Below are 57,190 nucleotides of genomic sequence, written 5' to 3' on the forward strand. Positions count from 1 at the left end.
ATGGCAGGGGGCTTTCACCCCTGATTTGAGATTCAAGTTCTCTGTGAACTTTTCTTATTACTAAGTGCATTCACATGGTGCTGTTCGCTATCGCTGTCAACGATAACTTATGCACAACGTTTCGCACAGCTCTTGAATCTGTGCGTTTCTCTCATCCTCTCTTTGACGTGCCATCTTCTGAGACATCTCGTACCATTCCTCTGTGTGCATATCGTGATGGACAAGCTGTGTGAAGTAATTATCCATCGTTGTAGGCGCATTAAAGAGTGATGCAATCATATACTTTCGCATATTGTGTATCTTACCGAGGTTCTCGGCTATCATCCCCATAACATACTCAACATGGCTTGCTGTCAGTGATAAGATTCTTTTGCGAACAAGCCATTGGGGATACTCTGTCCCTCCGATATTCAGCGATTCCCTTTTCCCGGCTACAAGATCAACCATAACCTCAAACAATTCGTCAAATCGGCTGTTATATTCTGCTCTGTATCTTGCAGACATCTCGTCGTAATAAATATTTGCTTTGATTTGCTCTATGTCTTCATGTATCACATCCTCATCCCATCCTGAGTTATCCACAGGCGAAGCCGCTTCTGTAGTATTACCAGTAACCTGGATAAGATTATGATTAGGCTCAATAATATTTTTTAAATAATTATTAGGATCTATTGGTGCGGAATTTCCCACTTCAAGAACAAGGAAATCCCCATCTCTAGAGATTGGTTTTTCATCATTCAAGACTTCGGTTTTTCCTGTTTCAGAAAAAAGTTTTCCACAATCATCCGTTTCTTCAGAGTACGATTTTTCCGACTTCTTGCTGACAAAATTCTTCACATAAATGATATCCGGTTTGCCCTGCCCTCTGCGTTTTTTCTCGATAAGTCCAAATTCTATGAGATTTTTCAGAGTTGACCTTGCTTTATCAGCACTGCAATCATGAAGCAGTTTCTGTATGGATTCCAGTGATCTTATGACATAGGTTTTTCCTGCCTCATCAACCCATCCGTTCTGCTTTGAAAATGCAACCTGCTCATGTAGAAAACCATACAGGATGCATTCTGCTAGACCTAAATCCAAGTAATCAGGATCCTCGAAAAACACTTTCGGTATCTTCAAGAATCGGAATTGTTCACTTTCTGCACCAGAATAGTAATCGTAATCGAACTTTGGCATTTTACACACCTCCATGCGTCTTACGGTAATCTGCAAGGAGTCTTACGATCAGACTCTCAATTTCTGCATCGCTTGCCTCTGCGGGGAAATACTGCATAATCACTTCATGCTTAATGACAACATTTCTTTCCTTAATACTGGCTACCGCCAACAGAGCGTGGAGTGCTTCTTTTGTGCAGCGTTTTTCCTGTGAGAGCTTTTTTATCTGCTGCGCCTGAGAAAGAGAAGGAACAACATCATCCTCTTTCATCACTTCCAATAGAAGAAACTGCTCATTTGGAGTGATATAGGATAACTCGACTGCTGGGTTAAATTTTATCTTTTTGCTGTCTACCAGCTCCAACAAATCAGGGAGCAATTCTGTCAGGCGAATGTACCTCTGAATTGTCCTTGCACTGTCATTGGAGTTTTCTGCCGCTAAATCATACGACCGATAATTTTCGCCAACTTGGCGCAAATTTTCTTTAGATGGTCTTCCTGCTTTATGTTTTAAGGCATCAAGCTTCATCTTGTAAGCAAACGCCTTCTCACTCGGCAGAATCTCTTCCCTCTGGATATTAGCGTCCACCATCGCAATCACAGCTTCATCATCTGTCAGATCCCTTATGATAACAGGAACCGTCTCCAGTCCGACTATCTCAGCCGCATGTTTACGCCTGTGACCGGATATCACTTCATAGCCGCCTTCAGGTCTGTTACGAACCATGATCGGTACGAGGATACCGTTCTCACGGACGCTTTCAACTGTCTGAGCCATCTTTTCATCATCCAAGACCTTAAACGGATGATTCTGAAATGGGAAAAGCTCTCTGATCGGAACATCAAGCACCTGTCCGGTCTGCTCCTGATCAATACCAAAAAGAGAATCCAGTCCTTTTAGCTGTACCCTGTCCGGAAGTGGTTTCTTAGCAGCCATACGCCAGCACCTCCTTTGTCAGTTCTTCAAACGCCCTTGCGACCTTGCACTTAGGATCATGCTTATATATGCTGTGTCCGTATGCAGTACATTCCTTTGCCCTTACAGACTCCGGTATCATCACATCAAATACCTTTATCTGGCTGCCATAGGCTTCACGGAGCTTTTCTATTATATCTTTCTCATGGTTGGTACGGGTATTTACCTTATTGATAACGATGCCCTCAACCTCCAACTTACGATTGAGTTTTCTCTTAGTAGAGCCTATCGACGCAAGCAGCTGTTGAAGACCTGCCATTGAGAGATACGATGCCTCCACCGGAATGATCACAGAATCCGCTGTTGTCAGCACATTGATTGTCACAAGATTAAGGCTGGGAGAACAGTCGATTAGGATATAATCGTATTCGTCCCTGACGCTTGATACAAAAGCATCCAGCAGATGCTCTCTGCTGAGAGCGTTCATTATCATATAGTCCATACCGGCAAGCTTTATATTGCAGGGCATGAGATCCACGCCTTCATCGTTATGGAGAATATACTCCGCAGGATCTATCGGATCCTCATTTATCTCACGCTCTATGAAAGAAGCAAGAGTGTTCTCCAGTTCATCCGCATTATCTATACCGAGACTGGATGTTAAATTTCCCTGGGGATCAGCATCAATGACCAGTACCTTTTTGTCATTCATGGCAAGACCAACGCTCAAATTGCTTGCCAACGCTGTCTTCCCGACTCCCCCTTTTTGATTAGCTACTGCGATTACTTTAGCCATAACCGTTCCTCCTGTTCCGTATTATCTGTTGCCCTGCCTTTTGCGGGCTTCTATTTTTGTTCTTTTGTCCACATCCGAGAATACTCGGAAGATCTTGTTGGTACCCTTATTCTTTAAGGGCTTGGATTGGCTTGTGATCTGGTACACCTTGTCTTTTTCCATGTGTTCCAGATAATCTTTCAGCTCGTAGGTCGGTCCCGAAACTCTTACTTTTAACATACTCGTTCATTCCTCCTCTGATTGGGTATAATCTCTGTCTCATTTCGGGAACGGTTATTCTCATAATCGCTCTGCCTGCACCTATCGCTGTACTTGTTTTCATGGCATCTCCTCCTTGTAAATGTATTTTTGACCATAACAAAAAGGACACTCTCAAAAGATTTCTCTTTTAGAAAGTGTCCTTAATTTTGCAAAATATTTGATTGACTACCCAAGGAGTAAATGCATTATCATGTACTGTTCTGCATCTACCATTGGAACTATTGTGGCACTTTTGTGGTACCTAAGTTCCTTTTACCACTTGAAACCCTTGATTTTACTGGGGTTTACTTGCTTGTTGACTTCAAGGTCGGGAACAGAATCACGTCCCGGATCGCCATGCTGTTCGTCAGCAGCATCGCCAGTCTGTCGATCCCGTACCCGATGCCGCCGGTCGGAGGCATGCCGATCTCCATCGCATGAAGAAAGTCCTCATCGGTATGGTTCGCCTCGGCGTCCCCGGCATCCGCCAGCGCGTCCTGCGCAGCGAAGCGCTCCCGCTGGTCAATCGGATCGTTCAGCTCGGAGTAGGCATTGCACATCTCCCAGCCATTGATATAGAGCTCGAAGCGCTCGACCTTCGCCGCATCGTCCGGCTTCTTTTTCGTGAGCGGAGATATCTCAATCGGATGATCCATGATGAACGTCGGCTGAATCATCTTATCCTCGCAGAACTCGTCGAAAAACAGATTGACGATATCGCCTTTCTTATGCCGTTCCTCAAACTCGATTCCACGGTCTCTCGCGAGCACTTTTGCCTCTTCATCCGTCAGAACCGCATCGAAATCAATCCCGGTCTGCTCCCTGATGGCCTCAACCATTGTCAGGCGCCGGAACGGCCTGCCAAGATTAATTTCCTGTCCTGTTCCCGCTTCTCTGTCTCCGTAATAGATCGTCGTGGTACCGCAGACCTTCTCCGCAAGATACCGGAACATGCTCTCGGTCAGTTCCATCATCCCGTTGTAATCCGTATACGCCTGATACAGCTCCATCAGCGTAAATTCGGGGTTATGGCGGGTATCCACTCCCTCGTTCCGGAAAACGCGTCCGATCTCGAACACTCTCTCAAAGCCGCCGATGATAAGGCGCTTCAGATAGAGCTCCAGCGAAATGCGGAGCTTCACATCCTCATTCAGCGCATTGTAATGCGTCTCAAACGGACGCGCCGCCGCCCCGCCGGCGTTGGGGACCAGCATGGGCGTTTCGACCTCCATAAAATCTCTTGCCGCAAGGAAATTCCGGATCTCCCTGAGAATCTGCGAGCGCTTGCGGAACGTCTCTGCGCTCTCGCGGTTCATAATGAGATCAAGATACCGCTGGCGATAGCGGGTATCCGTATCCTGAAGACCGTGGAATTTCTCCGGAAGCGGGTACAGAGACTTGGCCAGAAGCGTCAGCTCCCCGGCATGTACGCTGATTTCTCCGGTTTTTGTCGTAAACGCATAGCCTTTCACACCGACGATATCGCCGATGTCCATGCGCTTGAATTCCTTATAGCTTTCCTCACCAATGGCATCGCGGGCCACATAGACCTGAATGCTGCCATCCCGGTCCTGCACATTGCAGAAAGATGCCTTGCCCATAATGCGCTTGAACATCAGACGTCCGGCAATGGAAAGCACCGCCGGCTTCTCGGTCACATTGCCCTCGCCATCCGTCTTTCCGGCGAGTTCTTCGTAATGTGCTTTGATCTCTGCGCTGTGATGGGTCTGGTCATAGCGGACGATCTGAAACGGATCCTTGCCCGCCTCCCTGAGTTCCCTCAGCTTATCATAGCGCACGGCCAGAAGCTGATTCATATCGACCGGCACCGCACTCTGATTTCCGTTCTGCGCGTTGTTCTGCTCTGCCACGTCTTATCCTCTTTTATATATCTTCTTTAATTAATACACTTAAATATTTGCCTGCTTTATATCTGTCCGCTCTGTATCTGTCTGTTTTATATTCGCTTGTCTTGGAACAGATTCGCTTCAGAACCGCTTCTGTATCAGTTGCCGCTTCTGTCGATTCCGAGAACCTTGTACTGGAAGCTCCCCGCTGGGCTGCTGACCGTCACGGTCTGTCCGACCTTTGCCCCCAGAAGAGCGCGGCCGACCGGAGATTCATTGGAAATTTTGCCGCGAATGCTGTCCGCCTCGGTAGAACCGACAATTTTATACTCGATCTCTTCTTTTTCTTCCATATCAAGCAGGCGGACCTTGCAGCCGACACCGATCTTATCGACCTCAACCTCGTCCTCGACGACAACCTCGACGTTCTTAAGGAGCTTTTCGAGCTCCTCGATGCGGGACTCAATGTCTCTCTGCTCGTCCTTGGCCGCGTCGTACTCGCCGTTCTCGGAAAGGTCGCCCTGTGCGCGCGCCTCTTTCAGCTTCTGTGCGACCTCCTGCCGCCGGTTGACCTTGAGGTTATGAAGCTCATCCTCATATTTCCGCAGGCCCTCATAGGTCAGAACTGTTTTCTTTTCTATCATTTCATCCATGATTTGTATACACTCCCATACTCACCCGAATCCGCACACATGACATCGCCATATCCGCAGAAGCCGTTTATACAAAGCGCCGCTTTCATGCGCTTTTCCCACATTTCCAGCTCGGCTCTCCGCACAGATTGCACAGTATTATACAAATTCCGGAGTGGAGTGTCAACGTTCCTCCGCAGGGTTTTGACCTCTGCTATTGACATTTAACTTACCCATTTTTCAGAAAGGAGTTTTATGTCAATGAACAAAGTGGCCCACCTCTCCGAGGATGACCGCATCCGCATCGAAGCCCTCCTGCAGGAGGGCTTCTTCTTTCGCTATATCGCAGACCGGCTCGGCAAGGCCCCCTCCACGATTTCTCGGGAGCTAAAAAAATATACGGTCATTCTTTCCTCGCGACATTGTGACTGTCTCCATTCCGGCACCTGTACGATGCATCACGTCTGCGGAGCCGGGGGCTGCAGGAAAAAGTACAAGACCTGTCCCAAAGCGAAAGCGTACTTGTCCGGACTATGAAAAGGCCCTCTGTGACCCCCTCTTAAACCGGTCAACGCCTCTCTGCAACGCCTGTCCCCAAAAAGGACTTTGTCACTATCAGCGGCACCTCTATGACGCCGGGAAAGCACACGCACAATACCGGGACTCTCTCACAAACTCCTGAAACGACTTTGACCTTACCGCCGGGCAGTTCCGCCAGATCGACCAGCTTGTCAGCCCGCTTGTGAAAAAAGGACAGTCCATTTGCCACATTGTGCAAAACAACAGGGATATCCTCCCCATCAGCGAGTCCACCCTCCGGCGTCTCATCGGCCGCGGGGAACTCGGGGTACGCAGCATCGACCTGCCCGAGGCCGTTAAGCGCAGCCCCCGCAGGAAACCAATACCACACCCTCTGCCTCCTTTATCCAAGGCCGGTCACCTGTACTCTGACTGCCTTGCCTGCATACAGAAGCATGATACTCCTGTTATCCAGATAAACTGCGTAGAGGAACGGCAGACGGACAAAGCCGCTATCCTTACTCTGCATTTCGTATCGTTCCATATGCAGCTCACTTTCATCCTTGAAAAGCATACCGCCGCCGATGTTGTGAACACACCGGACAAGATCGAAGCCTCTCTGGGAAAGAATCTCTTCTCCGCCTGCTTCCCGATGATCCTTGCGGACAACGGGCACGAGTTTACGGACATAAGCGGCATGGAACGCTCCCTCTTTGGAGGGCAGCGCACAAACGTATTTTTCTGCGAGCCCAATCGTTCCGACGAGAAAGGCGAATGCGAGAACAATCATAAGCTGCTTCGCAGCGTGATCCCGAAAGTCTCTTCTCTTGCGTGTGTCGCACAGTCCGACATGACACGGCTGACCAATCACGTGAACAGCTACGCAAGAAAGTCCCTCTTTGGAAAGTGCCCTTATGAGCTTGCGATGACGGTTCTGCCGGAAGATTTCTTCCTCCTGCTCGGACTAAAACGCATCGCTGGAAACGAGGTCATGCTGACACCGGAGCTGGTGAAACACCGCTGACCTGTCAGAGTTACCGCAACACCGCCATATGTTGCATTTAACCTGAAACATCCCGTTTCAGGTCTTTTTAGCATACGCATTTTTCGATAAAAACAACGAAAATGAGGTATTTTGGTATGAAAGAAGCCGCGATGCGCGTCCTCAAGACTGGGCTTCGTCTTGGGATACCTGTCAAGCCCCAATACTTTCCGGCGCTGCTGCTCGGCTCTGAGATCGGTGCCGTTTTCATAACCGGTGCTGCCTCTCATCAGATCCGGCAAAGAATCCATCAGAAGCTGTTCAGCGGACTTCCACACACACGCGTTTCAGATTCCTACACTGGGTGAAAATATCCGAAATATCGCCCTTGCGGTTGCTCTGCACCTTAAGGCAGGGATAATACAGACCCGGCTCGGAGAATATGTGACTCGTCTCCACGATCACCCGATCCGCTGTTCCCTCGTTCGCGGGTATCCTGTGCAGTTCCTCCGAGTGTGACCAATCGTTCGTGCACTCGTAATCCCAAGCCGCCTTTGTCACCCGGCCCGCGTTGGCAGGCACCTCGATCACGGCCTCAAAGCGCACGATCTCTCCAACGGCAGCAATCACCTTTTCCCCGGCAGGCTGATCCGCGGTGCTGACCAGTGCGTCCGCGACCGGCTGCATTCCACCGCGCTCAGAAGCTGTCGCCGGTACGCTCACTTGGCCGTCCTTCACGGTATAGTTCACCGTCGGCAGCGGTTCAATCCCTTTTTCCACCCATGCCGCCACGTCCAGCAGCGCCTGATGCAATGTTCCGAGGTAATCGACCTGGTGCTGCGGATCATCCAGATAACCCGCGCGGTCGTCGTGAATACTGTTATCATGGTAATACAGACGAAAGCTCTCGGACTTTCCATGGCGTGCGACTGCTTTGCGGTACCAGTCGCCATGCCAGGGATAAGCGCTTTCGTCCAGCAGCGAGCACAGGCCGATGACCTTGCCGTGGATATCGCCGTCAATCAGCAGCCCGGCGCCGCTCGTCGCGATGGACTTGGCGATCAGCATGGGAAGCTGCGCGGGGATAGGCCTGCCCTCTTCGTCCCGGAACTGGTCGTAAACCTCATAGCTTTTATCCGGGATCTGGTGACGATGAAAGAACTGCATCGCAATCGCGTCGGAGTTGTCGACCATGATCTCGTCACCAATGGCAAGCCCCCTAAAGGGATTGACGTTCCACGCGCCGTTGTTTTCGGGATGGAGCGTGATGAGATCGCCGTTGATCTCGGCAATGTTAATTTCGGCCCCCTTACAGGCTCCGGAAAGAACACGCAGACGACAGTGGTACTGATACGATCCCTCTGGAGGGAGATCATTCATGCGTATTTGGGGGAGAGGTTCTCCTCCGAGAAGGGTATTAAACCAGCTGTTGTCTACGCTGGTGAATTCCTCTTCCTTTTGAACCCTTTCCTCCTCGTAGATCACTTCTTTAACAGTCGTGACATGCTGCATCCGGTCGCGCATAGCGTCGCTCACGGGATCCGCGCCTTCATAACCTTCTTTCTCCCAGAAGTCCTGAAAATATGCCGGGAACAGCCGGTAGACCGAAGGAACCAGCACCATCAGTGCGCCATCTCCCATGAAGGGGTGGCAAAACCATGCCCTTTCCGGAAAACCCATCGCGGTCGCTTCGCGAAGTGCGGCCCTCTGGAGCTCATCGAGCCCTTCGTAGATGTCGCCGGAGCCGCCGGGCTCCATCGCGGCCATGACCTTCTGCAGCCCTTTCTCACCCAACACGCGGGCGGCCCGCTGACGCGAGGCAAAGACGTTCGGCGCGGCCACGGGATTAGCCATGACATAAGGCACCGCGCCGTCCCAGATCCCTTCGGTTGCTTCCATCGCACCCATGGTCTTGAACGAGCCGCCGCTGCCGCCGAAGATGTAGCCGAAAGGCCGCTCGTCCGTCTGATACAGACGCTTGGCGACCTCACGGCTGAACTCGGCGGAAGCGGAGCTGGATTTGTACAGGCGGGACGGATCGTGACCGACCACGAAGCCTCCCTGATTGGAGACAACATAGTAGGCGCCGTGGGTCAGGCAGAAAGAGATTTTGTCGTCCTCGCCGCATAAACGCTCAGATTCATGCTCGTCCTCCGGCGCGGGAGAAACGTACTGGAAGAAGCGGTCCTCATAGGCTTCCTTATCGGGAAAGTAGAAACAGAAACGTACCTCATTCGTACCGTCGAGCTCGGTCCCCCGGAAACCGCCGTGCACATAGATGTGGGGGACCGGCGACAGGCGCTCTTCCTCCACATCAATATAGGGTTCGCTGAAATAGGGATCGTTTGCGGGATGATACAGTGCCATCTGTTTTCTCCTTTCTGAACTCAAGAATTGGCTGAAGTTCGCGCGGTCGCAAGTTCTTTCGCCGCGTGCCTGGCAGCAAGGTCTTCTGAAATCTGGTTCTTTTTTATATCAAGCTTGTAAAAACTCAGCGTAAAGAGAATGAACAAATAAAAGACGGTGATTGCAGGCCCATACAGAAATCGGATCATACGGAGGGCCGAACTGATCTGCACGGTAGCCATTCCGTCAAAGTGTGCGGCATTGAGCATGATGCCGAGAATAAAGGTTCCGAATGCACTGCCGATCTTGCCGGCCAGACTGGTAACACTGCTGACCGTGTCTTCCATGCGCGGTCGATTTTGCCATTCATTATAATCGGCACATTCAATGATGAACAGGCCGAGCAGATAGCTGATGGGCAGATACCTCATGCCGGTGATAACGGCACCTGCCGCCAGCAGTATAAGATTGTCTTTGGCGATCCAATTGAGCAGGCCTCCGACCGCCGCAAGTGTGCAGCCGATCATGACCAGTATTGGAAAGAATCAGCATAATGGCCAAGCAGAATTGCAAAGAAAAGCACCAAGCGGCTCCACCCGGAGAGAGAAGAAATAATAGGCGCTTCCAGCAATCTGTCTCGGCCATTTTGTATCCCGTTTGTATGTCCTGGCACCTCCCGCACAGGCTTGAGCTCTGTCAGGGTTTAATTATACGGGGAACAGTCCGGTGGATCAGGATTCTATTTGGCTTTGAGGAGCAATTTTTAGCTTTCTTTTACAGCAACCGTTGTTTTACAGTAACCTATAACCTATGTTTGAAATAAACCATACCCTCTTGTAAGGAAAGAAACTGAACACAGTATGGTATTGGCACTTCCATTTCGTGTGTGATAAACTTTTACTGTCCATTTGGACCGCCTCCTATTTCTTTGAGTTAGGCTCGCAACACCCAGCTCATCGTATCATAGGAGGCTTTTGTATCATATCCTCTACGCTTCCGCACAGGCCTTTGCGTTCGCCGAATTTATGGCTTCCGTCTCATGGTTTCTGAACGTGTTCTGGCTCTGCCCCGAAGCGCCGCGTTCTCTTCCTGCGGCGATCTGCGCGGCGGTCTGCTACGCAGCCATCCTCCTTGCGTTCTTCCTCGTCTCCGGGAGCGGATCCTTAAACGGAGACTACGGCAAAATTCCTGCTCCGAGCCTCATCGCCGCAGCCGCCATCGTCTTCTCCAGCTACGTGGCAAGCGGGCTCGGCATCACCTCCGGTCAGAATATGGCCAGACCTGTCGCGGAAGCCATGTTCGGAATACGTGCGCTGACCGATTTTGCCGGCGTCTGTATGCTGTATGCTGTACGCCCACAGCCTCCAGCTGTACAACGCTAAAATTTCGAAAGACAATAGCGTTCTCCGCTTGGTGTTCGAGAACTACTACGAGGGCTCTGCCCTCCCGGAGGAGAGCCTCCCGAAGACCTCCAAGAAGGACACCGCGCTCCACGGCTACGGGCTCAGGAGCATACAGCACGTGATCCAAAGCTACGACGGCCAGCTGCAGCTCCTGCCGTCCGGCGGCTGGTTCAAGCTCCGTATCCTGATCCCCATATCGCAGAAAGCGACGGAGCAGACCGGGTGAAATATCGCCCGCGAAAGGGCAAAACGGCAGCCCCGCCCTTCGTCATATAAACAGATTCATATTGGAGTGGTCGTTATCATTCAGCATGGACGCGACCCCGCCGATTTCCACGCCCTCAATCAGCTCCTCCCGGGTGATGCCCATCACATCCATCGACATCTGACAGGCGGTCAGCTTCACCCCTGCATCCCGCGCCTCCGCGATCAGCTCCTCCAGCGATGCGATGCCTTTCTTTTTCATCACCGCGCGCATCATCCCGGAGCCCAGACCCGCAAAGTTCATTTTGGAAAGCGCGAGTTTCCCGGAGCCTCTCGGCATCATCATGCCGAAGAGCTTTCCGACAAGATCCTTCTGCACCGCTGTCTTTTCCGGTCTTCTCAGGATATTCAGTCCCCAGAACGTAAAGAACATGTTGACCTTATTGCCCATGGCGGCGCTTCCTGTCGCGATGATAAAGGCCGCGATGGCCTTGTCAAGATCTCCGTCAAAGACAATCATGGTCTTTTCTTTGCGCGTGTCCATCCCGGCTTCCCCGGCGCAAACCGCAGCTCCGCAGCCTTTTCGTATTTTGGCGGTAAATTTTCCCTTGTCCTCCTGCGTATCCAGAAGCGTATTTCCGGTATTGTCGCACCAGCTTTCGATATCCCTGACAAACCCGGGGTCCGTCGCTTCGACGCTCAGAATTTCTCCCTCCTGCATCGCAGCGACTCTTTTGGACACCCTCACAATCGGTCCCGGGCAGCTCAGTCCGCAGGCATCCAGATGAAAGGATTGCTGCTCTCCGCTCTTCAGCTTATCCTGATCTGTGGAAGCCGGGCGCCGTGCGTCTGCGCTCCCTCTTCCTAATCCGCCCGTTCCTCCGGCGTTTTTTCCATCTCCTGCTTTGTCGCTTCTTGTTCTGTCGCCAAAGGTCCGATATCCTCCCTGAAGATTTCTCACGGTAAATCCGGCCTGCTTTAAGATTCTCTCGGTCAGATACCCCCGCAGACCGACCGCGCAGTATACGACATAGCTTGTCGATGTATCCAGCTCGCCAAGTCTGCTGCGCAGCGAGGTCAGGGGCATCCGCAGTGCGCCCTCTATGGTTCCCATGGCAAACTCCGCTTCTTCCCGCACATCGATCAGCGTAAAGGAATCCTTTCCGGCCTCATATTCTTCCCATGTGATCGGTTCCGTCAATCCCTCCAGTATATTCGACGCGACATATCCCGCCATATTCACCGGATCCTTGGCAGAGGAATACGGCGGCGCATACGCAAGCTCCAGCTTGGTCAGATCATACACCGTTCCCCGATAATGAATGCTGGAGGCGATGGTGTCGATCCTCTTGTCCACACCGTCATAGCCCGCGATCTGCGCGCCCAGAATCCTCCCGTCTGCCATATCAAAGAGCAGCTTTAAGGTCATGGGCGCCGCGCCCGGATAGTATCCGGCATGAGACATCGGATGAATGAGTGCGATTCCGTAATCGTTCCAAAGAACTTTCCCCGCCGCTTTCAGCGCTTTCTCATTGAGGCCGACCGAGGCCGCCGTCATGTCAAAGACCTTGGCCACGCTGGTTCCAAGCGTCCCGTCGTAGGTCTCGGCTTTCATTCCCAGAATATTCGCTGCCACAGCCCGGCCCTGCTTATTGGCAGGCCCCGCCAGAGGAACCATTCCCTTGCCGCCGGTGAGCGGGTTCACGATCTCAATCATATCCCCGATCGCGTAAATCGAGGGGTCGCTGGTCTTCATTCTCTCATCGACAATCACGCCGCCCCGCTGTCCGACGGCGAGGCCCGCTTCTTTCGCGAGCGCAGAATTCGGCCGCACGCCGACTGAGAGCAGAATCATATCGGTCTCCACCCTGCTGCCGTCGCTCATGACGGCGGTTTTTCCGCTTCCCTCCACGGCGGACAGCCCGGTATTCAGCAGAAGACGGATTCCCTTTGCTCTCATATGGTCTTCCAGCAGCTTTGCCATGTCCGGATCAAACGGCGGCATCACCTGCCCGGCGAACTCCGCCAGCGTCACCTCCATCCCTCTGTCATGCAGGTTCTCCGCCATTTCGATTCCAATAAAGCCTCCGCCGGTGACCAGCGCTTTCCCCGGCCGCTTCTCCTCTATAAAGCGATAGATCCTGTCCGTGTCCGGAATATTCCAGAGCGTAAACACATTTTCCGCCTCTTTGCCCGGAATTTCCGGCACAAAAGGAGTCGAGCCGGTAGAAAGCAACAGCACATCATACGGCTCCGTGTACTCTCTGCCGTTCTTTCTGTCCGCGATCTCGATGGTCTTTTCCTCCGGCCGAATCTTCGTCACCTCCGAGAAGTTTCTGATCTCAATGCCGTATTTGCCGGTGATCGACGGAATATCGGATACAAAAAGAGCATCCCTTGATTTGATCGTTCCTCCCAAATAATACGGAAGACCGCAGTTCGCAAAGGAAACAAATTCCCCTCTTTCCAGCAGGAGGATCTCCGCCGTTTCATCCAGCCGCCGGAGTCTGGCCGCCGCCGTGGCGCCTCCCGCAACACCGCCTACAATAATGATCTTCATCTTTCCTCTCCCTCCTCATCAAACATAACCGACAGAATTCTCTTTATCTGTTCATTTTTAATAAAGTAATAAACGTTCTGGCCCTCTTTCTCACAATCCAGAACGCCCAGACTGCGCATTTTTGCCAGATGCTGACTGATATTCGACTGGCTCGTGTCCATGCAGTCCATAAAATACGTCACATTGCATCTGCCGTGCTCATACAGCTTTCGGACAAGGCACAGGCGAACCGGGTGCGCGATAGCCCGCAGCAGCTCTGCTTTCTGCTTTATTTCCTCACGGTATGTCCGACTCATCTCCATTTTCTTCTCCTTTTTATTATTATATAATAATATGCTAATATAATAAACGCATCCATCCGATTTGTCCAGCAGAATTTCCCGACGCCTCCTGCTGTGTTTGTGTTAACCCATACCGGCTGTTATCCCGCTTATTTCACACTCTACAAAACCGGCAGCTCCACGCAGAACGTATTCTTTCCCTCCTTGCATTCGACAGATACCTTTCCTCTGTGCTGCCGAATGATCGCATCCAAAAGCGCCAGTCCGAGGCCATAGCTCCCGTTGCTCGAATGCGCGGTATCCCGGCGGTAGAATCTTGACAATTCCAAGCATGGTCAGGAACGAACGCATCTTATTGCTTTTGATATTAGAGAGCACCATCTCTATGCTCTGCTTAACAATGGACAGGCTACGCATCGGCAAGTTCTCCTTCGCTGATTACGCCGTCTAAGATCTTGACCATGCGCCCGGCATGTGCCGCGATCTTGGTCTCATGCGTAATCATAATGATTCTGCTCAGCTCGTTGAACAGATTCATAACTTGGGCGCCGGTCTTCTGATCCAGCGAACCGGTGGGCTCGTTCTTCAGCCATAGCCTGCCTCACTGGAGACCTCCGCCTGAGGGCGCGCCGCCCTGCATACCGCCGCCGAACATGCCGCCCATACCGGATGCCGGATTGGAAGCCAAGACTTCCGTTGCAATGGTATAATAAATGATATCTCTGTCCATTGGATGAAAGATCGAGCATTACGTCTTCCCCGTCTCCCTCTCCGGAGCTTTCCGCAAGGTTATCCATATCCAGAAACATCATATTGTCAGCCATGTTAATCTCCCACGCCGAAGCGTCTTTTTGCGATTGCGATGGGGGCTATTTGAGCTTCGGCACAAATAGCGTGTGCAACATCCCTGCGCTGGCGCGCAGGGATGTGAGCCGCTTCGCGTCTCATGCCGTCCCACTACGTAACAGCACCTTTCGTTCACAGAGCAAATCAGCGCATCAGCGTGATTTTTCACACTGTACCTCTCCATCTGCAAACTTTAGTGTGTAATATAGCAGGCCAAACTGAAATGATGCTGAAATCCGGAACTGATCGATGCAGATTTATGAGTGCCGCAGTCGTATGGCGCAGAAAATCAGAAAAAGCAGGGTTCCTGCCGAACACACAGTTCCGCAAGCCCCTGCTCTTTTCACATTTCATTCATATCATCCGCTGTGCAATGACAATCGCCCTCGTGATCCCTCCTATGGGTTTTATTTTACTATTGATACAACACCATGACATAATTCAAGAGCTCAATCCCCACAGTCAGGCCGTCCACAATATTAAGATTGCCGTCAGAATATAAATATACATATTTGATCTCACCCGGCTGCAGTTCAAATGGCTCTGTCACTGCCTGCTCCCCTGACACGGAATCGGATATCACCTTTCCATCCAGCATTGCCTTTATTCTCTTCGGTTCAACCGCAAATGTTCCGAAGCTTAATGATAAATTCTGCGCCGTATCCGAATAATTGGTGACAGCAATTACAGAATTTTTCTCACATGTCCTCCGCAATTCCTTATTTTACAGGTTTTCTCAGAGTGTCTCCATTGTTCAAATTCGACTGCTTGTTTTCTACAAACCGTTCTTTCCTGCTACATTTCAGGATTTCAAAACATATTATTTGATACATTTTCCATGTATATTTACACCATTATGCTGGCGGCCCAAATTGTTGCCATCCCGCACTTATCCTATTTATCAGTTCCGAGGTGAAGATATCTCATGTAGTCGCTTGCTGCAAACAACACTCTATCAACAAGCATCTTATCCCCATCCATTCGGTAAAAGGCCAGATACGCCTTAAATACAACAAAGTAGTAACCAGTAAATAGATCCTGATAGTACAGAGGAGCTCCGGACTTCGGATGATCTGCTTTCGCTTCAACCTTATCCATTAAGTCATCCAGATACTTCTGCGTTATTTCATAATCCTTGGACGCTTCAAATACTTCGTTCCAGACTCGATCAAGATCTCGGATTGCCACCTGAGAATATTCTACATGATACTTCATCTGCGCTTACCATGAAAATGTGCTCTAACATCCTCAACAGACACATATTCCTCTTCTTCTCCGGAACGTCTTCCCTCGTTCAATTCACACATAAGGCGAAGCATAGCTTTCGTCTTTTCGAATTCATCATCTTCTGCAATATCTCGGATTGTATATTTGCCTCTGCCATTGACTGTAAGATAAACAGGAGAGCCAATGGATACGTTTTCTAAAACAGAATTATAATTTCTGAGATCGGAAACAGGATTTATAACTGCCATAGAATCACATCCTTTCTTTGCTTCATCTTTACAGACATATTAGCATGCATAAATCAGCTGCTCAAGATATTTCGATGAATTTTACGAAGAATTCGTCGCACTAAATTTTCACAGTCTGATATGGTTATTTCCAGCTTCAACCTGTACTTCCTAATTTTTTCTCACTCAAACTGATTTCTTAGAGCGACTGGTGAATCCGGCCGCTCTTTTTTGCAGTCATATATACGTCCTTAAACATTCGTTTCATGCCGCCCCCAACAAGGATGTTGTAAGGCATCACCAGGCCATCTGATATGATAACATCCCGGAATGGCATAAAAGTCGCTTCCAGCAATAGCGGCATGGGAGCTCCGTAAAACCTTTCCTTCAGATAGGCATCTATTATTGTGACATCAGACCACAGCTTGTTCGCCACCTCTTTCACTTCTGCCGGATCCGGTTCTTTTGCTGTTGCAATGCTCTTCCGTTTACGATTAATACGATACTTCCTGTTCACAAAGTCGAGCAGCGGCAGCCATAGTCTTATAATACAGTTCTCCATCTTCCCGTGATAAAGTCATCGATTACTCCTCCGCTTTCAAAAATGCCATGATCTCATCGAATGACCCTGGACTGTTATCCACCGCTTTCACCAGTTCCTGCTTCCTCTGGGCATCTTTCTTATCAAGAAAAGCCCTCAGTTCTTGGACCGCCGCGTCATATCCGGCCTTCGTTCTCTCGACATCTGCCTGTGCCTTTTCTATCTTTTCATCCAGCGTAATGGTTTTTCTTGTTCTTGCCATGCGTCTTTCCTCCGTTATTTTCCGATACCGGCCAGCAGTTCACTGAGTTCATTAGCCCTGTTCTTCACAGATCTCGCGTCCATCTTAAACAGACTGAACCAGCTTCGGAATATCCCCCGGCAAATGGATGACCTCCGCCATAAAATATTGTGCTCTGGTCAGTAAATACCCTCCGTAAATAGCCTGAGAGCCCTCATCAAACATGAGAGAGCTGCTTGTTCCCAGCAAATATAAGACGGGATTTTCATATCCTTTCGGTCTTAACTGTTCATGGCGGTGCAGGCGCCCTATTCTCTGAAGCAGCAGGTCAATCGGCGCCAGTTCACTGACCATAACATCGAAATCGATATCCAGCGACTGCTCAATCACTTGCGTCCCGATAACGATATATCCTCTGGGACGCTGGTCTGTCATGAGCCCGGCTTCATCCGTCTTCTGTTTTCCCAGTAGTTTCCGTAATCTTTCCTCTTTCTTTACTCGTTCTGCTGCCAAAAAAGAGGAATGAAAAACCTCAATCTTATCTTCGCCTGATAAAGCTGTCAGCTTTCTGCCGAGTTCCTGCGCTTTTTTTACGGTATTGACAACAATTCCGAGATTCGCCCCGTCTCCAAGCACTTTCTCCGCAAGCAGAAGCAATTCTTCATCCGTCAATTTCTCGATCCGAACTGTCTTCTCCGGTTTTTTTGCAAATCCCCTCTCCTGAGAAACGCTCGATCCATCCGTATATGTGATCAACGGATAGGCCTCTGAGATAACTTTTCGTCAGCTCCAGTCTCGAGGATTCAGACAACGTGGCGGATAAAAGGAGCACCGGCACCCCATAGGCGGCCATCCACTGAATGGCCATCTGCAAATATTGGCTCATATAAGCATCGTATGCGTGTACCTCGTCAATAATGACCACCTTTTTGGCAAAGGCAAGATGGCGCAGTGCCAGATGTTTTTGTTTCAAGGCCGTCAATAAAAACTGATCGACGGTTCCTACAACGAAGTCGTCCATAATCGCCGTCTTTTTACCCGAGAACCACTCGTTGACAGCAAAGGCGGAATCCTCACCGCTTTCATCCGCATCGCTTCTTTTCACCCTCGTCAGATTCACATACTCTTCATTCAGGTAAGCCTTTCCATGTAGCAGCCGAAGCTCCATTTTCTCATGGGTTTCCTCATGTACCCTTTGCAGCCAGTCTTTAATTCTCGGAAAAATTCCGTTGGACGTCGCCTGCGTGGGAAGACCCAAAAACACCCCGCTTCTTTTTGTCTGATACGCGAGTTGTTCCGCCGCCAGCAAAGCCGCCTCCGTTTTCCCGCAGCCCATCGGCGCCTCCAAAATAATGAGCCCCGGCTCTTTGCAGGAGGATATCGCCTCTATCAGCTTTCTCTGCACTTCCTTCGGCACAAAGGGCAGAAAACGGTCTTTGAATTTTTCCGTGATGTTTCCGATCGGACTCGCATTCCAGACTCCAGTCAGCCATTGTCAGCAGTCCGAAAAGCTGTACCTGTGCAGCCTGTGACCGTACAGGAATCTCCGCCGGGTCTTCAAAACCGCACACCTCAAGAGCCCAGTCAACGATGGCATTCTGCGCTGACAGCCACTTCAATGCGATCGGCGACTCCGGATCCTGTGATTGAAATAAATTGATCGCGTAAGAACCCAGCTGTGTCTCGCAGTTATTTTCATCCGCCGGTCTGCCATGATGTCCCCCGATAATGGAGGCAATATCATCACTGTGATTCCCCTCATCCATACTCCTTAAAAAACGATCCGAATATCTGGCCATCTTTTTCTTCTTTCTTTGCCCAAAATGCCGGATGAACTCTTCCCATCAAATACCTCCTCCCTTGTCAAGTCTGACTGCGCTCTATATGTTTCCTGCGTTTTTATGACTGAATATTATCGCTGGCGCTCATTGTCATCGGTGCTTTACGATTGCATATTATCAGTAGATTTTTGTCTTGTCAATTCATTTTTTAAATAGATAAGTTATATTGCAAAGTTTCAAATTCCGCACATCACAAACGATAATGAAAGCAATAAAAAACCCCGCCGATGCGGGGAAATACATGTTTCTGATCCTATATCTAACTGATCTAAGGATCACCCTCGCCAGCGCAAGGAAATATATCTATGTCGGTACTTCAGCTGCCCATAGCACATGGACTACATCAGCTAATGTTATCACGGTAGTGTTATCAAGTTGATATTTTCTTTTCCTTTATATTTGCAATCTGTCCCACCATATATCCGGCATAATCTTTCGTAAGATTCGTATCATACGATATATCTGCACCCTCAGCATATTCACTCAAAGCAGCCTTTATCAGGCTATGATACATTTCAGGAGGGTTGTTAAGTGCCCATTTGCCACCCTCTTTTTTGGAAAGAACAAGGCCGTCTTTCATATATGCAAGCACTTAGAGTCTATATATGGTGGTGGATTCCGCTCATTCTACGTAACTTATTATTAAAGTTTTAAAGTTTTTGCAGCCAAAATCTTATTACGACATTCATTGTGTTATTTATTACGACATTCATCAAGTATTATTTTATGACATAATGACCAAATCGGTTAGACCCAACATGTTCAATCTTACCGTCATCCATAAGGCGCTTCAATGCTCTTTGTACTGTTCTCTGAGATGTTCCTACCATTTCAGCAAGTCCTGCTGCTGATTGATTACCATCTTCTTTCAGTAAATCAAGCAATTTCTCATCCAATTTCTTTTCCTTGTTCATTGTGCCATTATAAGAAAGTTCCTTTAAAAGTTCCCTTATTAGTTCCAACATAAACTGAACAAATATCGTAGATTCACCCTCCGCATTTGAGGCATTCAGGGCCTTATAATAGTCCTCCTGCCTCTCATGAATTATTGTTTCAATCGGAATCCATAAAAAGAACTCCTGCCACTTAGCCAAAATCAAAGTATGCCATAACCTACCGGTTCGTCCATTCCCATCCGCAAATGGATGTATGAATTCAAATTCATAATGAAATATACACCCCTTAACAAGTGGATGTAATTTTGATTTTTTAAGCCAATCGAATAACTGACCAACTAAATCAGGAACATAGTTTGCCGGAGTCCCTGCATGAATGAGTTGATTGCCGGCATATACGCCTACACCTTTACTTCTAAATATACCGGCTTCTTTCACAAGTCCTTCCATCATAATCTTATGCGCCTTCAGTAAATCCTTTACTGAATAAGGATTTAATCTGGTCATGGCTTCATAGGCTTCATAGGCATTCTTAGCTTCTCTGATATCCTGGGGCGATCCCAGAACACGCTTGCCATCAATTACGTCACTTACCTGCTCAACAGTCAACCTATTCTGCTCAATAGCCAAAGAAGAGTGAATAGACTTAATACGGTTGCCGCGCTTTAGCTTAGGGTTTTTAGACAACTGTTCCGATACTGTCATTGCACCGGTAAGCTCTGCTATTTCTATTACAAGATTCGTAATCTCGTCTGTCATTGTAAATGGCGGGATATATGTATCAGGCACTGGTTTACCTCCTTTATCTTATATTCACTTATGGTTGCTTCTTCCCACAAGTACTCGTTCTAAAAAGCATTTAATTGTTAAACTATATTATCAAATCCGGATGCAAATTTTTTACATAGAAGTATTCCCTAACCACATAGAAAGAAAATTCTTCTCACGCATATACCACATTTTTCCGCTGTCTGAGTTATCGATAAAAAGCCCATATTTACTACCTCTCGTGTTTACACGATACACATTCTAATATAGCAAATTATATGCCAAGCCTTGAACAGTATCCATGGTTTTGACGTAAATAATGACGTAGATATTTGATTTACAAATCTGTATTTTCAATTGCATCTTTTTCTCTCCAATTGTAATTGATAAAAATGATTCAAAAAATGTTCCCAACGTGATATCGGAAGACTGATAACTGATATGTAATGACCTTTGTCAAGAGATAAAGACATATAACGGGAGCGCCGCACGCCCCCCTTACTGTCAATCAAGGAAATGGTTATTCGAATTCGATCCTTGCAGGCTTATTCTTAGCCTGTCAGGTCTAAGTCCATGTGCTGTGGTCTACAGAGTCTCTGAATTAGCCTTCAAACATGGGCTATCTGATTTTCTGTTGCCAAAACGTTGCCACGCTTTTCGTATAGTATGGATCGCATATGGTATCCTGTCAATTTATTTCAACCATTTCCCTAATAGGTAATACAAATACCTTGTACCTCATAACGCTCTATGCTTTCAATGCGTCAAGCACCTCACCAATATCACCATTTATGCAGATACTCCTGTCCTCGATCTCTCCTGGACAGTAAGCCTCGCCGTAATTGATGCAGCCATAGACAGCCTGCTTGTTTGCCAGGGTCATCTCCCAGAACGGATACTTTATGATGACAGGCGTGTTCGATCCCACACCCAGCTCCAGATAAAGCACATGAAGGTTTTCGTGCCTGCGAATGAAGTCGGAATACGCTGCCGAAGCTCTGTGCCAGCCCTCATCCTCCACGAAGGTGTCGTCTGCTCTCAGGTTCATCGTCACATCCGAACCGTCATCCGGGCATTTCGGAATCAGGTCTGTCGGGATCTCCATTAGGAGCTTTCCGTCCTCTGGAACTTGAAACATATCATTCTCGTCCTTTACAAACCCCTGTGCTTCCATTGCCTTCATTACCCACTCTTCATTATCGTAGGTTTTTCCATTTCTGCCGTCCACGGTCTGAAACAGGCCATAGTCCCCCTGCGTATAAAAAAACCTCTTCTTATCAAAACCAACCTTCTGCGGAACATGGTCAACGTCAGTACTAATCAGGAAATAATCTTTGTCCTTGACAAGCTGAAGCAATTTATCATAAACACGCTTCGGCGGATTCATATACCGATTGATATAAATGTACCTCGCCCAATATGCCCAGCTGATTTCCGGTGCAAGCTGCATCACCATGAATCCGCCGGAGTACATATCGGGGATGTGGTATTTTTCTACGAAGTCTCCAAACCACTTCTGCAGCCGTTCTCCTGTGTATACGAATCCCGCTGAAGTTGATAATCCAGCTCCCGCACCAAGCACGATGGCATCGGCCGTCCGGATTTCTTCCTTAAGCCTGGCAATCTGTTCTTCCCTTGTCCCTTTTCCGTAGGACATATGTCTGCTGAAGGTTCTCACTGCGCTCATCCCCTTTTGTATGGTTTCCAAATATCCATTTGGCATCTCTTTATACAAGTCTTTCATAGTGTTCTTTATCCTCATTTTTAAAAACATTGAAGATTACCCTTTCCATAGATGTGGGATGTTCCGTCAGCCATTTCTGCACGGTACTGACCGCAATCTCAGCAGCCCGCCTGTTCGGGAAACGAAATACACCCGTAGATATGCAGCAGAACGCCACGCTTTTCAGATCATTTTCCAGACACATATCCAGCGTGTTCCGATAGCAATCGGCAAGGTCTTTTTCCAATGCGGGGGTCAGTCTGTCATAAACAATCGGTCCCACGATGTGAATGACCTTCTTTGCCGGAAGATTGTAGGCATCCGTCAGCATCGGAACCGCTGTCGGCTGCTCATAGTCCCTGCCATACTTGATACGCAGCTGATTCATCTGCCGATTGCATTCCTGTCTTAACTGGACTCCGGCAAATGTATGAATGCAGTTATCGATGCATGTATGCATCGGCACGAAACAGCCGAGCATCTGCGAATTGGCGGCATTTACGATGGCATCCACAGCAAGCCTTGTGATGTCACCCTGCCAGATGGACATTCCGTCACGGATCACAGGAATATCAGGAAGCTCCACGATACCGTTATTTTCAATACGCTCTTTCAGATACTCGTCCTGAACTTCCAATACATCCTCCGACATGGCTTTTGGCATACGGATATTCATCAGCGAACGAAGAATACGCCTTTTTCCGTCTGTGTCGTCCGGTGTCTGCAAGTCTTTATATTCATCGTAATCGGCTTTGAATTCTTCCACCAGATAATCAAGCCGCTGTTCCTGTGTCATATTGTTTGCAATGCTCATAAGATCACACGATCCCTTCCAGTGAAAGTTGTACCTGTTCTTCTATCCACGATTTCTGCGGCACATCATGTACTTTGTCGTTCTCCCTGTAGTTTCCGATAAGAAAAGGCGACTTGGGATTGTGTCGGTTGCTCTGCGCCATGACGATTTCCGGCTCAGCGTTCGCATAGCAATATCGGCACAAGTGCCTGCAGGTATTGTATGCCCCAATGTCGCAGACAAGATAACAGGCGCATTCCGCCCTCACGCCTTTTCTTTTTGGCGCGGTGAGCCTCTTTCCGATTGCCTTTTCATAATCGCTTAAAAGCATACAGCCGCCGCATTCCGCTCCGTATGCCGCGAGCTCATCACCCTCCGCGCATGGTTTCAAAGTCATTCCATGTGAAAATGCGATTCGTATCATTTCCTTTCCCAGCCTCAGCCGCTGTTCCCTTGTAATTTCTCTTGCCTCCGGGAAGTTGTGTCTGACCTTCGGATACAGATCCAGAAAGCTTATCACAGCGGTTTTCGTGCAGCCATCAAGTGCGGAGGCGATCTGTTCAAAGGCGTGAAGATGATATTCTTCCGTATATCTTTTTGAGATAAAGATCGGATCGTAACGCCAGCCGATGGAGTTTATGCCAACTATACCGGACAGACGTTTAAAATCCTTTATCAGCTGGTGCTTATCCGGCACGTTCGGTTCAATATCCCGCCCGTAAGGTGTGATGGTGACGAACCAGTATTGTCCGTAATCCACCAGAAGATCCATATACGAGAACATCGGAGCAGGGCTTTTCGTGCAGAATCCGATGCCGTCAACAACAGAAGGATCAAGGCGGTAACGGCTGACCTGATTCGGATTATAGGGATTGCGAACGCAGACAAATCCTTCCTTCAGCCTGTTTGCGAACCATTCGGCGTAGAAGGCGGGGATGTCGGTTCTTTGCCCCGTATTGATGATCATATCGCACCGCCTCCTTTCCTATAGGTCATGTTTTATTCTTTCGGTATCTCATTCCAAAAGCAGGTCTCTTCCAGAGGTTTTCTCTTCGTGGACAGATTCTCATTTGGTTTATAATCATCAGCTGGATACCCTATGTAAAGCATACAGACCGGCTGCCAGTTCTCAGGAATCTTCAGAAGTTCCCTTGCCTTGTCTTCATCAAAATAGCTGATCCATGCTGTTCCAAGCCCCAGACTTGTCGCTTCCATCATCATATGACCACCGATGGATCTTCTTCCTGCGGTCTTTCTGAACGCCTCTGGCATATTCGATCTCAGGATAGCCAAAACCAACGATCAATCCTGTGTAATGGTCTTTTGGAATATTCAATATCGCCCTTGCTTCCGGTGCAAGTTCATTCAGTACCTCCGAAGGATAACTCATGATCGTCGTGCCAAGTCCGTAAGCGTTGCACAAAAGTTCAAAATATGCCGTAGCGACAATACAGTTCGCCTTGGAGTCCTCCGCCCATTTGCCGACACACTTCTCATGTGCGATAAACAGGTGCGGTGCCGAGCAGAACAGTAGGTCTCCCTTACGCACAGTTTTTTCTGACTGCTTCATCTTGGAATAGAAGAAATCACTGAAGCTGTGGGTATAGATATGCTTTTTCGCATCCGCATCCATCACGGGATAGGCCTCATTCGAGATTTCCCGGACTCTCGACTTATCATCAATCACAGTGTATTCATACTGCGATGCAGCGGTCGCATCTCCAGCAGCCGCGCCAGCCGAACCGTTCAAACGGCTTCATCTCCGGATGTCCGTCCCGCATGGAAAGAACCATCCCTGTACAGACATTGACACAGTTTCCGCAGCCGATGCGTTTATTCTGATCAACCCTGAAATGGGTTCTTTCTTCCATGCCCATAGTTTTACGCCTCACATCTTCACAACGATTTTTCCGTTCACTTTGCCGGTGCCCTGCGCTATTACCGCATCCTTGATATGATCAAAGTCGAATATTTCTCCGTATACCGGCACCAGCTTCTTCTCGTTAAAGAATCGGAACATATCGTCCACCACCTGTCCTGACGGGTAATTGGAGAAGAATCCAGTCAGATACACACCGTTCGGGATATCCTTGATGGGATCGAATCCATTTAAAACATAAACGCCTCCGAGAATACCCGTATTGCAGACAAGCGCACCCTTTTCGACCGCCGTCATAGTATCTTTCAGGTTGCGAGGGCCAACCAGGTCAAGCGCCTTCGTCACACCCTTTACTTTCCCTGTGAGCTTTCCATCATCGAAAACCTGTTCATCCGCATCCGCTATCAAACTGAACTTGTTTTCTTTGTGCGTTGTGGCGATCGCATGACAACCGAGAGCCTTTGCGATCTGAATTGCGGCATATCCAAGCGCACAGGTCGCTCCTCTTATGAGCAGCGTGTCATCCGGCTTTAGTTGCAAGCATTCAAACAGGGAGCCCCATGCTGTAAAATAAGTTTCCGGCACTGCTCCGAGTGCTTCCCACGGCAGGTCGCTTTCGATAGCAAAAACATGGTGCAGTGGCAGCATCGCATACTCCGCATAACTTCCGTTAAAGGAACGTCCCATACCGCCCATCATAGCGATGACCTTCTGACCGATTGTAAGACCGCCGTCGGAGGCATCTGCAATCTCACCGACACATTCAATCCCCGGAATGACCGGTTTCTGAATGTAATCCGCATTGATCTCGTTCAGCCTTAGAATCTGCTCGGAATGGTTCATCCCGAATGCCCTGACCTTTACCAGCACCCACCCCGGCTTTACCTGGGGAACGGGGAATTTCGTCAATGTAACTTCTTCTGCATTTGTAACGCCGTTCAGAACGACAGCCTTCATTGTCTTTTCCATGTCATTTATCCTCCGCTTTAGAGTCTTTGTAGCGCCTGCACCGGGCATCTCTCAAAACAATTTCCGCATTGTAGACAGTGATTCTGGTCAATTACGAACGGGCTTCCCTCTGTTATCACGGATTGAGGACAGACCGTCTGGCATGTTCCGCAGCCGATACAATCTTCAGATATCACATAGCCCTTCGGCTTCAACACTGCGTTCCCAACTGTGAAATACTCCCGCGTGATAGGTCTGGTGGAAAGACAGAAATACTCCATCGTGTAATCCTTGATCACGAACATCGTATCGATATTCTTGCTTTCACCCGGATAAACATTCTCAAGGTAGGGCTGTTCCTGATACAGAATATCCCGCCACTTGATTTGTTCATCCTTCGGCACTTCCACCGCTTTTCCTGATACACGGATTGTTTCCTTGTATCTCGTATAACCCGAAATCTGCACCCTGCCGTCAGCATAAAGCTGTCTGGCAAAGGATTTACCTCTTGCCGTCAGAAAATAAATATCTGTTCCTTCGTAGTGAATGGCACTGATATTCCTGACCTGTGGTGCGCCGTCTTCATCAACTGTAGCAAAGTTCAAAACTCCTACATATCCCAATTTCTGAATGCAGGTTAAAGCATCCATCACTCGCCCTCCTTTGCAAACAGTTCCCCATTCTCATCCGCCCAACACTGCGGATCATTCGCATAGAAATCACCATAAGTTCCTCTTGATACCGCAGGACACCCCCGACACCATGCAAGCAGCTTACATCTGGAACACTTGCTGAACTTTTCGTAATCCCGATAACTCTCCATGCCAGTCACCCAGACATCCGCAAGTCTGTCTTCAAATATATTGCCGATCTTGCTCTCCGCCACCCTGCGGCAGGCAAAAATATCTCCTGTAGGAAGAATCGTGATATGGCAATTACCGCAGTTGCAGCCGCCGTATATCATACCTTTTTCCGCATGATCGGGAATCTTAAATTCTCCGGCCTCATACTCATACAGTGTCCAGAGATGGTCTTTTTTATTGAAATAGGTTTCGCAGCCTTCCTTTACGTATTCCTTAAACTTCTTATCACAGATAGCGAGAAGTTCCCTATATTCCTGCGCCGTCATGGACGCATCCAGATCACCGCCGCTCGGTACATACCTTGAAAATGCGAATACATTTGCCCCTGCTCCCACTACCGCATCTATGATCCCCGGAACCTCCATTCGATTCGTCTTGGATACCGTGGTCATAATGACGCTCCGTATACCGGCTTTATTGATGCAGGCAATCTTCTCCAATGTGCAATCGAATGATCCGGGCTTCCTGAACCAGTCATGGGTTTCACGGAGCCCGTCAATGGAAAGCTGGTATTTTTCACAGCCGAACCATTTAAGCTCCCGGCAGACCTGATCATTCAGATGGAATGGATTTCCCAGGATCGTAAACTTTATGTCATGCTCGTGCATCCGTTCCAGCAGTCTCCAGAAATCCGGATGAAGGATCGGATCGCCTCCAGTGATATAAAAATACGGAGTGCGGCCATACATTTCACAGAAATCAAGGCAATTATAGAATGTAGACTCCATCTGCTCCCATGTCATGGACTTAAGGCAGGTATGGTCTCCGGCAGAGAAGATGTAGCAATGCTTACACCTCTGATCACACTCATCCGTTATATGCCATTGAAATGAAAAATATGGTTTCATGATCCGTCACTCCTATACTTCTTATATTGAACAGCTTTTAGCTGATAATCTTCAAAAACAATCCCCCGGCCATTGATGACCGGAGAATCATTGTTTGGCCAAACAAGATAAAGCGAATAACCGCCTTTGTTCTTATTTGTCACCTGCTCCGCATGCACTTCCGCAAGCTGCCGGTTTTTCTTCCGGCTTGTCACCGGCACCACAGGCAGAGCCGCAGGCTGCGGGCTTCTCTTCCGGCTTGTCACCAGCACCACATGCCGAGCCACAAGCTGCAGGCTTCTCGGAAGCCCCGCAAGCAGCCGGCTTGTCAGATGCACCACAAGCACTTCCTGCTGTGTTCTCGTTCCATCCGGCGATATTTGATAATGCCATTTCCTTGTACCTCCTTCATGAGAATCGTTTCAGTCGGCACTACTGCCGCCCTGTGATTATCATTATATTTACCCATGAAAGCCCCGCAAGTACGCACTTTTTTATAACCCAAGTTACCTTTTTATAACTATTGGATGGATACGGGGATACCGCACAATCGGTGAAATGTAAATTTTTTTTCGAACAGTTCTGTCTCTATTGACAAAAGGCGCTTGCAACGCTATAATATGAATGCAACATTCAAATTTGAATGTTGCACTCTATTTCCAACGGGAGGTGAATGAAATGAAGAAAAAAGAAGATCTTCCCGATTGTCCTGTCGCGACAACGGTCAGTTTAATCGGGAGTAAGTGGAAGCTGCTGATACTTCGTAATCTGCTGGCCCGCCCCTGGAGGTTCAATGAACTTCAAAAAGACCTCGAAGGCATCAGCCAGAAAGTGCTGACGGATAGTCTGCGTTCACTGGAAGCAGATGGAATCATCACAAGAACGGTCTTTCCGGAAGTCCCGCCTCGTGTCGAGTATGCGCTCTCTGACCTCGGCGAACAGATGCGGCCGATACTAACGGCGATGGAAAACTTCGGAAATGATTATAAAACACTTGCAGAACAACAATAATTTCTAAAAACATTTGAGGATCGAGTATCAAACCCGATCCTCATTTTTATGATGGGATCAGATAGATAATTCTGACCTGTGAACCGGCCTTCTTCCTGCATTGATCTGATCTGCTTCGGCCTGTTTCTGTTTGAGACGACCAAGCACAGACTCCCGTGTTTCTGTCCGGATCTCTTTCAGATTCTGTTCCCGCTTTATCGGATCATGAAGAGCCGAGATCACTTTCTTTGTGACAAGACCTACAGCATTTCTTATACGACGGATAGAAGCATCCAGTGCCTGCAGCACAATACTCCGATGTTTTTCCTGCCCCTTGCTTTGCGGAGAGGTAACCCATTCTTTCAGAAATTCGATTTCTGCGATATTCGCTTCTGTCGTTTCTTCTCTGACCGTCCTTGTCACCTGACTGACAGCTTTATCATAAGCGACTTCGGACACATCGGCGATCAGGTCTTCCAGATCATCCACCTTCATTGTCAGTTCTTCCAGCTGCTGGCTTTTCTGTTTGAGCGCAGAATTCGCACTTGCGATTTCGACCGTCTTATTCCTCAGTTCGATATTGGCAGTGAAAACATCATAGGCCTTTTGATTAAACTCTTTTTTGACCTCTGAGAGCTTTTGTTCCTGTTCAGCCAGCCTCTCTTTCTGCCGCATCAGGATATAATCCTGTTTTTCCAGATACTCCCGTCCGCCGTACTGCGGTTCCTCCTGCATCTCCAATCCGTGTGATTTTGCGATTTCGATCAGCATCGTCCTGCAGATGGAATCAAACATCACCTTGCGGTTGTTGGTCTTGCTGTTTTCCTGATCCGGATGCGGCAGTGGAATGCCGAGTGCCTCCAGCGTCTTTTCCTGCTGCGGGGCAATTTCGCCATATTCATTCTCACAATCGAAGACATGGCGCTCATGGATGTGCGGCGTAAGATCCAGTCCAAGCGCCTCCACTAACTCTGTTGCTGTGCCGCACCAGCAAGGATGATCTTTTTTGATCATCCCTGCAACTGCTTCTATCACCGGATCGGGCTTCGGCTTGAATGTCTCCATCTCTGCCTTGTCCAGATCCCAGATGAGCGTCTCTTCATTTCGGTTCAGGTACAGCGTCTGATCCGCTTGATCCCTTCCGGAAATATTCAGGATCGCCGCGCTGCTGACACGCTTCTCCTTGTGGAGAAGGAACGCCCCGTCCGCAGCTCCCATCAGGCCGTTCGTTCCGGAAATCATTTCAAACTTATCATCCGCCTGCTGCTTCCGTGTGTGATGCACCAGGAGCAGGCAGACGCCAGTCACGTCGGTAAACTGTTTCAGCGTTGTGATCACCTCATAGTCATTCGCATAGCTGCATTTTTCGTCGCCAAGCTCGCATATCTTCTGAAGCGTATCGATGATGATCAGCGCGGTGTCCGGGTGCGCTTTATAGAAGTTTTTGAGTTGATCCATCAGGTTCCCTTTCAGGGATTCTGCCTTTGTGGCAAGGTGAAGATTCTCCGTGCAGTCTGTCCCGAACATCCGGTACAAGCATTCCTATAGCCTTCGCTGATCATCCTCCAGTGCAAGGTAAAGAACCGTCCCTTTCCTCACCGGGAATCCCCATAAGGTGTTGCCCGTTGCGACATGGTAGGCAAGCTCCATCATCAGGAAACTCTTGCCCAGCTTTGGAGCACCGACGAACAGGTAAGTACCGGGATAGAGCAGGCCCTCAATCACCGGCGGTCTGTTCTGAAATACCCGGTCATACAGTTCGCTCATGGTCACCGTATTCAGGTGCTTTGACTGCGCATAGATGTGCAGCTGCTCCAAAATAGTAAGCGGCCTTCCGATCTCATCGACTCTGCGATCATAAATCGATCAGATCGATGGAGAGCTGGTTCTTCGCATGGATAAGCATCATCCCAGTTACCTCAACCTTTTTGACATGTTCCTCGAATGGTACGATGTCTGGAAGCGTGATCAGACGGACGATGATCCGGTGGCGTATACCGAGTGGAAGCTCAACTATCCGCCAAAGACAAACAGAAAGAAATGAATATAAAGAAAACAGAGCTACCTGCATTCATCTCGAATCAGATAGCTCTGTTATTTTTAGAGTAATTCAGTTTGTAGACTTCTGGCCTTTTGTTGCCAATCTGTTGCCACGAATTAGGTTTTTTCACCTAACTCCCGCATGAAATAAGGCTTCCCGAAGGGTCGGCTATTATTCCAGCTCAATCGTCCCCGGGGGCTTGCTCGTAAGGTCATACAGCACCCGGTTCACGCCCCGGACCTCGTTGATGATCCGGTTCATACAGGTCTGCAACACGCTCCACGGGACATCCGCCGCCTCCGCGGTCATGAAATCCGAGGTCAGCACTCCGCGGAGCGCTACGGCATAATCATACGTTCTTCCATCCCCCATCACGCCGACGGAGCGCATGTTGGTCAACGCCGCGAAAAACTGACCCTTGCCCGTGTCAATGCCGCCCCGCTCCAGCTCCTCCCGGAAGATCGCGTCCGCATCCTGCACGATGCGCACCTTTTCCGGCGTGACCTCGCCGACAATCCGCACTCCCAGCCCCGGACCGGGGAACGGCTGGCGGAACACAAGCGGTCCGGGAAGCCCCAGCCCCAGTCCGGCCTCCCTCACCTCGTCCTTAAAGAGCTCGCGAAGCGGCTCCACAATTCCTTTGAAGTCCACCGTCTCCGGCAGTCCCCCGACATTATGGTGCGACTTGATCACCGCGCCACCGCTTCCGGTTCCGCTCTCCACGACATCCGGATAAATCGTTCCCTGCGCGAGGAAGTCCACCGCGCCGATCTTTCTGGCCTCCTCCTCAAACACAGCGATGAACTCCGCGCCGATAATTTTTCGCTTCTGCTCCGGATCCGTGACGCCGGCCAGCTTTTCATAAAAACGCTGCTGCGCGTTGACGCGGATAAAGTTCAGTTCAAAGTTCCCGCCGGATCCGAATACCGCTTCTACCTCGTCGCCCTCATTTTTCCGAAGCAGGCCGTGATCCACAAAGACGCAGGTCAGCTGCCGGCCGACCGCCTTGGCAAGGAGCGCTGCGGCGACCGAGGAATCCACGCCGCCGGAAAGGCCCAGCAGCACCTTTCCGCCGCCGATCTGCGCCCGGAGCTTCCGCACCGTTTCCCCGATAAAGGAGGACATCTTCCAGTCGCCGGAGCAGCCGCAGACCTCCCGTACAAAGCTGCGGAGCATCTTTGTGCCCTCAGCGGTGTGCAGAACCTCCGGATGAAACTGCACCGCATACAGGCCGCGCGCCGCGTTCTCCATGGCAGCCACCGGGCAGTGACGCGTGTGCGCCGTGACGGCAAAACCGGCAGGCGGCTCCGCAATATAATCCGTATGGCTCATCCAGCAGGTCGTTCTCCTTCTGACCTCTGAAAAGATTGCGGAATCCGGAGCATCAATGCACAGCTCCGTGCGCCCGTACTCGCTGACCGGAGCGGTTCTGACCGCGCCGCCGAGCAGATGCGCCATCAGCTGCGAGCCGTAGCAGATGCCGAGGACAGGAATGTCCAGCTCAAATAGCGCCCGCTCGCAGAGCGGTGCGTTCTCCTCATATACGCTCCCCGGTCCGCCGGTCAGAATGATGCCGCGGGGCGACATACTCCTCAGCTTCTCCGGAGAAATCGTATACGGATGAATCTCGCAGTAGACATTACATTCCCGGACGCGGCGCGCAATCAGCTGCTTATACTGCCCGCCGAAATCAAGTACAACAACCAGTTCTCTCTCCATCGCTTTCCTCTTACTGCAAACAGGCAGCCCGTCGCTGCGCCGATGTGGTTCAGACTGACATCGGATAAAACCGTGACGGTTTATTTTAATGGATTTACCGCCATCTGTGAATCCCCTGTCCTGCTTCCAATCTTATTCGGTGCTATATATCTCTATGTACGGCGGCCGGCCGCTGTGCTGGCCCGCAGCTCCTGCCCGTCCGTCGCTCTGATATCAAAATCCTGCCAACACAGTCTGCAAATCCCGTCGGCGCGGTTTGCGGCTCCCATGCTCCCGCCGCCTCATATCCTGCCGTTCAGCTTCCAGTAGAGATCCTGCGCGAAGCTGTCCGTCATGCCGCAGACAAAATCCGTGACCAGAAGAAGCCGGAGGTAGAGCTTTTCATCCTCACTCCGCCCCTCGGAATACTTGTGGTAGATCGTCTTGTAGTTTCCCGAGATGAGGCTCACCAGCCGCTCGTCGATCGGCGTAAGCCTGCGGTCCGTATCGTAGTACAGCACCGCGCGGACAAAATGATCGAGCAAAAAGGAGAGTATTCTCGCCGCCGAGATTTCGATGGTCACGATCGGACGGCTCCGGAAAACGAACTCGGTCGCAATACTGCGCAGCGCGTCTGCGATATGCTCTCCTCCCGTACCCCCGATGAGCTCGCGGTCAAAATTTCCCCGCATGATCGCGTCATAATGCTCCATAAAGCTGCCGCCCGCCTCCTGCAGCAGCTTTCCCTGCACCGAGACAATCCAGTTCTGCACCGCGTAATCTTCCGGCGCATCCATCTGCCGCTGCATAGCCTGACAATACTTGTCCTTAAGCCTGCCGATCAGCTGACGGTAAACCGACTGTCTGTCCGGCGGCAGATCTTCCGCATCCTCCGCGCCGGCATAGCGCTCCAGCTCCATGACAAGACGCTCATAGGAAATGATTCCTTTTTTGAATGCGTCCTCTATGTCCGCCGTCAGATAAGCGATATCATCCCCCGCCTCCAGAAGATAGCAGAGCGGGTGCCGCGCGCCGCCGAGTCCGCAGGACGCCTCGATTTCATCAAACACCTTGCGGTCCGCATAGTAGTACCCCATTTTATGCGCGCAGATCGGCCCGTTCCGGTCAATCTCCACGGAGCTCACCGGATATTTGATGATCGTAGCGAGAAGCGCCTTGGTGAGGTTCATCCCATGCTCATCCACAAGATAATGGAGCTTTGTGACGACGCGAAGAGCCTGCGTGTTGCCCTCGAAATTCGTGAAATCTCCCTGCATCTGCGGCGTCAGAATCTCAGACAGCGGCGTGCCGATCTCTCCCACCGCACCGCCGTCGTCGGCGTTTCCTCCGCAGCACGGCAGCATCCGTCCTCCCGCCTCGTACTCCACCCCGCTCCGGCGATAGTGGATCACCGGCAGGTGATCGCGGAACCAGCTCCGGATGCTCGTCTCACCGAAGTGTCCGAACGGAGGATTCCCGATATCGTGCAGGAGCCCTGCACACTGGAGGATGTCACAGATATCCATCTGGTTTTCCGGTGTGAACGACGCGTCCCGCCCCTCTCTCACAATACTCCGCCCGACGCTCTGTCCGAGGGAGCGCGCAAACGAGGACACCTCCAGAGAATGAGTGAGGCGCGTCCGGATGAAATCACTCTGATCGAGCGGAAACACCTGCGTCTTGTCCTGCAAGCGCCGGAAAGACGCGCTGCCGATGATGCGATGGTAATCCTTTTCATATTCCGAGCGCAGATCGCCGCCTCCTCGCTTCTGATAGGAACGGATCCGCTCCGGGCACAGCAGCTCCTGCCAGCTCATGCTCCTTACTTCCGCCTCGCCCGCTTTCGTCTTGCTTACTTCCGTCCTGCTCACTTCCGCTTTGCTTGCTTCCACCCTGCTCCTTTCCGTAACTGCACCTCACACGAATCATCATGCCAAAGCGCCCCGGCGAGACACGCGCCGCAAAATCCGTGCATCCGCGTGATTTTTTACACCCGTTTCTTATCACGCACAAAAATTTGTCTCAATGCAAACGGGGAGCCCGCGCATGCCGGCGCGGCTCCCCGGATTTTCTGTCTCTGAAATTCAGTTGAGGATCCGGCGGATCCCCAGAATGGAACGGTAAGTCGCCGCGCTGTACTTGATTCCCGTCGCTCTCGTGCTCGCGTGGACGATCGTCCCGTTTCCGATGTACAGCCCCACATGCCCGGGATAACAGATCAGGTCGCCCGGCTGCGCCTCCTCGAGCGACGCCACTTCGACGCCCGCATTGCGCTGCGATTCCGCCGTTCTGGGAATGCTGATCCCAAAAGCGGAATACACGCTCTGCGTAAAGCCCGAGCAATCCGTTCCGTTCGTCAAACTGGTGCCGCCGTACACATAAGGATTTCCGACAAACTGGCAGGCAAAATTCACAACATTCTGTCCCGTCGCCGAGCCTGCCGCCTGATAGGTCTTCTTTACGGGCGCCGTGCTCTCCGAGGTTCCTGACGTCTGTGAGGAAGAATCCCCGGAGGCCGCGTTTTCCGTGCCGGCGTTTCCTGCCGCAGCCGCTTTGGCCGCTGCCTCTTCTTCCGCTTTTCTGCGGGCCTCCTCGGCGGCTCTCGCCTCCGCCTCAACCTGCGCCGACAGCTGCCGCGTCTGCTCCTCATACTGCCGGCGGAGAGAGCTGGCCTCCGCCTGCGCCGCACTGATCAGCGCCTCATAATTGTTGTACTTCGATTGCAGATCGCTCACGCGGGACTCGAGCGCCGCTTTTTCCTCCTGCAGGCCGGATTCCGCCTCCTCAAGCTCTGCTTTCGTCTCCTCCAGCGCGCGCTTGTCATCCGCCACCTCTTTCCGCGTCTCCTGATACTGCACAAGGAGCCTGCGGTCATATTCATAGAGCTGGTTGACGTACTCTGTCTTGTTCAGCATATCGCTGAAAGAGCTCGCTTTCATGAGCAGCGCCACGTAGCTGGCGTTCCCTCTCTCGTACATGAACTGTATGCGCTTTTTCATCATCGCATACTGTTCCTCCTCGCGCGCCTTGGCCTCGTCATACTCCTGCTGCTTGATCTCGATCTGCCCCTCTGTATCGGCAATCTGATCCTGAAGCATCTGAATGCTCGCCATATTCTGCGCGATTTCGGACTGCGCAGTCTCCATCTCATCCGAGATTTCTTCCTGCTTCCCCTCCAGAGAGGACAGCGCACTGTTGGCCGAGTTCAGCTTGCTTTTCGTCGCATTCTGCTGCTGCCGGATCTCCGACGATGTCACCGCTCTCACCGGAACAGCCGGGAAAACCGCACACATCACTGTCAACAGCAAAGCAAGCAGCCGCCGATTCAGTTTTTTCCCAAAAAGTCTCTCCATGCTTTCCCCGTCTGCCCCGCTGTGCTTTTCCCTGCTGGCCGGTCCGGAGCAGGGCTCGTACATATCACAGCTCGCAGTTTCCGAACGTTCTCGGGAACAGCGCAACGTCGCGAATATTTCCCATTCCGGTCAGATACATCACCGCCCGCTCAAAGCCGAGGCCAAAGCCAGAGTGACGCACCGACCCGAAGCGCCGGAGATCAAGATAGAACTGATAATCGCTCTTCTCCATTCCCAACTCGTCCATGCGGGCCGTCAGCCGTTCCAGATCGTCCTCTCTCTGGCTTCCGCCGATGATCTCACCGATTCCCGGGACCAGACAATCCGCCGCCGCGACCGTTCTGCCGTCCGGATTCTGCTTCATATAAAACGCCTTGATTTCTTTCGGATAGTCCGTGACAAAAACCGGCTTCCGGAATACCTGCTCCGTGAGATAGCGCTCATGCTCCGTCTGCAGGTCGCAGCCCCAGTAGACCTTGAAGTCGAACTCGTCGTTATGCTTCTCCAGCAGGGCCACCGCGTCCGTATAGCTGATCCGCCCGAAATCGGACTCCACTACATTGGTGAGGCGCTCGATCAGCCCCCTGTCCACAAAGCTGTTGAAAAACTGCATCTCCTGCGGGCACTGCTCCATGGTGCTGCGGATCATGTATTTCAGCATGGCCTCCGCGCAGTCCATATAATCCCCGAGATCCGCGAAGCACATCTCCGGCTCGATCATCCAGAACTCCGCCGCATGGCGCGTGGTATTGGACTGCTCGGCACGGAACGTCGGCCCGAACGTATAGATATTGCGGAATGCCGTTGCAAAGGCCTCGCCGTTTAACTGTCCGCTGACCGTAAGGCTGGTCTTTTTCCCGAAAAAGTCCTGCGAATAATCAACCGCCCCGTCCTCTCTCCGCGGCACAGACTCAAGCGGAAGCGTCGTGACCTGAAACATCTCTCCGGCCCCCTCGGCGTCGCTCGCCGTAATCAGAGGCGTATGAACATAGACGAAGTCCTGCTGCTGGAAAAACTGATGAATGGCAAAGGCCGCCACCGAGCGGACGCGGAACACCGCCTGAAAGGTATTCGTCCGGGGGCGCAGATGCGGCATCGTGCGGAGGTATTCCAGCGTATGCCGCTTCTTCTGAAGCGGGTACTCCGGTGCGGAGGCTCCCTCCAGAAAAACCTCCTCCGCCTGCATTTCAAAAGGCTGCTTTGCTTCCGGCGTCTCCACAATGACACCCGTCACAATAACCGCTGCCCCGACATTCAGCTTTGCCGTCCCTGCAAAATCGAGCCGGCGAGCCGGCGTTTCCCTTTCCGCGCCGTCCGCCGTGCCATCCAGTGCATCACTGTACACAATCTGAAGCTGCGCAAAGCAGGAGCCGTCCGCGATCACCAGAAAGCCAATGCTTCTGGAATCGCGGTTGCTGCGCACCCAGCCGCCGACCGACACTCTCTGTCCCGCATATTTCCCGGGCTCCTGACTGATTTCCCGTACTTCCGTTAGTCTGATATCCATAACCCGCTTCCTATCCGCTGCTCTGTGTGCGCTCAATAGCCCATCTGCGCCGCGCCCTCGGTCTCCTCAACGCCAAGGCCGTCCGCATCCGCGTCAGAGGCGCCCGCATCTGCCGCTCCGGCTTCCGCATTGTTTTCCTCCGCATTGCCGGCATCCGAAGCCGATGCAGCCGCATCGCCGGTTCCGGCATCTTCTGCTGAGGCGTCCTCCGTGCTGTCCGCGCTGCTCTCCTCTATGCCGCTGTCTGAGGCGGGCTCGGTGATCACCGCATGGCTCACAAGAAACTCCATGACCTTGTCGGTGAGCAGGGATTCATAGAGAGCATAGGCGTCCTCATTCTTTTTATATTCAGAGACGCTGGCGTATCCTCCCTTTGCCGCCGCGCTGTCGAGCGCCGCGTTGTACTCCCGCTTGCCGATCGTAATGTTTTCTTTCTCCGCAATGGCGCCCAGAATAATATACTGCTTCGCCGTGCGGGCCGCCTGCTCGCGGAGCGTTGCCTCATAGGCAGGCGTCTCCTCTTCCTCAGCTTCGGAAGAAGCGCCGTCGCCGGACGCCGCGCTCTCCTCTGTGTCTGCTGCAGACGCAGCCTCCGCCGTGCCGTCCGTCTCCTCTTCCGATGCCGTGGGGCTGACATACTGCATAAAGGTGGCAAGATCCATGCCGTACTGCGCGGCATACTGCGTATAATATTCGGTAAGAGACGCATAATAGCGGTCCACCATAGCCGCCGGCGGCTCCTGAACAAAATTGCTGTTCTCCTCGAGATAGTCCGCAATTTTATTCCTGACGTCCGTATCATAGGTCGACTGCGCCTGCGCAAGCAGCTCTTTCCTCACATAGCTCCGGTAGTCTTCCGCCGTGGAGACGCCCGCAATATTCTGCTTCGCCGCCCACTCGTCCGTCAGCTCCGGCGTGACCAGCGTCTCAATGGAATTGATCGTAACCTCAAAATCCACATCCTTGCCGGCGACCTCCGCATTGCTGTATTCGTCCGGGAACTTCAGATGAAGCACCGGCTTTGACCCGGTTTTCTCCCCAATCAGGCCGTCCTCGAAGCCGTCGATGAAGCTCCCGGAGCCGATCTGAAGATTGTAGCCCTGCGCAGAACCCCCGCTGAACTCCTCGCCGTCGATTTTCCCGACATAATCGATATTGACCGTATCGCCGTCCGCAACCACATCGCGGTCCGTGACATCCTCGTACGAAGCGTCTCCGCTCAGCGTATAATTGATATACATCTCCACGTAGGAGTCGCTGACCGAGGGGGCCGCCTCCTCCACCGGAATGGAGGCGTAGTCGGCGACCTCCACATAATCCGACGCAGTGATTCCCGTAATATAAGCGCTCTTATCCGTGCTGCCGCAGCCTGCCATGGACAGAGCCGTGACCGCCGCCAGTGCGGACGTCAGTATTCTCTTCTTCATCTGCTTTCCTTTCTCACAAAAAAATACAGGGATCGCGGCAGCCGGACGCTCCGCGATACAGAACAAAGTTTAGCACAAGCCCACCCCAGTGGAAAGCCTTTCGCCGGCAAAGTATGAAAAAACACTCCCTGCGGCCGGCTTTCATGATATACTGAGCCGAACAGCGGTCGGAAGCTCCCGTTTCCCGCCGCCCGGACACGACTGTCCCGTTTCCGGAACACACGATTCTGAACAGGGCAGGAGCCGAAAGAACCGACTATGATCTATGACAGCTGTTTCCGCAGTTTAATCGAAAACTTCCCGATGGGCATCTACATCGTAAAGCCGGATCGGACCATCGTATTCTGGAACCGGGCCGCAGAGCAGATCACCGGCTACTCCGCCGAATGGATATGCGGAAGAAAGTGCCCCGACAGCGGGCTCCGGCATCTCGATGACACGGCCTGCCCCCTCTGTGAGACATACTGCCCCTTTATGACGGTTCTCAAAGAGGGCAAAGAGCTCCGCAAACAGGTTTTTGCCCACCATCGCGAGGGGTATCACATTCTGGTGGAAACCATCTTCGTTCCGATCCGGGATGAAAACGGCAGCATCACCGAGGTGGCCGAGGTCTTTTATCCCGCCGATCAGCGTGTGCACAGCGAGAGCGCCATCGAACATCTCTACAATGCCGCCTCCTACGACCGCCTGACCGGGCTCCCCGGACGCGCCTATACCGAGGCCTTTCTGCGGCGGCGCATGAGCGAATATCATCTGTCCGGAGAGCGCTTCGCCGTGCTGTTCTGCGATATCAACGATTTCCGCGATTTCAATAACCAGTACGGACATGAGGCCGGCGATACCGTGCTCCGCTCTTTCGGCACCGCCATGTCCCGCGTTTGCCGCAGCACCGATGTGTTCGGCCGCTGGGGAGGAGACGAGTTTCTTGGCATCTACGTCATTCATAATGAAAACGACACCGCAAGAATCGCCGGAAGAATGCAGGACACCGCTGATGCTCTGCGGATCAGGCATCAGGAGCTCACGCTGACCATCGGTCTTTCCATCGGCATCACCGCCGCCCGGCCGGAGGACGACGAGGCATCGATCGTCGCACGCGCCGACCGGTATATGTATCTTGCGAAGCGCTCCGACTCGCAGCGCACCGTGACCGACCGGGAGGCCGGAGAAGCATCCGGTGGAAGCCATGACGGCTGATTATGCAGGCGCAGGCCATGAGGGCTGATACCGATTGCTCGCGTTTCTAAAGGATGTTACAATGATTTACATGCTAACTTTGGAGGTATCGCCATGCACACCGGACTCATCGTTCTGATCGTTCTCCTCATCGTTCTTGCCGCCGCGGTCGCCGTTCTCTACTTTCTCGGCCGCAGAGCGCAGAAGAAGCAGGAGGAGCAGCAGGCGCAGATCGAGGCCAACAAGCAGACCGTCACCATGCTGGTCATCGACAAGAAAAAGCTCCGTCTCAAGGATTCGGGACTGCCGCAGGCCGTCATGGATCAGACCCCGAAGCTGCTCCGGCGCTCGAAGCTCCCGATCGTCAAAGCCAAGGTCGGTCCGCAGATCCTGTCTCTGGTGGCGGATGAAAAGATTTTTGATTCGATTCCCGTCCGAAAAGAAATCAAGGCGCAGGTCAGCGGCATCTACATTGTGAGCTTTAAGGGGGCGCGCGGCAGTATCAGGCCTCAGACGAATGCAAAGCCGAAAAGCCGGTTCCGCAGATGGCTGGACGATCTGCAGACAAAGGCCGGCGCAAAGCCAATCAAATAACAAAATAATAGAAGAGAGCCGGGCCGTCTCATGCCCGGACAATAAAAGCAGAGCAAGGCCGGGCCGCAGGACGGCTCGGACGCACTATAACAGAGCAGAGCCGGTCACGGAATGACCGGCTCTGCTTTTATCGTTACCCTGCATTCAATGACATAATCCGGGTCCGGCATGAGCCGATACACTGCCTGCGCGTGGAGCTTCTCCCCCAGCGCAAGGCAGACCAGCTGCGAGGTTTCGGTCTCCATCCTGAGCTCTCCGCAGGCTGTGCCATAGCGGCAGACGCAGCGCATCCCTCTCTCCAGCACCAGTTCCGTCCCACCGTCTCGCTCCACTGTGATGCGATGCGAAGCAATCCCGATCTGGCTTGCCCGGGATTTTTCTCCCTTTTCTTCATCCTCTTCATAGCGGAACTCGTGCGTTCCGTTCTCGCCCCGGCGGTATTCCGCCCTGTGCCTGCTCCGGTTTGTCTCCTCGCTGCCGTCCGGATATCTCTGCGTCCCGGTGATGGTCAGCCAGACCTGCCCCGTCATGACTGGCCGTCCCGGCGGAGCTGCGCGATGATTGCCATCTCCTGACGGTCGATATGCTCCCTCGCCGCTTTGGCCGCCGAGATCCTGTCGCCGCGGATGATCGCATCCGTCAGGCACTTGTGCTCCGCCACAAGCTGGCCGTAATTCCGATCATCCTTGATAAATTCATAGCGATACCGGTAGAGCTGATCCGCCAGCCGCCCGCTCACCTCCAGCAGGCATTCGTTGTTCGCTGCATTCTTGATGACATCGTGAAAGGCGACGTCCGCCTCTGCAATCTCCGCGGCATCGCCCTTTTTCACCGCCGCTTCAAAATTTTCGCAGGCCTTTCTGAGCTTTCCCTTATCCTGCGCCGTAATCCGCTCGCAGGCAAGCTCCGAGCTCAGAACGTCGAGCGCCCGCCGCACCTCGAGAACATCCTTCAGCCCTTTTTCCGAAATCTGCGCGACCTGCGCGCCGCTTCTCGGGATGATGCGCACCAGCCCCTCCAGCTCCAGCTTGCGGATCGCCTCGCGGATGGGCGTGCGGCTGACATCAAGCTGATTGGCCAGATGAATCTCCATCAGACGCTCACCCGGCTTCAGCACTCCGGTGAGAATCTGCCTGCGCAGCTTCTTGTACACCGTTTCCCGCAGGGGAAGATACTGATCCTCGTCCTGCATTCTGTAATCTGCCAATGTTCTTCCCTCCCGTCGACTCAGAGGGCTCTGCTCCGGCTCCCGTCCGCAGACGCTTCGCCGTCCCGGTCTCTCACAAAGCCCGTAAGAAAACGTTCAAAGCCGCCAAACTCCGGATGTGCGCAGAGCGCTCCGAACGCGGCCTCTGCCGCCCCCTCCTCCGTAAAGACGGCAAACACGGCAGGGCCGCTTCCGGTCATGACCGCCCGGACAGCTCCCCTCTCCTCCAAAAATCGCTCCAGCCGCCCGATCACGTCAAAACGCGCTGCCGTAACCGTTTCCAGCACATTGCCGGACAGCTCTATCATCTGTTTCACATCGCCGGCCTCAATGGCCTTTATCTGCGCTGGAATATCCGGATGAGAAAAGTCAGCCAGCTCATCCAGCGTCCGATACACCCATGCGGTCGGAACATCGATGTCCGGCTTTACGATAATAAGGCGGCAGTCCGGAGCCGGGCACAGACAGGTAAGGCGCTCACCGATTCCCTCCGCCCTCCGGGTTCCGCCCACAATGCAGTACGGAATATCCGCGCCGAGCGGCAGGGCCGCCTCCTGCAGCTCCTCCTCCGTCACATCCGGGGCGAACATATCGCGGAGCGCGAGAAAGGCCGCCGCCGCGTCCGTGCTTCCCCCCGCCATGCCCGCAGCGACGGGAATGCGCTTCGTCAGTTCAATATCAATGCCCTCGCGGATATCGTATCTCGCCTGCATGATGCGCACGGCGCGGACGATCAGATTGTCCTCTCCGGAGGGCAGCGAACTGCCGGAAATCGAGAGCTTTACCTTTGCATCAAGGGCCCGCCCGGTGCTGCGGAAAACCAGCGTGTCATAAATCCCGACCGTCTGCATGATCATATCGACCAGATGATAGCCGTCCTCCCGGCGGCCGACGACGTCGAGCCCCAGATTGATCTTGGCATAGGCCTTTCTTACTGTGGTAAGCATTTTCCTTTCCTCTCCCCGGTCCGCACCGCGGCCTCTATTCGTGCACCGCCCCGATGATATCCTGCACCGCGCGGATATGATGCCGCTCCAGATACGCCTCGATCCCGTCGATCACGCGCCCCGCCGTCCCGGGATCATGAAAGTTCATCATACCGACCGCGACGCCGGTCGCGCCCGCCAGCAGAAATTCTATGGCATCCTCCGCGCTGCCGATCCCCCCCATGCCGATGATCGGGATACGGACGGCCTGCGCGCACTGGTACACCATGCGGACCGCCACCGGGCGGATCGCCGGTCCCGAGAGCCCGCCGGTCTTATTGGCAAGCGCAAAGGTCTGCCGCTCGATGTCGATCTTCATCCCGGTGATCGTATTGATGAGCGAGACGGCATCCGCTCCGCCGGCCTCGGCCGCCCTCGCCATCTCGGCAATGTCCGACACATTCGGCGTCAGCTTCATGATCACCGGCTGCGCCGCTTTTTTCTTTATTGCAGAAGTAATCTCATACAGACAGCGGGGATCCTGTCCGAACTGGATCGCGCCCCGCGCGACATTCGGGCAGGAGACATTGATTTCCAGCATGGAGACGGTCTTCTCCTGCGCGAGGCGCTCGACCACCGCAAGATACTCCTTCTGCGTGTGTCCGCAGACATTCACGATCACTTTCGTATCAAAGCCGGACAGAAAGGGAAGATCCCGTCTGCAGAACTGCTCCACCCCCGGATTCTGCAGCCCAATGGCATTCAGCATTCCGCCGTACACCTCCGCGACCCGCGGCGTCGGGTTGCCCGGCCACGGAACATCCGCCACTCCTTTCGTGACGACCGCCCCCAGACGGTTCAGATCCGTAAATTCGGCATATTCCATTCCCGACCCGAATGTCCCGGAGGCCGTCATGACCGGATTCCGAAACACCAGTCCGGCGATTTTCACCTGCATGTCCACCATCAGATTTCGACCTCCGAGGCCTCGAACACCGGCCCCTCCGTGCATATCCGCGCGTTGTTCACCTGTGAGTGCTCATCTTTGTGCGTTGTTTTCGCGACACATCCCAGACAGACGCCCACACCGCAGGCCATGCGCTCCTCCAGCGACAGATAGCAGGGAGCTCCCGCTTCCTGTGCAAAGCGCTTGACACCCCGGAGCATGGGGAGAGGGCCGCAGGCACAGACCGCGTCAAAGACCGGCGCCGCCGCGCGCACCGCATCGAGGACGTTGCCGCGCTCCCCCGCGCTCCCGTCCTCCGTCGCGATCAGCACCGCATCCGCGGTCTTCTCAAACTCCTCCGCCAGAAACAGCCGCGCTGTCCGGTAGCCCAGCGCCGCCGTAACCCTGCGCTCCGGCTCCCGTGCTTTCAGCGCCGCCGCAAGCTCCAGCAGCGGCGGAATCCCGATTCCTCCCCCGAGAAGAAGTACGTTTTTTCCCCGGAGCGCGTTCAGATCATAGCCGTTGCCCAGTATGCCGAGCACCGAAAAGCTCTCGCCCGGCTGCGCCGCCGCAAGCTCCCCCGTTCCTTTCCCGACAGCGCGGTAGACGAGGCGGAGCGTACACTCCCCGGGATCCGCGCGGCAGATGCTGATCGGCCGCGGGAGGAGCGCCGACCGGTCATGCGGATATACCCCGACAAACTGCCCCGGAATCACCGCGGGGAAATCCCCCTCCGGCAGCCGGAAAACCGTGGAATACACATCGTCCGCAAGCCTTGCCGCTGCGGCGACGGTCATGTTCATTCTTGCTTTCATAATGCCTCCGAAGCTCCCGGCGGTGTGCCGGAAGCTCAAAGCTGCTTCACTTCCTCGCGGTAACGCGCCATGATTCGCTCCCGCACCTGCTCCGGCAGCTTCCCACGCTCCGCGGGCTTCATCCCGGCCGTCTCGATGGGCTCGCCGAAATCAATGATGATATGCCCGGGCCGGATCTTCGGCATGTGATCGTCCAGAATCGCTCCCGCTCCGACGATCGTGACCGGGATTACCGGCGCTCCCGCACGGATTGCGATCTTGAAGCTCCCGCTGTGAAACGGCAGAAATTCTCCCTCCGTCCTGCTCCGCGTCCCCTCGGGAAACAGAAAGACCGATCGGCCGCTTTTTACTTTTTCAATCGCCGCCAGTATCGTCTCAAGCCCCTGCTTCGTGTCCTTTCTGTCGAGAAAGAGACAATGGATATTCTTCATCCAAAAGCGCAGCAGCGGTATCCGGGCAAACTCAATCTTTGCAAGGAAGCCGGTCGGACGCAGCATGAGCGGATAGCTCGCGATCACATCAAAAAAGCCCCGGTGATTTGCCGCGAACACAACGGCGCGGTCGGTCGGGATGTTCTCCCGCCCCTTTGCCGTGACGCGGATGCCGGAAATCGCTCCGATGCAGCGGAAGCCGTGCTTCACCCAGTTCATGATGAAGTAATCCCTCTTCTCCGGGCTGCGCCGTCCGATCAGCCATATCACAGGCTCCAGCAGCATGCTGAACAAAAGATAAACAGTGACATACAGAACCGCCAGAATGGTACGCAGCATAAACCGTTCTCCCTCGTGTACTAAATTGTATACAATTTTAGCATAGATGCCGGGAAATGAAAACCGCCGCTCCCGCTGCTCCGTTCAGACCGCTCAGAGGCGCGGCATCCCGGCGCGCAGCCCGGCGCAAAGCGAGCCGCACCCCTGCGCGGAGCAGGTCATATCCCGGCCAAAGCGGACGCGGCTCCGTGCAAAGCAGACCGTATTCCTGTACAAAGCGGAGACTTTTTCCTGTGCGAAGCGGTTCGGATAAAGTACAATGAGTGCAATGAAATAAGATAGCAACGAGATAAGATAACCGTGAGATCAAAGAAAGGAGCTATTGCATGCTGATACGCAGTGCCAGAGTCTGTGACCCCGCAGGAGGTATCGACAGCGTCATGGATATTCTGATCCGGGACGGCCGCATCGCCGCCATGGGACCGGCTCTCCCCTGTCCCCCCGGAGAGGAAATCATCGAGGCCGCGGGGCTCCTCGCGGCGCCCGGACTGATCGACACGCATTCCCACTTCCGCGACCCCGGCTTTCCTCTCAAGGAGGATATTTTCTCCGGTGCCGCCGCGGCGGCGCGGGGCGGCTATACCTCAGTTATTATGATGGCCAACACGAAGCCGCCGATCGACAATCCCGGGACGCTTCGCTCTGTCCTGAAAAAAGGCGCGGAAACCCCCGTTCATATTTACAGCTGCGCCAATGTAACAAAGGGAATGAGCGGGGAGGATCTGACGGATTTCAGGGCGCTTTCCGGGGCAGGTGCCGTCGGCTTTACGGACGACGGCAGGCCGATCACGGATGCCGCGCTTTTAAGAGAGGCCTTGGAAGAGGCCGCGGCGCTCGATCTCCCCGTCTCTCTTCATGAGGAGGATCCCGCCCATGTCCGCCACGCCGGAGTCAATGCCGGAGGCGCCGCCGCCGCGGCGCTCGGCCTCATCGGCGCAGACCGGGAGGCGGAGCGCGTCATGGTGGAACGGGACATCCGTCTCGCGCTGGAGACCGGGGCCGACGTCGTCATTCAGCATATCAGCGCAAAGGAGTCCGTCGAGCTGGTTCGCCGCGGTAGAGCCCTGTCCCCGCGCATTCATGCCGAAGCCACGCCGCATCACTTCTCCCTCACGGAGGATGCCGTTATAAAAAAAGGGACCGCCGCCAAATGCAATCCCCCGATTCGGACGGAGGAGGACCGGCTTGCCATCATCGAGGGCCTGCGTGACGGCACCATTGACATGATCGCGACGGATCATGCCCCGCACACGGCGGGAGAAAAGGCCATGCCCTTTCCCGAGGCTCCCAGCGGCATGATCGGCCTCGAAACCGCCTTTTCCCTCGGCCTCCGGGAGCTCGTGAACAAGGGATATCTCTCCCTTATGGATCTGCTCCGCCTCATGACCGTAAATCCCGCGGAATTGTATCATCTGCCGGCGGGACGCCTTGCGGTCGAAGCGGCGGCCGATCTGATGCTCTGCGATCTTCATGCGAGCTGGGTCGTCTCGGAGCCGTTCGCCTCCCGCGCCTCCAATTCGCCTTTCCTCGGGGAGACGCTCCCGGGCGTCATCCGCTGCACCATCGCCGGCGGGCGTATCGCGTTCCGGCGCGATGGCTGAAAATCAAATGCCCCGCAGTAAAACTGCGGGGCATTTGGCCTGAGGTGATCGTCAAGGTTCTGCACACATGATCCCGGCCTGCCGTTTTCAAGTGAAAACCGCTTTGCTCAGCTCTCTTCCTGCTGCGCGGCGCGCGCCTCCTCCGCGAGAAGCGCAGCGAGCTCCTCGAGCCGCATCCCCCGCGAGGCCTTGACAAGAAACGCTGTGTCCGGCTCCACGAGCTTTCGCAGAACGCCCTTTGCCTCCTCCTTGTCCGCGCAGGCAAAAACCTGCAGCCGCCTCCCGGAGCTGCCCGCAGCTGCGGGCACCGTGTCTCCGGCAGCGGAGACCGCAGCCGCCGCCTCCGCGAGCGCCGCCGAGGCGTACCCCACAGCGACAAGCACGTCGATCGCCAGCGTTCCCGCCTCGGCCCCCACCTCGCGGTGAAGCCTCTCTTCTTCCTCTCCCAGCTCAAACATATCACCAAGCACGGCCACGCGCCGCGCCGCGCCGGAGGCGGCAAGGATCCGGAGTCCTGCCTTCATCGACTGCGGGTTGGCGTTATAGGCGTCGTTGTAAACCGTAATATTCCCCGCGCAGTGCAGCACCTCCATGCGCATGGACGTCGGTGCATAGTCCGCGATCCCCCGCGCGATTTCCTCTGTGCTGAGACCGAAATGCAGGCCGATCGCCGCCGCGGTCAGCGCCGGGTAGATCATATGACGCCCGGGCGAGGGCACGGTAAGGGCAATTCGCCCCGCCGGCGTATCCGCGTCAAAATGCACGCTCTCTCCGCCCTGCTCCCGGATATTCTCCGCCCGGAAATCGCAGCTCTTGCTTTCTCCGACCCATGCGAAGCAGAAGCGCCGCTGCATTCCGGCATCCTCCCGGAGGCGGCGGAGATATTCGTCGTCTCCGTTTAATACCGCGAAGCCGCCCTCCTCCAGCCCGTGAAAGATTTCCGTCTTCGCCCGGAAAATATTTTCCCTGCTCCCGAGTATTCCGATGTGCGCCTCGCCGATGTTCGTGATCACCGCCGCCTGCGGCTTGGCGCAGCGCACCAGACGGTCGATCTCGCCCGGATGATTCATCCCCATTTCCACAACGGCGATCTCTGTCGTCCGATCCATGCCAAACAGCGTCTTCGGCACACCGATCTCATTATTGAAGTTGCCCTGCGTTTTCAGCACTCGGCAGTGAACGGCAAGAACCGAGGCGATCATGTCCTTGGTCGTCGTCTTTCCGACGCTCCCGGTCACCGCCACCGTCGGAACGGCAAAGCGGCTGCGATGCCATGCGGCGAGAGTCCCCCATGCCCGCACCGTGTCCGGTACCTGCACATAAAATTTCCCGGGGACATAGGCTCCGGGATCCTCTGAAATCACGCAGCCGGCAGCTCCCGCCGCCAGCGCGCCTCCCACAAAGCGATGCGCGTTGTTTTTTTTACCTACAAAGGCAAAGAACACCTCGCCTCCCGTCACCTCGCGGTGATCCGAGAGAACGCCGGTGATCTTTCTGCCGCGGTCCCGGTATTCGCCGAGCAGCGTCCCGCCGACGGCCTGAACCAGTTCTTCCAGTGTAAAAGCTTCCAAATGCCGCTCCATTCTTTCTTTGGAAAATCAGCGCATCCGCATGATTTTCACGCGAATCAGCCCCTCTTTGCCAGAGCGTCGCGCAGGATGCGCTCGCACAGCTCCCCGTAGGAGATTCCCACGGCCGCCGCCTCCTGCGGGACAAGACTCGTCGGCGTCATCCCGGGGAGCGTATTAACTTCAAGGAAGCAGACCCGATTGTCCTCCGTCACGATAAAGTCGCTCCGGGAATAGGTCATCAGTCCCAGCGCATCATGCACCGCGAGGGCGATCTCGCCCATGCGCCGCTCCACCTCGGGTGTACAGCGCCCCGGGCAGATTTCCTCCGACGCGCCCGGCTGATATTTGTTGGTATAATCATAAAAACGGGTCTTCGGGGCAATCTCCGCCGAGGGGAGAGCACGGCCCTCCAGCACGGCGCAGGTAAACTCCCGGCCCTCGATGTACTGCTCCGCGAGAAGATCGCTCCCGTAGGACAGACACTCCCGGATCGCCGGGACAAGCTCTTCCCGCCGCTTTATGATGAAAACGCCTACCGAAGAACCGCCTGTCGGCGTTTTGACGACGCAGGGCACGGAGAGCTTCTCCACAATGGCCTCCGCGATATCCTCCGCATTCTCCGCACACTGCCCGCGGAAATACTGCCAGTCCGGCGTGGGCACGCCCAGCGGGCGCACCATCCGCTTGGTGATCATCTTGTCCATCGCCATCGCCGCGCCAAGATAGCCCGAGCCGGTATAGGGAATCCCCATCATGTCGAAGACCGCCTGCACCCGGCCGTCCTCTCCGTTCATCCCGTGGAGTGCGATGAATACGATGTCCGCGCTGCGGCATATTTCGAGCACGCCGAGGCCGAACAGGGACGGGCTCTGCCATCTGCGAGAGCGCCGCACGGCGTCCAGATCCGGGGCCACGCCGTCGAACACCACCGGCAGGAGCTCCGGCAGCTCGTCAAACAGCGTCTCCGGATTCTCCTGTATCGACTCATCCATATTTTCCAGACCGAGAAACAGATCCACCAGCACCGCGCGGTGCCCGTTCTCCCGCAACGCGCCGCAGACCTTTGTCCCGGAGGAAAACGATATTTTACGCTCTGTGCTGAGTCCGCCTGCCAGAACGACAACTTTCAGTCCCATTGCTTCCTCCGCTCCGGAGCCCCCGCTCCGGCACAATTCATCATGCTTTCCGACGGTTATAATTGATCAGGCAGCCGCTCAGAATAATCCCGCGTTCCTCATCCGTCAATTCGCCCAGCATCACCGTAAACGGACGCAGTTCCCCGTCCTTCACCGCATAGCCCGTGATCTCCGCCGCCCGGCTCTCCACCGCCGTGCGGATCCCCGGGAAAAACAGGAAATCCTGATTCGCAAACGGCAGCGCACCCGCGGGAATCACAAACGGAAGCATGCCCCAGTTTATCAGATTGCTCCGGTAGCGCTTCGTCGCATATTCATTGGCGATATTGGCCCAGCCGCCCAGAACTTTCTGACAGGAGGCCGCCTGCTCCCGCGCGGAGCCGTCACCCGGCTTCACGGCGAAGATCACCGAGCCGAAGCCGATATTTTCATGTCCGACCTCCGGGAAAGCTGCCTTGACCGTCCGGATCACCGGGCGCAGCGCCGGCACCGCATCCGCCGCACAGCTCCCGGAGACGAGCGCATCCTGCGCCGCGCGGATCATCTTGGCCCGGCCCACATACTCCGGGTCTTTCCGCGAGAGCGTAAACTCTGCAAGTCCCAGCGGATTCGAGCGGTAGGACGAGGTCTCTCCCGAGGGAATCAGTTCATCGGTCGTGGTGACCGGATCGTGGATCTCCGCCGCGACCTGCAGCACCAGATTCTCAGGAAGCGGCTGCATCTCCGGCCAGTCCTTGATGTTCGGTCCGAGCTGCACCTCCACCGAGAGGTCCGGCACACCGTGTGAGTCAAAGACACGATTTGCGTAGATCGTCCGGTCGAAGCGATACGCATAGGTCGGAATATCCCGGTCAAGCTCGGTCGCCGGCGTGAGGAAGCCCTGATTCGCCGCCGTCGCCGCGATTGAGCGGGCATCCATCAGCGCCACGGAGGATACCTGCCCGTTCTGCGGCTTCGAGCCCTCCCGGTTCGGGAAATTCCGCGTCGAGTGCCGGATGGAGAACGCATTGTTCGCCGGCGTATCTCCCGCGCCGAAGCATGGGCCGCAGAAGCAGGTCTTCATGACCGCGCCGGCCTCGATCAGCTTTGCCGCGCAGCCGTTTTTCAGCAGCTCCATGTAGATCGGCATGGAAGCCGGATAAAAGCTCAGGGTAAACGCGCCGTTTCCGATGTTCCCGCCGGAAAGAATCTCCGCCGCCGCGCACAGATTCTCAAAGCCGCCGCCGGCACAGCCCGCAATGATTCCCTGCTCCACGAGGAGCTTTCCGTTCACGGCCTTGTCCTGCAACGAATAGGAGACCTCGTCTCCGAACGCGACCCTTGCCCTCTGCTCCGTCTCATGCAGGATATCCGTGAGGTTCGCGTTGACCTCCTCAATCGGATAGGCCATGCTCGGGTGGAACGGCATCGCGATCATCGGGCGGACCGCTGCGAGATCGACCTCCACCACGCTGTCATAATACGCCGCGTCGCCGGGGCGGAGCTCACGGTAGCACTCGCTTCTGCCGTGCAGTGCGTACCAGTCCTTTGTCCTCTCATCCGTCTGCCAGATCGAGGAGAGACAGGTCGTCTCGGTCGTCATGACGTCGATGCCGATGCGGAAATCCGTTGAAAGGGCGGTCACACCGTCTCCGACAAACTCCATGACCTTGTTCTTCACAAAGCCGTTCTTAAAGACTGCCCCGATGATCGCCAGCGCCACGTCCTGCGGCCCGACGCCGCGCGCCGGCTCGCCGGTGAGATGAACCGCGACCACCTGCGGACGGCGGATGTCATAGGTCTGCCCGAGAAGCTGCTTGACCAGCTCCGGGCCGCCCTCTCCCATCGCCATGGTGCCGAGCGCGCCGTAGCGCGTGTGGGAATCCGAGCCGAGAATCATCGCGCCGCACTCGGCGAGCATCTCGCGGGCATATTGGTGGATAACCGCCTGATGCGGGGGAACATAGGCCCCGCCGTAGCGCTTCGCGGCCGTAAGGCCGAACATGTGATCGTCCTCGTTGATAGTCCCTCCGACGGCGCAGAGCGAATTGTGGCAGTTCGTGAGCACATAGGGCAGGGGAAAACGCTCCAGCCCCGAGGCCCGCGCCGTCTGTATGATCCCGACATAGGTGATGTCATGGGAGGTCAGCTTGTCAAAGCGGATCCGGAGCGCCTCCATATCCTCCGCTCTGTTGTGTCCGGAGAGAATGCCGTAGGCGATCGTCCCTTTCCGCGCCTCCTCCGGGCAGGCCAGACCGGCCGGAACGCCGGCTGCCGCCAGCGCTGCCGGGGTCTCCTCGTCGTCCGGGATCCACGTCTTTCCGCCGATAAGATAGTATCCGTTCTCTTTCAGAGTCACCGCTGCCATCTGTGTCCTCCTTTATTTATCTGCCGCCCGGCCGTCTCATTTCTTCCCAGCTGCCGCTCCTTTTCCCGCTGCGCTCCTGTCCGTCTTATCCGTCTTCGCGCCGGACGTCCGGGCAGAACCTCCCGCCGCGCCGCTCCTGTCCGCAAAAACCTTTTTCAGATGCCAGATGTCCCGTACATACTCCTCAATGGTTCGGTCGGAGGAGAATTTGCCGGCCGCCGCTGTATTGAGCAACGCCATCCTCGCCCAGCTTCTGGTGTCGCTGTACGCCGCATCGATCCGGCGCTGCGCCTCCGCATAGGCCTCAAAATCTTTCAGAATGAAGTAACGGTCCGCCCGCTCGACACCCGCGCCGCCGAGCAGGGAATTGTACAGAGGGCGAAAGCGCTCCGGGTCGTCCGGAGAATAGCTTCCGTTCACCAGCTGCATCAGAACCTGACGGACGTTCTGGTCGCTGTTGAAGATCTCATACGGCTGATAGCCGCCGTTCGTCTCGTAGCCGATTACCTCCTCAGAGGTGAGGCCGAAGATGAACATATTCTCTTTTCCGACCTCCTCGAGCATCTCAACATTGGCGCCGTCCAGCGTGCCGACAGTCAGCGCTCCGTTCAGCATCAGCTTCATGTTGCCGGTGCCGGAGGCCTCCTTTGACGCCGTGGAGATCTGCTCGGAGACGTCCGCCACCGCATTGATGAGTTTGATCGTGAGCTTCGCGTTGCGGTATCCCGCCGCGGCTTTCGCGCCGAAGATAAACGTGCGCCGGTTCATGCGCAGCCCCGGGTTCGCCTTGATCTGATTATACAGATACATGACGTGCAGAATGTTGAGGAGCTGACGCTTGTATTCATGCAGACGCTTGACCTGAACATCGTAGATGGAATGCGGGTCGACCGTGATGCCGTTGTGCTCGAGAATATACTTCGCGAGGCGCTGCTTGTTCTTATATTTGATCTGCATGAACTCGCGCTGCGCTCTGGCGTCGTCCGCATAGAGACGCAGATCGGCAATCCGTGACAGATCGGTGATCCACTCCTCGCCCACATGCTCCGTGACCCAGTCCGCAAGCAGGGGATTCCCGTGCAGAAGAAAGCGTCTCTGCGTGATGCCGTTGGTTTTGTTGCTGAATTTCTGTGGGAAGAGCTCGTAGAAATCCCGGAGCTCCTGCTGCTCGAGAATCTGCGTGTGAAGCCGCGCGACGCCGTTGACCGAGAAGCCCGCGACAATGGCAAGGTTCGCCATGCGGACCTGCCCGTCGTAGATCACCGCCATCTTCCGGATTTTCGCGTTCACATCCGCGTCGGTATTGTCGTAGCGCTCATGAAGCATGATCAGGAAGCGCCGGTTGATCTCCTCCACAATCTGATAAATGCGGGGCAGGAGCTTGCTGAACAGCTCAATCGGCCACTTCTCGAGCGCTTCCGCCATAATGGTATGGTTCGTGTAGGCGCAGCTTCTCGTCACAACGCCCCATGCATCGTCCCATGACAGCCCGCAGTCGTCCATGAGTATGCGCATCAGCTCCGGCACCGTCAGCGTGGGGTGCGTGTCGTTGAGCTGGAAGACATATTTTTCATCGAGCTTCGTCAGATCCCTGTGGCGTGTAAGGTACTTCTTCACCGCCTGCTGTATCGATGCCGACACGAAGAAATACTGCTGCTTGAGGCGCAGCTCCTTGCCCTGATAATGGTCATCACAGGGGTAAAGCACCTCCGTGATGAGCTTTGCCAGATTTTCCTCCTCCACGGCTTTGTTGTAATCGCCCTTGTCAAAGGAATCCAGATGAAACTCCACGATCGGCTCCGCATCCCAGATGCGCAGCGTATCGACAAAGCCGTTGCCGTAGCCGATCACCGGAAGATCGTAGGGGACCGCGCGGACGCGCTGATAGCCCTCCTGCCGGTACATCAGCCGCCCGTCCGCGGTCGTATAGGTGGAGACATAGCCGCCGAAGCGCACCTCCTGCGTGTATTCCGGACGCTTGATCTCAAGCGGGTTGCCGTTCCGGAGCCAGTTGTCCGGCACCTCGACCTGATATCCGTCGACGATCTTCTGCCGGAACATACCGTAATGATAGCGGATGCCGCAGCCGTAGGCCGGGTAATTCAGCGTCGCCAGCGAATCGAGGAAGCAGGCGGCAAGCCTCCCCAGACCGCCGTTGCCGAGGGCCGCATCCGGCTCCTCGTCCTCAATGGCGTTGATATCAAAGCCCAGCTCCTTAAGAGCCTCGCCGACCGCCCGGTACGCGCCCAGATTGATGGCGTCGTTCCCGAACGCGCGGCCCATCAGAAACTCCATCGACAGGTAGACCACCTGCTTGGGATCCTGCTCCTCAAAGGCTTTCTGCGTCTTCATCCAGCAGTCGATGATCTGATCACGGAGAGCCTGCGCCGCCGCCTGAAAGACCTCCTGCTTCGAGGCTTCTTTCCGTTCCCTGCGGTACATGGTCCGGATATTGTATTCCACGCTGCGCTTGAACAGTTCCTTGTCAAATGTAAAGGGTGCTTTTTTTGCTGCCGCCATTGTGCTCCTGTCTCCCTGTCCTCTGCTGTTCTCCATCATTCCGCGAGCTTTTCCACGCCGATGGTTACCGTCTCACCGTTGATGTCCCATTCCTTTTCGTTCGCCAGCGTCTCTCCGTTTCCGACCGCGTCCGCCAGCACCTTGCCCGTAATCAGCTTCTCATGCCGCGCCGCGATCTCCGAGAGCTTCGCATTTCCGTTCAGCGTGACATGGATATGGTCCATCACCTCGAAGCCGGAATTTTTGCGCATCGTCTGGATTTTGCTGATGAGCTCAAGGACATAGCCCTCTTCCAGCAGATCCTCCGTCAGATTCGTATCAAGAACAACCGTCACGCCGCCGTCCTCCTGCGTGACATAGCCCTCCTGCTGCATCATGTCGATCAGCAGATCCTCCCCCGCAAGCTCGATGGTTTCGCCCTGATCCTCAAAGCGCAGCACGCCGCCCGCGTTCAGCTCATCCATGGCCGCATTGCCGTCGAGCGCGGACAGATACCGGCGGATCCCGCCGAGGTGCTTCCCGTACTTCGGCCCCACGGTCTTAAGCTGCGGCTTGAACGTGTAGGTCGTATAGCTCCGGACGTCCTCGGTAAAATACACGTTCTTCACGTTCAGCTCATCCTCGATGATCTCGCGGTACAGCCCCCCCAGCGCCTCCGGCGCCTTGACGTACATGGCGCGGATCGGCTGCCGGTTCTTGATCGCGGAGAGATTGCGGCAGGCTCTTCCGAGCACAACAATCCGGAGAACCTCCTTCATGGAACGCTCAAGCTCCCCGTCGATCCGGCTTTCGTCCGTTTCCGGCCATGCGCACAGATGAATGCTCTCCGGCGCGGAGGCGTCCACGCTCCGGACAATGTTCTGATAGATTTCCTCCGTCATGAACGGAATCATCGGAGCCGCGCAGAGACAAACGTTCTTCAGCGCCTCATGCAGCGTCAGGTAGGCGTTTATCTTGTCCTGCTCCATGCCCTTCGCCCAGAAGCGCTCTCTGCCCCGGCGGACATACCAGTTGGACATGTCGTCCACGAAGTCCTCCAGCACCGCCGCCGCCTCGGGAAGACGATAGGCCGCAAGATTGGCGTCGGTCTCCCGGATCATCGTGTTCATCTTCGAGAGAAGCCACCGGTCCATCACCGGGAGACGGTCATAGTCCAGCGTATACTTTGTCGGGTCGAACCGGTCGATTTCCGCATACAACGTATAGAACGCATAGCTGTTCCACAGAGTCCCGAGAAATTTGCTCTGCCCCTCCTTGACGGCCTTGCCGGAGAAGCGCTTGGGCAGCCACGGGGCGCTCGCCGTGTAGAAATACCAGCGGACGGCATCTGCGCCATACTCGTTCAGGGCGTCCATCGGATCAACCGCATTGCCCTTGGATTTTGACATCTTGTTGCCGTTCTCATCGAGGACAAGCCCCATGACGACGACGTTTTTGAACGCCGGGCGGTTGAAGAGGAGCGTCGCCTCCGCGTGCAAGGAATAGAACCAGCCTCTCGTCTGATCCACCGCCTCGGAGATGAAAGAGGCCGGGAACTGCTTCTCGAAGAGCTCCTTGTTTTCAAAGGGATAGTGGAGCTCGGCATACGGGCAGGCTCCGGAATCAAACCAGCAGTCGATCACCTCCGGCACGCGCGCCATGCTGCCTCCGCAGTCCGGACAGGGAATGTGAAATTCGTCGACAAAGGGCCGGTGCAGCTCGGTCGTCTCTGCTTTCGGATCGCCGGAGAGCTCCGCCAGCTCCTTTTTTGAGCCCACGCAGATCCGTTTTCCGCAGTCGGGGCACTCCCAGATCGGAAGCGGCGTCCCCCAGTAGCGGTCCCTCGACAGCGCCCAGTCCTGAATGTTCTCAAGCCAGTTGCCGAAGCGCCCCTCGCCCATGGTGGCGGGAACCCAGTTGATCTCCTTATTGTTGCGGACAAGGTCGTCGCGCACCGCCGTCATCCGGATAAACCACGATTCACGGGCATAGTAGATGAGCGGCGTGTCGCAGCGCCAGCAGTGCGGGTAGTCGTGCTCCACTTTCGGCGCGGAGAAAAGGATCCCCCTCTCCTCCAGATCCTCAAGCACCGCCGGATCACAGCTGACCGCGCCCTCGTCCAGCTCATGCTGCGTGGGCTTGCAGCGCATCCCGGCAAACTTTCCCGCCTCCGGCTTCATGCGCCCGTGATCATCCACCATCTGCACGAACGGCGCGTCGTACTTTCTCCCCACGCGGGCGTCGTCCTCACCGAACGCCGGCGCGATGTGAACGATGCCAGTGCCGTCGGTCATGGTGACATAGTCGTCGCAGTAGACGAAAAACGCCTTTTTGTGCTGTCTGTCGGCCGCGTCCTTCGCGCACTGGTACAGCGGCTCGTACTCCCTGTATTCGAGCTCCGCGCCTTTCATGCGGGCAAGAACCTCATAGGCGGACTCCCCATCCTCCGCCAGCGGCCCGAGAACCTTATCCAGAAGCGCCGAGGCCATATAGTAGGTATATCCGTCGACGCAGCGAACCTTTGCGTACTCCTCCTCCGGGTTCACGCAGAGCGCGATGTTCGAGGGCAGTGTCCACGGCGTCGTCGTCCACGCGAGGAAATACGCGTTCTCTCCGGACACCTTGAAGCGCACGACGGCCGTGCGGTCTTTCAGCGTCTTATAGCCCTGCGCGACCTCGTGAGAGGACAGGGGCGTTCCGCAGCTCGGGCAGTAGGGCACCACCTTGAAGCCCTTGTACAGCAGGCCCTTGTTCCAGATCTGCTGCAGCGCCCACCACTCGGACTCGATATAATCGTCGTAATAGGTGACATAGGGGTTCTTCATATCGGCCCAGAAGCCGACCTTTTCGGAAAACTTCTCCCACATCCCCTTGTAGGTCCAGACGGATTCCTTGCACTTCTCGATAAAGGGCTCCAGACCGTAGGCCTCGATCTGATCCTTTCCCTCGATGCCGATCTCTTTCTCGACCTCGAGCTCCACCGGGAGCCCGTGGGTATCCCAGCCCGCCTTGCGCGGGACCTGCTCCCCTTTCATGGTCCGGTAGCGGGGAATCATATCCTTGATGACGCGGGTTTCCACATGGC

Annotated in this window: 57 protein-coding genes and 3 pseudogenes (1 of these 60 cut by a window edge); 10 read left to right on the forward strand and 50 right to left on the reverse strand. The window is 54.0% G+C overall.

The window, feature by feature from the left end; genetic code table 11:
* Positions 1-96: 96 nt before the first annotated feature.
* The 6 genes from E0E20_RS00005 to greA form a co-directional block, all read right to left on the reverse strand.
* On the reverse strand, positions 97-1,176 hold the full coding sequence (locus E0E20_RS00005; protein ID WP_165443900.1) for a DUF6017 domain-containing protein: 1,080 nt from the start codon (positions 1,174-1,176) through the stop codon (positions 97-99).
* Position 1,177: 1 nt separating this feature from the next.
* Complete coding sequence (locus tag E0E20_RS00010; protein ID WP_130836039.1) at positions 1,178-2,092, reverse strand: ParB/RepB/Spo0J family partition protein; 915 nt, start codon at positions 2,090-2,092, stop codon at positions 1,178-1,180.
* Positions 2,082-2,867 (reverse strand): ParA family protein, encoded by a 786-nt coding sequence (locus tag E0E20_RS00015; protein WP_026667042.1) that lies wholly within the window; start codon positions 2,865-2,867, stop codon positions 2,082-2,084. Before E0E20_RS00015 ends, E0E20_RS00010 begins: the two co-directional genes overlap by 11 nt.
* Positions 2,868-2,888: 21 nt before the next feature.
* On the reverse strand, positions 2,889-3,086 hold the full coding sequence (locus tag E0E20_RS00020) for a DUF3970 family protein (protein WP_130836040.1): 198 nt from the start codon (positions 3,084-3,086) through the stop codon (positions 2,889-2,891).
* 326 nt (positions 3,087-3,412) lie between these two features.
* Entirely contained in the window at positions 3,413-4,978 is a 1,566-nt protein-coding gene (gene lysS, locus E0E20_RS00025; RefSeq protein ID WP_442911464.1) for a lysine--tRNA ligase, read from the reverse strand.
* A gap of 134 nt (positions 4,979-5,112) precedes the next feature.
* Entirely contained in the window at positions 5,113-5,598 is a 486-nt protein-coding gene (gene greA, locus E0E20_RS00030; protein WP_207302815.1) for a transcription elongation factor GreA, read from the reverse strand.
* A gap of 243 nt (positions 5,599-5,841) precedes the next feature.
* Between greA and E0E20_RS00035 the strand changes: the two genes are divergently transcribed.
* Positions 5,842-6,123 (forward strand): helix-turn-helix domain-containing protein, encoded by a 282-nt coding sequence (locus tag E0E20_RS00035; RefSeq protein WP_130836041.1) that lies wholly within the window; start codon positions 5,842-5,844, stop codon positions 6,121-6,123.
* 31 nt (positions 6,124-6,154) lie between these two features.
* Here the strand turns inward: E0E20_RS00035 and E0E20_RS00040 are convergent, their stop codons facing one another.
* On the reverse strand, positions 6,155-6,496 hold the full coding sequence (locus E0E20_RS00040; protein ID WP_130836042.1) for a hypothetical protein: 342 nt from the start codon (positions 6,494-6,496) through the stop codon (positions 6,155-6,157).
* A gap of 12 nt (positions 6,497-6,508) precedes the next feature.
* A complete protein-coding gene (locus E0E20_RS13785) occupies positions 6,509-6,649 on the reverse strand; it encodes a hypothetical protein (RefSeq protein WP_165443901.1) in 141 nt (46 codons plus the stop codon).
* Between E0E20_RS13785 and E0E20_RS00045 the strand changes: the two genes are divergently transcribed.
* Positions 6,650-7,129, forward strand: coding sequence for a hypothetical protein (locus E0E20_RS00045; protein WP_130836043.1), 480 nt, complete (start codon positions 6,650-6,652; stop codon positions 7,127-7,129).
* 279 nt (positions 7,130-7,408) lie between these two features.
* On the opposite strand, the gene E0E20_RS00050 is transcribed toward E0E20_RS00045, so the two are convergent.
* Together E0E20_RS00050 and E0E20_RS00055 are read right to left on the reverse strand one after the other, a co-directional pair.
* Entirely contained in the window at positions 7,409-9,478 is a 2,070-nt protein-coding gene (locus E0E20_RS00050) for a hypothetical protein (protein ID WP_130836044.1), read from the reverse strand.
* Positions 9,475-9,960 (reverse strand): MFS transporter, encoded by a 486-nt coding sequence (locus E0E20_RS00055; protein WP_130836045.1) that lies wholly within the window; start codon positions 9,958-9,960, stop codon positions 9,475-9,477. Before E0E20_RS00055 ends, E0E20_RS00050 begins: the two co-directional genes overlap by 4 nt.
* 447 nt (positions 9,961-10,407) lie before the next feature.
* On the opposite strand from E0E20_RS00055, the gene E0E20_RS00060 reads away from it, so the two are divergent.
* The gene (locus E0E20_RS00060; protein WP_130836046.1) at positions 10,408-10,815 is read left to right on the forward strand and encodes a hypothetical protein; all 408 of its coding nucleotides are present in this window, start codon (positions 10,408-10,410) and stop codon (positions 10,813-10,815) included.
* On the forward strand, positions 10,778-11,062 hold the full coding sequence (locus E0E20_RS00065; RefSeq protein ID WP_130836047.1) for a GHKL domain-containing protein: 285 nt from the start codon (positions 10,778-10,780) through the stop codon (positions 11,060-11,062). Before E0E20_RS00060 ends, E0E20_RS00065 begins: the two co-directional genes overlap by 38 nt.
* A 42-nt stretch (positions 11,063-11,104) precedes the next feature.
* On the opposite strand, the gene E0E20_RS00070 is transcribed toward E0E20_RS00065, so the two are convergent.
* The 22 genes and pseudogenes from E0E20_RS00070 to acgM all read right to left on the reverse strand — a co-directional run bounded on the left by E0E20_RS00070 (position 11,105) and on the right by acgM (position 27,522).
* Positions 11,105-13,600: an FAD-dependent oxidoreductase gene (locus E0E20_RS00070; RefSeq protein ID WP_130836048.1), complete on the reverse strand. Its 2,496-nt coding sequence runs from the start codon at positions 13,598-13,600 to the stop codon at positions 11,105-11,107.
* Positions 13,597-13,902, reverse strand: a complete 306-nt coding sequence (locus tag E0E20_RS00075; RefSeq protein ID WP_130836049.1) for an ArsR/SmtB family transcription factor — start codon at positions 13,900-13,902, stop codon at positions 13,597-13,599. The genes E0E20_RS00070 and E0E20_RS00075 overlap by 4 nt, the downstream gene beginning before the upstream one ends.
* 140 nt (positions 13,903-14,042) lie before the next feature.
* A complete protein-coding gene (locus E0E20_RS14690) occupies positions 14,043-14,210 on the reverse strand; it encodes an ATP-binding protein (RefSeq protein ID WP_442911465.1) in 168 nt (55 codons plus the stop codon).
* A gap of 932 nt (positions 14,211-15,142) precedes the next feature.
* Complete coding sequence (locus E0E20_RS13790) at positions 15,143-15,325, reverse strand: hypothetical protein (protein WP_165443903.1); 183 nt, start codon at positions 15,323-15,325, stop codon at positions 15,143-15,145.
* Positions 15,326-15,621: 296 nt separating this feature from the next.
* Positions 15,622-15,942: a type II toxin-antitoxin system RelE/ParE family toxin gene (locus E0E20_RS00090; protein WP_130836052.1), complete on the reverse strand. Its 321-nt coding sequence runs from the start codon at positions 15,940-15,942 to the stop codon at positions 15,622-15,624.
* Positions 15,939-16,202, reverse strand: coding sequence for a prevent-host-death protein (locus tag E0E20_RS00095; RefSeq protein WP_130836053.1), 264 nt, complete (start codon positions 16,200-16,202; stop codon positions 15,939-15,941). Before E0E20_RS00095 ends, E0E20_RS00090 begins: the two co-directional genes overlap by 4 nt.
* Before the next feature lie 178 nt (positions 16,203-16,380).
* A complete protein-coding gene (locus E0E20_RS00100) occupies positions 16,381-16,743 on the reverse strand; it encodes a hypothetical protein (RefSeq protein ID WP_130836054.1) in 363 nt (120 codons plus the stop codon).
* A 22-nt stretch (positions 16,744-16,765) separates the two neighbouring features.
* Positions 16,766-16,984 (reverse strand): hypothetical protein, encoded by a 219-nt coding sequence (locus E0E20_RS00105; protein ID WP_130836055.1) that lies wholly within the window; start codon positions 16,982-16,984, stop codon positions 16,766-16,768.
* Between the two features lie 84 nt (positions 16,985-17,068).
* Positions 17,069-17,635 carry a CRISPR-associated helicase Cas3' gene (cas3, locus tag E0E20_RS00110; RefSeq protein ID WP_242622583.1) on the reverse strand — a complete coding sequence of 189 codons (567 nt, stop codon included), beginning with the start codon at positions 17,633-17,635 and terminating at the stop codon, positions 17,069-17,071.
* On the reverse strand, positions 17,625-18,380 hold the full coding sequence (locus E0E20_RS00115; RefSeq protein ID WP_330508606.1) for a DEAD/DEAH box helicase: 756 nt from the start codon (positions 18,378-18,380) through the stop codon (positions 17,625-17,627). The genes cas3 and E0E20_RS00115 overlap by 11 nt, the downstream gene beginning before the upstream one ends.
* A gap of 76 nt (positions 18,381-18,456) precedes the next feature.
* Positions 18,457-18,762 (reverse strand): annotated as a pseudogene (locus E0E20_RS14100) (HD domain-containing protein); the annotation flags it as partial.
* A 412-nt stretch (positions 18,763-19,174) separates the two neighbouring features.
* Positions 19,175-19,384, reverse strand: coding sequence for an aminoglycoside adenylyltransferase domain-containing protein (locus E0E20_RS00120; RefSeq protein ID WP_130836058.1), 210 nt, complete (start codon positions 19,382-19,384; stop codon positions 19,175-19,177).
* A gap of 139 nt (positions 19,385-19,523) precedes the next feature.
* Positions 19,524-20,489 (reverse strand): Fic family protein, encoded by a 966-nt coding sequence (locus E0E20_RS00125; RefSeq protein WP_130836059.1) that lies wholly within the window; start codon positions 20,487-20,489, stop codon positions 19,524-19,526.
* Between the two features lie 727 nt (positions 20,490-21,216).
* Positions 21,217-22,212, reverse strand: coding sequence for an SIR2 family NAD-dependent protein deacylase (locus E0E20_RS00130; protein WP_130836060.1), 996 nt, complete (start codon positions 22,210-22,212; stop codon positions 21,217-21,219).
* Positions 22,196-22,987 carry a protein-ADP-ribose hydrolase gene (locus tag E0E20_RS00135; protein WP_207302816.1) on the reverse strand — a complete coding sequence of 264 codons (792 nt, stop codon included), beginning with the start codon at positions 22,985-22,987 and terminating at the stop codon, positions 22,196-22,198. Before E0E20_RS00135 ends, E0E20_RS00130 begins: the two co-directional genes overlap by 17 nt.
* Positions 22,988-23,009: 22 nt before the next feature.
* Positions 23,010-23,951 (reverse strand): DUF1848 domain-containing protein, encoded by a 942-nt coding sequence (locus tag E0E20_RS00140; protein WP_130836062.1) that lies wholly within the window; start codon positions 23,949-23,951, stop codon positions 23,010-23,012.
* A 32-nt stretch (positions 23,952-23,983) separates the two neighbouring features.
* Positions 23,984-24,256 carry a nitroreductase family protein gene (locus E0E20_RS14695; RefSeq protein WP_130836063.1) on the reverse strand — a complete coding sequence of 91 codons (273 nt, stop codon included), beginning with the start codon at positions 24,254-24,256 and terminating at the stop codon, positions 23,984-23,986.
* On the reverse strand, positions 24,150-24,734 hold the full coding sequence (locus tag E0E20_RS00150) for a nitroreductase family protein (RefSeq protein ID WP_207302805.1): 585 nt from the start codon (positions 24,732-24,734) through the stop codon (positions 24,150-24,152). The genes E0E20_RS14695 and E0E20_RS00150 overlap by 107 nt, the downstream gene beginning before the upstream one ends.
* Complete coding sequence (locus tag E0E20_RS13990; RefSeq protein ID WP_207302806.1) at positions 24,679-24,861, reverse strand: 4Fe-4S dicluster domain-containing protein; 183 nt, start codon at positions 24,859-24,861, stop codon at positions 24,679-24,681. Before E0E20_RS13990 ends, E0E20_RS00150 begins: the two co-directional genes overlap by 56 nt.
* Positions 24,862-24,872: 11 nt before the next feature.
* The gene (locus E0E20_RS00155) at positions 24,873-25,832 is read right to left on the reverse strand and encodes an alcohol dehydrogenase catalytic domain-containing protein (RefSeq protein ID WP_242622584.1); all 960 of its coding nucleotides are present in this window, start codon (positions 25,830-25,832) and stop codon (positions 24,873-24,875) included.
* A 17-nt stretch (positions 25,833-25,849) separates the two neighbouring features.
* Positions 25,850-26,461, reverse strand: coding sequence for a 4Fe-4S binding protein (locus E0E20_RS00160; protein ID WP_130836064.1), 612 nt, complete (start codon positions 26,459-26,461; stop codon positions 25,850-25,852).
* Entirely contained in the window at positions 26,461-27,522 is a 1,062-nt protein-coding gene (acgM, locus tag E0E20_RS00165) for a radical SAM/SPASM domain protein, ACGX system (RefSeq protein ID WP_130836065.1), read from the reverse strand. The genes E0E20_RS00160 and acgM overlap by 1 nt, the downstream gene beginning before the upstream one ends.
* Positions 27,523-27,616: 94 nt before the next feature.
* Between acgM and E0E20_RS14700 the strand changes: the two genes are divergently transcribed.
* The gene (locus E0E20_RS14700; RefSeq protein ID WP_330508607.1) at positions 27,617-28,021 is read left to right on the forward strand and encodes a hypothetical protein; all 405 of its coding nucleotides are present in this window, start codon (positions 27,617-27,619) and stop codon (positions 28,019-28,021) included.
* A gap of 158 nt (positions 28,022-28,179) precedes the next feature.
* A complete protein-coding gene (locus E0E20_RS00175; protein WP_130836067.1) occupies positions 28,180-28,512 on the forward strand; it encodes a winged helix-turn-helix transcriptional regulator in 333 nt (110 codons plus the stop codon).
* Between the two features lie 603 nt (positions 28,513-29,115).
* Here the strand turns inward: E0E20_RS00175 and E0E20_RS14705 are convergent.
* Positions 29,116-29,451: pseudogene (locus E0E20_RS14705) on the reverse strand (serine/arginine repetitive matrix protein 2); the annotation flags it as partial.
* Positions 29,452-29,763: 312 nt separating this feature from the next.
* Positions 29,764-30,258 (reverse strand): annotated as a pseudogene (locus E0E20_RS14710) (AAA family ATPase); the annotation flags it as partial.
* 127 nt (positions 30,259-30,385) lie between these two features.
* On the opposite strand from E0E20_RS14710, the gene E0E20_RS13800 reads away from it, so the two are divergent.
* A complete protein-coding gene (locus E0E20_RS13800; RefSeq protein ID WP_165443908.1) occupies positions 30,386-30,535 on the forward strand; it encodes a hypothetical protein in 150 nt (49 codons plus the stop codon).
* 168 nt (positions 30,536-30,703) lie between these two features.
* Here E0E20_RS13800 and guaA read toward each other — a convergent pair whose 3' ends face one another.
* The 5 genes from guaA to tig form a co-directional block, all read right to left on the reverse strand.
* A complete protein-coding gene (guaA, locus tag E0E20_RS00190) occupies positions 30,704-32,251 on the reverse strand; it encodes a glutamine-hydrolyzing GMP synthase (RefSeq protein WP_130836069.1) in 1,548 nt (515 codons plus the stop codon).
* Between the two features lie 281 nt (positions 32,252-32,532).
* On the reverse strand, positions 32,533-34,047 hold the full coding sequence (locus E0E20_RS00195; protein WP_130836457.1) for a deoxyguanosinetriphosphate triphosphohydrolase: 1,515 nt from the start codon (positions 34,045-34,047) through the stop codon (positions 32,533-32,535).
* Positions 34,048-34,314: 267 nt separating this feature from the next.
* Positions 34,315-35,583, reverse strand: coding sequence for a C40 family peptidase (locus E0E20_RS00200; RefSeq protein WP_165443909.1), 1,269 nt, complete (start codon positions 35,581-35,583; stop codon positions 34,315-34,317).
* Between the two features lie 64 nt (positions 35,584-35,647).
* The gene (gene asnS, locus E0E20_RS00205; RefSeq protein WP_130836458.1) at positions 35,648-37,084 is read right to left on the reverse strand and encodes an asparagine--tRNA ligase; all 1,437 of its coding nucleotides are present in this window, start codon (positions 37,082-37,084) and stop codon (positions 35,648-35,650) included.
* A gap of 38 nt (positions 37,085-37,122) precedes the next feature.
* Entirely contained in the window at positions 37,123-38,517 is a 1,395-nt protein-coding gene (gene tig / locus E0E20_RS00210; protein ID WP_130836071.1) for a trigger factor, read from the reverse strand.
* A 258-nt stretch (positions 38,518-38,775) separates the two neighbouring features.
* On the opposite strand from tig, the gene E0E20_RS00215 reads away from it, so the two are divergent.
* Together E0E20_RS00215 and E0E20_RS00220 are read left to right on the forward strand one after the other, a co-directional pair.
* Positions 38,776-39,714 (forward strand): sensor domain-containing diguanylate cyclase, encoded by a 939-nt coding sequence (locus E0E20_RS00215; protein WP_130836072.1) that lies wholly within the window; start codon positions 38,776-38,778, stop codon positions 39,712-39,714.
* Positions 39,715-39,807: 93 nt separating this feature from the next.
* Positions 39,808-40,287, forward strand: coding sequence for a hypothetical protein (locus tag E0E20_RS00220; protein ID WP_130836073.1), 480 nt, complete (start codon positions 39,808-39,810; stop codon positions 40,285-40,287).
* A gap of 104 nt (positions 40,288-40,391) precedes the next feature.
* On the opposite strand, the gene E0E20_RS00225 is transcribed toward E0E20_RS00220, so the two are convergent.
* From E0E20_RS00225 to E0E20_RS00250, 6 genes are read right to left on the reverse strand one after another with little or no spacing between them, the layout of a single operon-like run.
* Entirely contained in the window at positions 40,392-40,817 is a 426-nt protein-coding gene (locus tag E0E20_RS00225) for a DUF1934 domain-containing protein (RefSeq protein ID WP_130836074.1), read from the reverse strand.
* A complete protein-coding gene (locus E0E20_RS00230; RefSeq protein ID WP_130836459.1) occupies positions 40,814-41,479 on the reverse strand; it encodes a GntR family transcriptional regulator in 666 nt (221 codons plus the stop codon). The genes E0E20_RS00225 and E0E20_RS00230 overlap by 4 nt, the downstream gene beginning before the upstream one ends.
* A gap of 35 nt (positions 41,480-41,514) precedes the next feature.
* Positions 41,515-42,441 (reverse strand): 4-(cytidine 5'-diphospho)-2-C-methyl-D-erythritol kinase, encoded by a 927-nt coding sequence (gene ispE, locus E0E20_RS00235; RefSeq protein ID WP_130836075.1) that lies wholly within the window; start codon positions 42,439-42,441, stop codon positions 41,515-41,517.
* 34 nt (positions 42,442-42,475) lie between these two features.
* Entirely contained in the window at positions 42,476-43,384 is a 909-nt protein-coding gene (locus E0E20_RS00240; RefSeq protein ID WP_130836460.1) for a dihydroorotate dehydrogenase, read from the reverse strand.
* A 2-nt stretch (positions 43,385-43,386) separates the two neighbouring features.
* The gene (locus E0E20_RS00245) at positions 43,387-44,181 is read right to left on the reverse strand and encodes a dihydroorotate dehydrogenase electron transfer subunit (protein ID WP_130836076.1); all 795 of its coding nucleotides are present in this window, start codon (positions 44,179-44,181) and stop codon (positions 43,387-43,389) included.
* Between the two features lie 35 nt (positions 44,182-44,216).
* Positions 44,217-44,951: a lysophospholipid acyltransferase family protein gene (locus E0E20_RS00250; protein WP_130836077.1), complete on the reverse strand. Its 735-nt coding sequence runs from the start codon at positions 44,949-44,951 to the stop codon at positions 44,217-44,219.
* 326 nt (positions 44,952-45,277) lie between these two features.
* Here E0E20_RS00250 and E0E20_RS00255 point away from each other — a divergent pair, with 326 nt between their 5' ends.
* Complete coding sequence (locus E0E20_RS00255) at positions 45,278-46,552, forward strand: dihydroorotase (RefSeq protein WP_130836078.1); 1,275 nt, start codon at positions 45,278-45,280, stop codon at positions 46,550-46,552.
* Positions 46,553-46,659: 107 nt separating this feature from the next.
* Here the strand turns inward: E0E20_RS00255 and E0E20_RS00260 are convergent, their stop codons facing one another.
* The 5 genes in view from E0E20_RS00260 to ileS are tightly spaced (at most 56 nt apart) and all read right to left on the reverse strand, a layout consistent with a single transcriptional unit that may run on beyond the window.
* A complete protein-coding gene (locus E0E20_RS00260) occupies positions 46,660-48,123 on the reverse strand; it encodes a UDP-N-acetylmuramoyl-tripeptide--D-alanyl-D-alanine ligase (protein ID WP_130836079.1) in 1,464 nt (487 codons plus the stop codon).
* Positions 48,124-48,179: 56 nt separating this feature from the next.
* Positions 48,180-49,259: a D-alanine--D-alanine ligase family protein gene (locus E0E20_RS00265; protein ID WP_330508614.1), complete on the reverse strand. Its 1,080-nt coding sequence runs from the start codon at positions 49,257-49,259 to the stop codon at positions 48,180-48,182.
* Positions 49,260-49,299: 40 nt separating this feature from the next.
* Positions 49,300-51,606 carry a hydratase gene (locus tag E0E20_RS00270; protein WP_130836080.1) on the reverse strand — a complete coding sequence of 769 codons (2,307 nt, stop codon included), beginning with the start codon at positions 51,604-51,606 and terminating at the stop codon, positions 49,300-49,302.
* Between the two features lie 36 nt (positions 51,607-51,642).
* On the reverse strand, positions 51,643-54,126 hold the full coding sequence (locus E0E20_RS00275) for a glycogen/starch/alpha-glucan phosphorylase (RefSeq protein ID WP_130836081.1): 2,484 nt from the start codon (positions 54,124-54,126) through the stop codon (positions 51,643-51,645).
* 35 nt (positions 54,127-54,161) lie between these two features.
* Positions 54,162-57,190 carry the 3' portion of an isoleucine--tRNA ligase gene (ileS, locus tag E0E20_RS00280; RefSeq protein WP_130836082.1) on the reverse strand. The gene runs 169 nt beyond the window's last position, so only the last 3,029 of its 3,198 coding nucleotides appear in the window; its start codon lies off the right edge, out of view — the gene reads right to left on this strand; its stop codon occupies positions 54,162-54,164.

Origin of the sequence: Lachnoclostridium sp. Marseille-P6806 (assembly GCF_900625025.1) — a bacterium.
GTDB lineage: Bacteria > Bacillota > Clostridia > Lachnospirales > Lachnospiraceae > CAG-791.

Coding starts and splice junctions, on each gene's coding strand:
- E0E20_RS13785 (WP_165443901.1), bottom strand. CDS start 6,649: ATGGAACGATACGAAATGCAGAGTAAGGATAGCGGCTTTGTCCGTCTG.
- E0E20_RS00130 (WP_130836060.1), bottom strand. CDS start 22,212: ATGAAAGACTTGTATAAAGAGATGCCAAATGGATATTTGGAAACCATA.
- E0E20_RS00275 (WP_130836081.1), bottom strand. CDS start 54,126: ATGGCGGCAGCAAAAAAAGCACCCTTTACATTTGACAAGGAACTGTTC.
- E0E20_RS00155 (WP_242622584.1), bottom strand. CDS start 25,832: ATGGAAAAGACAATGAAGGCTGTCGTTCTGAACGGCGTTACAAATGCA.
- E0E20_RS00255 (WP_130836078.1), top strand. CDS start 45,278: ATGCTGATACGCAGTGCCAGAGTCTGTGACCCCGCAGGAGGTATCGAC.
- E0E20_RS00160 (WP_130836064.1), bottom strand. CDS start 26,461: ATGGATGCTTTAACCTGCATTCAGAAATTGGGATATGTAGGAGTTTTG.
- guaA (WP_130836069.1), bottom strand. CDS start 32,251: ATGGAGAGAGAACTGGTTGTTGTACTTGATTTCGGCGGGCAGTATAAG.
- E0E20_RS14695 (WP_130836063.1), bottom strand. CDS start 24,256: ATGCCAGAGGCGTTCAGAAAGACCGCAGGAAGAAGATCCATCGGTGGT.
- ispE (WP_130836075.1), bottom strand. CDS start 42,441: ATGCTTACCACAGTAAGAAAGGCCTATGCCAAGATCAATCTGGGGCTC.
- E0E20_RS00200 (WP_165443909.1), bottom strand. CDS start 35,583: ATGGAGAGACTTTTTGGGAAAAAACTGAATCGGCGGCTGCTTGCTTTG.
- E0E20_RS13800 (WP_165443908.1), top strand. CDS start 30,386: ATGGATAAGCATCATCCCAGTTACCTCAACCTTTTTGACATGTTCCTC.
- E0E20_RS00135 (WP_207302816.1), bottom strand. CDS start 22,987: ATGACACAGGAACAGCGGCTTGATTATCTGGTGGAAGAATTCAAAGCC.
- E0E20_RS00015 (WP_026667042.1), bottom strand. CDS start 2,867: ATGGCTAAAGTAATCGCAGTAGCTAATCAAAAAGGGGGAGTCGGGAAG.
- E0E20_RS00045 (WP_130836043.1), top strand. CDS start 6,650: ATGCAGCTCACTTTCATCCTTGAAAAGCATACCGCCGCCGATGTTGTG.
- E0E20_RS00220 (WP_130836073.1), top strand. CDS start 39,808: ATGCACACCGGACTCATCGTTCTGATCGTTCTCCTCATCGTTCTTGCC.
- E0E20_RS00100 (WP_130836054.1), bottom strand. CDS start 16,743: ATGGAGAACTGTATTATAAGACTATGGCTGCCGCTGCTCGACTTTGTG.
- E0E20_RS00075 (WP_130836049.1), bottom strand. CDS start 13,902: ATGGAGATGAGTCGGACATACCGTGAGGAAATAAAGCAGAAAGCAGAG.
- E0E20_RS00265 (WP_330508614.1), bottom strand. CDS start 49,259: ATGGGACTGAAAGTTGTCGTTCTGGCAGGCGGACTCAGCACAGAGCGT.
- E0E20_RS00070 (WP_130836048.1), bottom strand. CDS start 13,600: ATGAAGATCATTATTGTAGGCGGTGTTGCGGGAGGCGCCACGGCGGCG.
- greA (WP_207302815.1), bottom strand. CDS start 5,598: ATGATAGAAAAGAAAACAGTTCTGACCTATGAGGGCCTGCGGAAATAT.
- E0E20_RS00225 (WP_130836074.1), bottom strand. CDS start 40,817: ATGACGGGGCAGGTCTGGCTGACCATCACCGGGACGCAGAGATATCCG.
- E0E20_RS00175 (WP_130836067.1), top strand. CDS start 28,180: ATGAAGAAAAAAGAAGATCTTCCCGATTGTCCTGTCGCGACAACGGTC.
- E0E20_RS00090 (WP_130836052.1), bottom strand. CDS start 15,942: ATGAAGTATCATGTAGAATATTCTCAGGTGGCAATCCGAGATCTTGAT.
- E0E20_RS00005 (WP_165443900.1), bottom strand. CDS start 1,176: ATGCCAAAGTTCGATTACGATTACTATTCTGGTGCAGAAAGTGAACAA.
- E0E20_RS00020 (WP_130836040.1), bottom strand. CDS start 3,086: ATGTTAAAAGTAAGAGTTTCGGGACCGACCTACGAGCTGAAAGATTAT.
- E0E20_RS00095 (WP_130836053.1), bottom strand. CDS start 16,202: ATGGCAGTTATAAATCCTGTTTCCGATCTCAGAAATTATAATTCTGTT.
- E0E20_RS00230 (WP_130836459.1), bottom strand. CDS start 41,479: ATGCAGGACGAGGATCAGTATCTTCCCCTGCGGGAAACGGTGTACAAG.
- E0E20_RS00120 (WP_130836058.1), bottom strand. CDS start 19,384: ATGAAAGACGGCCTTGTTCTTTCCAAAAAAGAGGGTGGCAAATGGGCA.
- E0E20_RS13790 (WP_165443903.1), bottom strand. CDS start 15,325: ATGCTGGATGGAAAGGTGATATCCGATTCCGTGTCAGGGGAGCAGGCA.
- acgM (WP_130836065.1), bottom strand. CDS start 27,522: ATGAAACCATATTTTTCATTTCAATGGCATATAACGGATGAGTGTGAT.
- E0E20_RS00270 (WP_130836080.1), bottom strand. CDS start 51,606: ATGGCAGCGGTGACTCTGAAAGAGAACGGATACTATCTTATCGGCGGA.
- E0E20_RS00035 (WP_130836041.1), top strand. CDS start 5,842: ATGTCAATGAACAAAGTGGCCCACCTCTCCGAGGATGACCGCATCCGC.
- E0E20_RS00010 (WP_130836039.1), bottom strand. CDS start 2,092: ATGGCTGCTAAGAAACCACTTCCGGACAGGGTACAGCTAAAAGGACTG.
- E0E20_RS00065 (WP_130836047.1), top strand. CDS start 10,778: ATGCTGTACGCCCACAGCCTCCAGCTGTACAACGCTAAAATTTCGAAA.
- E0E20_RS00105 (WP_130836055.1), bottom strand. CDS start 16,984: ATGGCAAGAACAAGAAAAACCATTACGCTGGATGAAAAGATAGAAAAG.
- E0E20_RS00195 (WP_130836457.1), bottom strand. CDS start 34,047: ATGAGCTGGCAGGAGCTGCTGTGCCCGGAGCGGATCCGTTCCTATCAG.
- E0E20_RS00245 (WP_130836076.1), bottom strand. CDS start 44,181: ATGAAAGCAAGAATGAACATGACCGTCGCCGCAGCGGCAAGGCTTGCG.
- E0E20_RS00055 (WP_130836045.1), bottom strand. CDS start 9,960: ATGATCGGCTGCACACTTGCGGCGGTCGGAGGCCTGCTCAATTGGATC.
- E0E20_RS00140 (WP_130836062.1), bottom strand. CDS start 23,951: ATGATCATCAATACGGGGCAAAGAACCGACATCCCCGCCTTCTACGCC.
- E0E20_RS00250 (WP_130836077.1), bottom strand. CDS start 44,951: ATGCTGCGTACCATTCTGGCGGTTCTGTATGTCACTGTTTATCTTTTG.
- E0E20_RS13990 (WP_207302806.1), bottom strand. CDS start 24,861: ATGGGCATGGAAGAAAGAACCCATTTCAGGGTTGATCAGAATAAACGC.
- tig (WP_130836071.1), bottom strand. CDS start 38,517: ATGAAGAAGAGAATACTGACGTCCGCACTGGCGGCGGTCACGGCTCTG.
- E0E20_RS00215 (WP_130836072.1), top strand. CDS start 38,776: ATGATCTATGACAGCTGTTTCCGCAGTTTAATCGAAAACTTCCCGATG.